Consider the following 54608-nt stretch of genomic DNA (forward strand, 5'->3'; position numbering starts at 1 on the left):
CCGGCATCCCGGTGGCGCCGTCCCGGAAGCCGGGGAGGAGCGGCCGGTGTGGGCGGGGCTGTGCGGGCGGGGCGGGGTGCATGGGCCGGCTCTGGCGGAGATCCTGGACGAGATGCAAGGGGTCGCGCGGTCGGTGCCGGGTGGAGTGTGGTGAGCACGGTGGTGACGGCGGCCGAGGTGGTGGGGGCGGTCACGGATCCGGAGTTGCCGATGGTCACGCTCGCGGAACTCGGAATCGTCCGTGACGTGCGGCAGGAACCGGACGGGGTGGTGGTGACGATCACGCCGACGTACTCGGGGTGCCCGGCCATGGAGACCATCTCCACGGACATCCGGGTGGCATTGCGGCGGGCGGGATTCGGGCGCTCTGAGGTGCGTACCGTGCTGGCGCCCGCCTGGACCACCGACTGGATCAGCGAAACCGGGAAGCGCAAGCTCGCGGAAGCGGGGATCGCCCCGCCCGGGGCAGCGCCGGTGCGCCGGGCCGGGCCGATTCCGTTGACTCTCACGCCGCGGCCGGTGCCGGTGGCCTGCCCCCGATGCGGGCACGCCGAGACCGAGACGGTCGCGGCGTTCGGCGCCACCGCCTGCCGTGAGCTGCGCCGATGCCCGGCGTGCCGGGAACCGTTCGAGCACATGCGGGAGATCTGAGATGCCGCCACGGGGGTTCCATCAGCTACGGGTCGCACGCGTGGACCGGCTCTGCGCCGATGCGGTCGCGGTGATGTTCGAGGTGCCGCCGGCGCTGACGGAACGCTATCGGTTCCGGGCCGGGCAGTCGCTCACCGTGCACCGCGACGGGGAACGGCGTACCTATTCGATCTGTGCGCCGGTCGGGGCCGCGCCGCGTATCGGCGTTCGCGAGGTTCCCGGCGGACGGATCTCCCGGTGGATCGTGCACGATCTGCGGCCCGGTGACCTGGTCGACGTCGCGCCGCCGTCGGGGGTCTTCACACCGGATGAGGCGGCGGGTGGGCGGCACGTGCTGATCGCGGCAGGGTCCGGGATCACGCCGGTGCTGTCGATCGCCGCGTCCCTGCTGCGACGGCCGGGCACCGACGTCACCGTGTTCTACGGCAACCGGCGGGCGGACACCGTCATGTTCGCCGAGGAACTCGCCGATCTGAAGGACACCTACCCGGACCGGCTCGAACTCGTGCACGTGCTGTCCCGGGAGCCCCGCGAGTCCGAGTTGTTCACCGGGCGCCTCGACGCGGAACGGCTCCGGACCCTGCTGCCGCTGCTGGTGGACGTGCCCGGCGTGGACGACTGGTGGCTCTGCGGGCCGTTCGGCATGGTCACCGATGCACTGGAGGTACTCGGGGAGTCCGGGGTGCCGGCCGGCCGGGTGCATCGGGAACTGTTCTGGGTGGATGAGGCGCCCCCGCCGCCGGACCGGCCGGAGACCGTCGACGAAGGACCCGGCAGCGAGGTCACGGTGGTGCTGGACGGGCGGTCCACGACGATCACGGTGCCGGAAGGGGTGACGCTGCTCGACGGCGCCCAGCGGTACCGGCCGGACCTGCCGTTCGCGTGCAAGGGCGGGGTCTGCGGCACCTGTCGGGGGCGGATCACCGACGGGGAGGTTCGGATGCGGCGCAATTTCGCGCTGGAGGACGCCGAGATCGCGGCGGGTTTCGTACTGACCTGTCAGAGTGTGCCGGCGTCCCCCAAGGTGGTGGTCGACTTCGACGAGTGAGCCGGAAACGGGTTTGGCGCAACGGATCCGGGCGGGCACCATCGGCGGGATGCGGATCAGAGCGGCGTTGGACAGTGACCTGCCGGAGTTGCGGGAGATCGAACGGGCTGCGGGCGAGCTGTTCCGGGAGATCGGGATGGTGGAGATCGCCGAGGACGAGCCGCCGTCGATCGAGGTGCTCACCGGGTACGTGAACGCGGGCCGAGCCTGGGTGGCGGTCCTGCCCGGCCCCTCCGCCGGTGGGCGTCGCGGGGCGGCCGGCGGCTCCGAGGGCGCGGTGGACTCGACCGTGGCCGGGTACCTGATCGCGGATCTCGTGGACGGGAGTGTTCACGTCGAGCAGGTGTCGGTTCATCCGCGGTGGTCGGGCAGGGGCGTGGGGCGGCTGCTGATCGAGCATGCGGCGGATCATGCGAGGGGGATCGGGGCGGCGGCGCTGACCCTCACGACCTTTGCCGACGTGGCCTGGAATGCGCCGTACTACGAGCGGTGTGGTTTCGTTGTTCTGGAGGACGGCGAGGTCACACCGGGGCTGCGGGCCGTCCGGGAGCATGAGGCGGCGGCGGGACTGGATCGGTGGCGCCGGGTCTGCATGCGGCGGCAGCTCACGACGGAGCCGCACCTCAAAGAGTGAAATATCCGAAATGTCGTCAGTGAGCCGGATTCTGTGGCACCCGGATCGGCAGGATGAGAGCCGACCCAACCGGCGGCAACGGGAGACGGCGATGAAGTCACTGGCCTTTCGCGTAATCAGCGGTGCGATCGCCGCTTCGGTCCTGCTCGTTCTGCCCGCCACGGCCTCCTCCCTGCTCGCGGCCCCTTCACCGGGCACGAGGGTCGCGGAGGGCGTGCCGGTTTCACCGGGCACGAGGGCCGCGGAGGGCGTGCCGGTTTCACCGGGCACGAGGGCCGCGGAGGGCGTGCCGGTGGCGGCGTCGAGAACAGAGGTCGTTGCGGCAGGATCGGCGCCGACGGCGGTGCGGGCGGGTGCGAGGTTGACGTTCCGGCTGGTGGTGCCCGGGGCGACGGCTCAGGGCGCTTATGAGCTGCCGGGAGACCGCACCGGTGGGGGTACGGCGGACGGCGCGCGGCCCGCCGCGGATCGGCCCGGCGCCGGTCGGCCGGGCACGGACGGGGACCGGAAACCGCGGGTGACCAAGCCGGACGGGCGGATCACGATCACGCTCAAGGTCACCGGGGGCACGCGGTGCGGCGTGCTGCAGACCACGACCAACGGGCCTGCCGACGGCATCGAGTGGTACACGTTCGGCGTGTTGTGCAAACCCGGCACGGCGACCTTCCGCACCGAGGCGAACCGTCTGCCGTGGAGCGCCGCAACCCTGCCGTCGGTGCGTCTGTGCAACGGGCTCAGCCCGGCGCTCGCCGAGGGCGACGAATGCGACGGTTACGAGCCGCCCCGTAACGCCTGACCGCCGGTGGCCGAGCCCGGGGCGGGCGCCGTTCAGCCGGAGGTTCATCGTTCACCGCAGGTCATGGATCGTTGCCGGATCGAGCGTTGTCGAGGGCGGCGGCGACGGCCAAGCTGAGGTTCCGTAAGGATCATGGAACTGTTCGGTGGGAGAGAAGGCGCCATGGACGACACCAGATCGGTCTCCAGCGAATCCGGGACACCGGGGGTGAGGAGGTGACGGCCGATCCGACGGTTCTTCACCCGATGGCGGGACAGCCGCGGGTGGTACTGCTCCGGCCTCTGGTCACGTCGCCGTTGATCGAGGTCGGGGAGTTCTCCTACTACGACGATCCCGACGATGCGACAGGCTTCGAGACGCGGAACGTGCTCTACCACTACGGCCCGGAGAAACTGATCATCGGCCGGTTCTGTGCGCTCGCGACCGGGGTCCGGTTCATCATGAACGGCGCCAACCACCAGATGGACGGACCCTCCACCTTCCCGTTCCCGAGCATGGGCGGCGACTGGTCGCGGCACGTCGATCTGTTGATCGACCTGCCGAACCGGGGGGACACGGTGCTCGGCAACGACGTCTGGCTCGGGTACGGCGTGACGGTGATGCCCGGTGTGCGGATCGGTCACGGCGCGATCGTCGCGGCGGGTTCCGTGGTCACGTCGGACGTTCCCGACTACACGATCGTGGGTGGCAACCCGGCCCGGCCGATCCGGAAACGCTTCAGTGACGAGGACATCGCCCGGCTGCTGGCGGTCGCCTGGTGGGATTGGCCGGCCGAGCACATCACCGCCCACATCCGGACCATCATGTCGGGCAGTGTCGCCGATCTGGAGGCCGCCGCCCCGGCGTGATCAGATGCCGAGGCCGTCGCAGAGATCCCAAGCACGGTCGGCGGGTGGTCAGTACGCCCTAGAGAACCCGGGTGATCGCTTCGGCGGTGATCAGCTCGTCGAGGCGGGAACGGTCCGCGTTGGCGCAGAGGACGATCGAGGCGCCCGCGGTCAGCGGGGCCATCAGCCAGATCAGCGGCTCCTCGCACGTCGTGGTGTCGACGAGCACCCGGTCGCCGGTGATGATCCCGCGCGCGGTGGCCACGGCGGCGGCTGCGGCCCCGTACTCCCCGAAGGTCGTGCCGTCGACCGTGGCCGGCTCGCCCACCGCAACCCCGGACGGTGGCGGCGCGGCACCCAGATGGGCGCGGGCGGCGGGCGGGAAGTCACGATAGCCCTGCGGCACGTCCGGTGACGGCGCCCCGCCGGGGGCCAGGCCGAGCACGAACTGGAACCGGGCCGGTGGCACGTCCTCGAGCCAGCTGTCGACCCGCCGTCGTTCCACGAAGGTCACGTCCAGGTCGGGTCCGGTGTCGGGGGAGAGGCCGGCGGCTCCCCATCCGCGGAACGCCACCTCGATCCCGGACGCCCACGCGCCGAGCAGCACCGCCGCGGTCTGCCAGTGTGGTGGCAGGAGCACACCGGCGCGGCTGCCGCGTTTCAGGCCGCACTCCCCGGTGAGCAGCGCTGCGGTCGCGGCGACCCAGGCGCCCAGCTCGGCGGGGGTGAGCCCGGTCCGTTCGCCGGTGACGCCGTCGTAGTAGGTGATCAGGTGCTCGCTCATCGCGAGCCCACCCTATCGACGGGGGGCTTGCGGCGGCATCACTCAGGCGGCTTGGATCCAGGTGAGTTCGCGGGCCTCGGCCGCGTAGCGGGCCAGCAGGTGCACGGTGCGCGGACCGGCTTCGCCGTCGACCGGCAGGCCGGCGCGGGTCTGGAAGTAGCTGACCGCCTCGGCGAGCGCGGCCTCGTCGGAGCCGACCCGCACGCCGAGGTCGGCGAAGAGCCCCCGCAACGCTTCCGGGTCGGCGGTCGGAACCGGCTCGGACCAGCCGATCAAACCACCGACGGCGCTGCCGACCAGGCTGAGCATTCCCCGTGTGTACATGGTGACCTCCCGATGTGTGCTGCGTGAATCCAGCATCTCGGGAGGAGCTGTGCCTGACATCTGCCTGAAGTCTCCAAACCCTGTGCGCCACTACGCCTTTCGGCCGACCCTCGCGCTGATAACGCCGGGCCGGCCGTGGATGGCACTGTGAGGTGGGTCAATCCCCCCCACGGGGTTGGCATATCAGGGCAAATCGGACCTTTTGCGTAGGTCGCGGGGTCGGCCTTCGCGGAGCGCCGCCGCCGGCTCGGTGATCGTCGGGCCGAACGGCCGGCGTTCCACGGTGGGCCGCGAACGGCCGATCCGCGGGCGATCCGGCTGGACGCCGGCTGCGGATCCGCCGGACGTCTGCTGAGCCGGAACGGTCTCTGCGGGGCCGTCGGTGGGGGAGAAGGGGGGACCGGGGAGAAGCACGCCGACGACCCTAGACCGCACTTCCCGGTGTACGGGTTGCCGCGCCGAAGCCACCCGGACGGGCTACCGCCGGGCACAGCGAAGTCACAGACGGCTCACCGCCGCCGAACACGTTCGGGGCGCAACCTCGATGACATGACCGACCTGATGACCCGCCCCACCCTCGACGACACGCATTCCGGCGGCGGTTCCGACCAGCCGCCGACGCACATCCCACCGGTGATGGTGAAGCCGCCCCGGGACCCGCGCTGGAAGCGGCGCGTCGCGGGCGGCGCCGCGGTGCTGGTCCTGATCGCGGGTGGTGGCAGCACCGGCGCCGTCCTGGCCGAGCAGTACCTGAACGCTGGCCCGGCCCCCGCCACGGCCGCCTCGTCGACCGTCAGCGAGGGCAGCGACCTGGCGCCCATCGTCGCGACGGTTCAGCCGAGCGTGGTGACCGTCCTGGTGGACGGCGCCCGCTCGTCGTCGCTGGGCTCCGGTGTGGTGATCGGCGCGAACGGCCTGATCCTCACCAACAACCACGTCGTCGAGGCGGACGGCACGGTCAGCGTGCGGCTGTCCACCGGGCGTACGGTGCCCGCCACCGTCGTCTCCACCGACCCCACGCACGACCTGGCGCTGGTGCAGGCGACCGGGCTGTCCGGGCTGACGCCGGTCACGTTCGCCACCGACGACACCGTCGCGGTCGGCGACACCGTGCTCGCGTTCGGCGCGCCGCTCGGACTGGAGGGCACCGTCACCTCCGGCATCGTCTCCGCCCTGGACCGCACCCTGGACACCGGCGAGGAGAAACTGACCGGTCTGCTGCAGACCGACGCCGCGATCAATCAGGGCAACTCCGGCGGCGCTCTGGTCGACATGTCCGGCCGGGTGGTCGGCATCAACGTCGCGATCGCCACCACCGGCGACAGCAGCGGCAGCGTCGGCCTCGGGTTCGCCATCCCGGCCGGCACGGTCGCCGACGTGGTCAGCCGGCTCCAAGCGCGAGCGTGACATGTCACGATCAGTGACGGCTGCCGTTCGCCGGGTGACCCGGTGGCCGGGTGGTCGGCGGCGCGGTTCAGAGGACGGCGCGGAACTCCGGCCAGTGGCCCCAGAACCGCTCGACCTCCTCGATCACCTTCTGCATCCCGGCGGCGACGTCGTGGGGGACCGGGGTGCCGTCGTCCCAGGTGGGAGCGTTCGGCAGGTAGTAGAGGCCGCCCCGCACGCCGGGTTCCACGCCGAGTGTCAGCACGTGCCCGCCGAGCTCGAACTGGGTCGCGAAACGGCGGCTGCGCAGGATCGCGCCGGAGTGGTGCCGGGCTTCCCTGGGTTGCAGTTCCTGGACCGTCATGATCTTCTCCTCACCGAACCGGGACGTGACCCTGGTGACAGTGAGTACGCACCCGGCGGGTGCGGCGTTCAGCTTCGCAAGGGCCATTCTCTGCGGTACGCCGTACCCAGCCCCCGCCGGACCTCCGCCGTCCCGTCGCCGTCCGGGGCGACGTCCGCGGCTCACCGGGCCGTTCGGCCCGCTGCGGGCTGATGCGGTGGTTCCGGCTGGTGGTCACGGCTGTCTCCGGGCGGTCGAGACCGCAGTGACAACCAGCCGGGGACCGGAAGGGGCCGCTTCGCCCGTGACCGGCCCCGTCGGCCGTGCGGGACGGCGAACGCCGCTGCCGGGGCGGGCGGGACTGCCGGATCCTGGCGAAGGGCTGCCCACGGCGTACCGCGAAAGGGTTTCAGAAGGCGAGGTGACCGTTCGCCGCCCGCGCCGCCGCGGCGAACCCCGGCATCTCGACCACCTCGATGCCCGCGGCGATGAGCAGCGCGACACCTTCGCAGGTCACGAAGAGATCGGGTTCCCGCCAGGCGATCACCACCCGCGGGATGCCGGCCGCGATGATCAGACCGGTGCAGGTGGCGTGCGGGCGGCTGGCGCGTTTCGAGCAGGGCTCGAGAGTGCTGTACATGGTCGCGGTGCGCAGCCGCGGCTGACCGCCGGCGCGCAGCAGGGCCGACTCCTCGGCGTGCACCTGCGGGTCGGTGTCCCGGGACCAGCCGACGGCGATCTCCTGACCGTCGCCGTCGACGACGACCGCGCCGACCGAGAACGCGGACGTGGACGGCGGGCAGCGGTGCGCCAGCTCGATCGCGTGGCTCATCCACCGATGGTCGTCCATGTCGCTCCCCGTCGTGCGCACCGCCTGCTCCGATCAGCAACCCTATCGCCGGACGTGCCGCGATCCCGCCGGTTGCCGCGGCTCGCCAGACTGGTCGGCATGAGTGATCTCGGCGAACTGACCCACCAGGCCGTCAAGCAGCTGGAACCGCACCATCACGGGGTCGTCGTCGCCGCGCTCGACGGGGACGCCACGGAGATCCAGGGCACCGCCGGGCACGATGCCGGCGCCCGGTTCGAGATCGGCTCGGTCAGCAAGGTGTTCACCGCGATCGTGCTGGCCCGGCTGGTCGACGCGGGACAGGTGCGCCTCGACCAGCCGTTGCGCGACTTCCTTCCCGCGCCGGAGGGGATCACCCTGCGGCATCTGGCCCAGCACACGTCCGGGCTGCCCCGCCTGCCGAAAGGCATGATGCTGCGGGCGCTGCTGCGGCCGAACACCCCCGATCCGTACCGGCACTGCACCGCCGACTTCCTGATCGCCAACCTCGCGAGGATAAGCCCGGCGCCGCCCGGCCGCCGGTTCCGCTACTCCAACCTCGGCGCCGGGCTGCTCGGCCTGGCGCTGTCGCGGCACACCGGCCTGACCTACCCGGAGCTGGTCAACCGCGAGATCCACTTCCTGCGGGGTACGGACACCGCCGGCCCCACCGTCCAGGGCCACGACGCCAGACGCCGTCCCGTCGCCCCGTGGCACCTGGCCGACCTGGCCGGCGCCGGTGGCCTGCGTTCCACCGTGACCGACGTCGCCGCCTTCGTCCGCGCCCACTTCGACGACGGCCCGCTGACGCCGGCCGTGCGGCTCGCGCTCGCCGCCGAACACCGGATGAACCCGTTCATGACCGTCCGGCTGGGCTGGATGAGGACCGCGCAGGGGCAGATCTTCCACAACGGGCAGACCGGCGGCTTCTATTCGTTCGCCGGGTTCGACCCGGAGAAGAGGACCGGTGTGGTGATCCTCAGCGACACCGTCCGGTCCACCGACCGGATCGCCATGGAATTGCTGAAGAATCTCTCGTCACGCGCCTGACGATCTGATCATCGAGCGGACGTACCGGTGGGTCGCGAATTCCTGTGCCAGGATGCTCAGCGGCCCGCCGATCCGCGCCAGCGCCGACATCGGCCGGGAGAAGGCGGTGATCCGGAACCGGACCCGCCCGGCGGCGGTCAGGTGGACGACGAACGCCTCCTCGCCGCACTCCGGATGGCCGGGCAGCGTGCCGTAAGCGAAACCGCGCTGATCGCTCTGCTCCACCCGATAGACCACCCGACACGGCGCGACCAGCCGTAACCTGCCGAAACCGATGCCGATCAGCACCGGCAGACCCGGCTCGGCGGGTCCGGAGGCGGTCACCGTCAGACCGGCGCCCCGGTGCATCCGCCAGTCCAGCAGCGCCGCCGACGCCCGCTCGAACGTCTCCCGCCCCTCTCCGATCGGCACATCCCGGCGGACGTGCCGGAACCCGGCTGGCAGCGGCGCCTCCCGGGTGGCGCCGACCTCGGCATAGGTGAAAGGCGCGTTCAGCAACATCACACTCACCCTATTCGCATTTACCATGATGGGTGCGGTGAACCAGATAGAGATCCACATTGTTATGGAAGTCAGTGAGCTTTATCGGGAGGGCAAGGGGTACGGGGATGTCCGGTCAGGAACCGCTCGGCAGGGAATACCTGTTGCACGAGGAGATCGGCCGCGGCGCGATGGCGGTCGTGCGGCGGGCGACGAGCCGTCAGGGCGGCCTGCCGCTGGCGGCGAAACTGCTGCGGCCCGAACTGGCCGGCGACCGCCGGGTCCGCGAGCTGTTCCTCCGCGAGGAGGCCGCGCTCCGCGCTCTGCACCATCCGGCCATCGTGGGCCTGCGTGACCTGATCGTCGAGGGCGGCACCCTGGCCCTGGTCATGGAGTACGTGGACGGGCCCAACCTGCGCCGTTACCTGTCCATGCGGGGTGGCCGCCTCACCCCGGCCGAGGTCGTGACGATCGCCGCGCAGACCGCCGCCGCCCTGGCCGCCGCCCACCATCACGGCGTCGTCCACCTCGACCTGAAACCGGAGAACATCCTGGTCCGGCGCCGGTCCACCCCACCGGAGATCCGGATCACCGACTTCGGCGTGGCGGTGCTGCTCAACGATACCGACCACATCCCGGCCGGCGGCACCCCCGGCTACACCGCACCGGAGATCTTCCAGGGCGGCGCGCCGACCCCGGCCGCCGACGTGTGGTCGCTCGGTGTGCTGCTGCTGGAGCTGACCACCGGCCGCCCCACCGGCGACCCGTCCCTGCTGCCCGGCCCGCTCGGCCCGGTCGCCCGGGACTGTCTGGCCCCCGACCCGCGCCGCCGGCCCCCGGCCCGGCGAGTGGCCGCCTACCTGCAGCAGTTCGCCGGCGCCGTGCGGCCGTCCAGCGCCCCACCGGCCTCCGGCGCGGCCCTGGCGGGCCCGGCCGGGGTCACCGATCCCGAGCCGACGACCCTGCCGCTGGGCTTCCCGCCGCCGCAACTGCCCCCGCCGACGTTCCCGCCGCCCGCGCCGCCGCAACCGCCGCGCCCCGCCTTCGTGCCACCGTCGGGTGACACCCTCGGCAGCTGGGCGGGGCAACTTCCCGCCACCGGGACGTACGCGCCGCCGCCCCCGCCCAGGCCGCGCGCGGGGTCACGCTGGCGCAGCGGCCCCCTGATCACCCTGGGCCTGGCCGGCCTGGCCGCCGCCGTGATCGTCGGGATCAACGTGACCGCCACCGCCGGCGAACGCACCAGCAACCTGGTCACCAAGGTCAGCGTCCCGCCCCCGGTGTCGCCGGTGGAGAAGACCGGGTCCACCGCCCCGCAACCGGCCGGCACGCTGCCGCCGACGAGCGAGGTCGCCCTGCCGCCGTTGAACACCCCGGCCGCCGAACGGTTGCGGGTCACCATGGCCGGCAAGGTCGACGACGAGGCCGGCACCCTGGCCATCTCGATCCGGGACGGGGCGGCGATCGCGTACATCTGCGACGGCGACCGTCTCGAAGCCTGGCTCAAAGGCACCGCCAAGAACGGCCTGCTCAGCCTCACCGGCAAGAACGGCACCAAGATCACCGGCCTGTTCGACGCCACCCGCGCCGCCGGCGACATCACCGTCGGCGGGAAGGCGCACCGCTTCGAGATCGGCGTGGTCAGCAAACCGTCCGGCCTCTACCGCCTGGCCGGCCGGGTCGGCAACGCCCGCGTCAACGGCTCCTGGATCGTCCTGCCCGACGGCCGCCAGGTCGGCGTGCTGCTCAAGGACGAACAGCCCGCCGCCGCCCCCGTCCTGGACGTCACCAACCGCACCACCACCGTCGACGGCGCCGTGCTGACCGGCGCGACCACCATCGACGTGGACACCGGCGAGGGATTCTGACGTGCCGGCCGCGACAGCGCTCCGGCCCCGGATCTGGCTGCCCGTGGTCGCCGGTGTCGGCGTCACGGTCGGCCTCGGCGTCTACGGCCGCCTGCACGACACCGTCGGCACCACCGACGTGACGGGCCTGCTGCGTACCCAGACCATGAAAGTGTGGCTGGCCACCGCCGTGGCCGCCCTGCTCGCCGTCCAGCTGCTGACCGCTCTCGCGGTGTACGACGTGCTTCCCGGCCCGTCCTGGTTCGCCGCCGTGCACCGGTGGAGCGGCCGGCTCGCGCTGCTGCTGTCGGTGCCGGTCGCGGTGCACTGCCTCTACCACTTCGGGTTGCGCTCGGAGACGCCGCGGGTGCTGATCCACTCACTGCTCGGGTGCGTGCTCTACGGCGTCTTCGTCACCAAGATGCTGCTGCTCAGCCGTCCCGGCGAACACCGCGGCTGGGGTGTTCCGGTGGCCGGCGGCCTGGTCCTGGCGGCGGTCGCGGGCCTGTGGGTGACCTCGGCGCTCTGGTTCTTCACCACCATCGGCACCCGCTGGTGAGTGGACCTGCCTGCCGGCGGCTTCGCTGTCTAGAGCTTCCAGTCCCCGGTTCGGGGTCCGGTGCCGACGTACTGGGCGATGCGGACCCGGCTGGGCTCTGACTCCGCCCGGATCTGGAACACCACCCGCTGCTCCACCTGCAGCCGCGAGTCGAGCTGAGCGGCAGCGGTGTCCGCCAGCAGCGTGGTCATCACCGTGTCGTGCTGATACCAGTAGCCGTCCGTGTCGCACAGCCACGCGTGATCGTCGCCCTGCGGGATGATCGGCAGCTGCCCGGTGTTGCGTTCCCGAACCCGCACCGACACGAGTCTCCTGCCGTGCACCGGCTGGATCCGCTCGTTCGGTTTCAGCCCGTCCACGCCGAGCACCGTGATCTCGTGCCGCATCTCGGCGGAGTGTTCCAGCGTCAGAGCCCCGCCGAGCGGGATCACCTGCCCCGCCGGGGGCAGATCCCTGAGCAGCGGCACCAGGATGGCACCGCCGACGCCGGTGTCTGCCGTGTCCGCGGCCATCGTCGGCTGCGACAGGCACGCGGCGCCGTCCGGCCGGCTCGTCAGGACGACGGCGAGGCCACCCCCGGCGGCCACCAGGACCACGGCGAGCCCCGCCATCCACCACCACACTCTTCGCCGCCGCCGCCGGACGGGCTCCGGTTCCGGAGGTGTCGGTACGGGTTCCGTCGTCTCGACGTCGCTGTTTCCGGCGCGGACCCGGGCCGCCACGGCGACGGCCACCGCGGTCACGGCGGCGACGGCCACCCAGGAGAGCACACGTTTACGGGAGGAGGACATGGCCGTTCGCATCGGGCCGCGACGCCCGGACCTGAGATCATCGGCACCGCGTCCCGCCATGATCAGGGAAGCGCCGTGGGGTCACGGCTTCTTCAGATCAGCTGCTGGATGGTTCCGTCGATGAGATTGACGGAGAAGACTTCTCGCTGTCCGGCAGTTCGGGCCGGCGACGGTCCGGCAGTGGGGCGATCGAACCTCTGAAGCCAGCTCTCCTGGAACTCGGACATCCGTGCACCGAATTTTCGGTGATCTTTCCAGAAGTTCCAGTAGACGTCCGCAGCAAACGTTCCGGCGCGGGCTTCGAGTTCTATCTCATCGAACCTGGCATGCTTCACCAGCATGTTCAGTAGCAGCGCCGACGACCGAGAGTCGCCGCTGTCCGAAAGTCGCCGGAGGATGGTCAGAGCCTCGTCGACACAGCCTTGTCGTTCCAGTAACGCGATCAAGCGCCGCGCCGGCTTCCGGTCACCCGAGTCCAGGCGCCGGCGGAGCATGGCGATCGCTTCGTCGGCTCGGCCGGTTCGCTCCAGGAGGTCGGCGTAGCGTGTGGAAGCCGCGCTGTTACCGGAGTCCGCGAGTGCCCTGAGGCCTCCCGCATCGCCGTTCTCGGCCAGCAGGCGTGCCAGGGCATCGGCCGCATGCCGGTCTCCGGCGGCGGACCGCTGCCGGAGCTCATCCGACCTGCCTTGCTGAGCCAGCAACTTCGCTAATAGCGCAGTGAGCGGGCCACGGCGGGGTCTACCCGAGGAGAGGTGCACGTGCTGTTCGACGAGCGCGGTCGCCTCGACTGTCTGACCTTTCCGGATCAAGTCTTCGGCCCAGAGTGCAACAGCCTCCGGGTCGCCGTCCGCGGCGCGTTCCTGTAGTTCTCCGATCCTGCCCAACCGGACGAGTATCCGCGCCAATTGCATTTTGTTCAGGGAGTCCTCCGCGTGTGCCGGCTGTTGGAGGAGAGCGACGGCTTCGTCACCCCGTCCCTGTCGGAACAGAAGAACGGCCAGCTGTCGGGCTGCCGTCTGGTCCTTCTCCTCGGCACGCGCGCGTAGGTGACCGATCGCCTCATCGATGTGGCCTTGGCAGGCCAGCACGCCCGCGAGCCGCCGGTTCGTCTGCGGGTCACCGGACTCCGCGAGCCGGCGCAGCAGAGCCGCGGCCTCATCGAGCTTTTCCTCGCTGGTCAACAGTTCGGCAAGGGCACGCCCGGCGTACTGGTCGCCCGCGTCCGCTCGTTGCCGCAACTCGTCCCGTCCGCCCCGGTCCCGGAGCAGCTCCGCCAGCCGTGACGATGCTGCCACGTCACCGGCGTCCGCGCGTTCACGCAGCTCCGTGACGTTGCCCCGGAGCTGCAGATGTGTGGCAAGTGTCAATGCGGCGCCCGGCGCATCACGATCCGCGAGCCGGCGGTACAGGGCGGTGGCGTGACGGTGCTGCGCCCGGCGGTCGGCGCTGTCGGCGAGCCGATTCGTGTCCTCGGGATCGTGATGATCGACAAGCGCCGTCCAGACCGCATCGGGTAGAGGCGCTGTGCGGCGCGCCACGAGAGCGTGCTGATGCAGATAGTCGGCCGTGTGGTAGCCGCGGACGACACCCATGCCGCCGGCCACCGGTGTCAGGCAGGAAGCCGCACCGTGCAACTTGGCCGTGGCATAGCTGACAGCCTGATCCAGCCAGTCCGGTGGAGCCGCGGCCTGCTGGGCGGAGGTCAGATATCCGGGGGCGGCGGCAGCCAGGAACTCTCTGGTCAACGGCGCCCGGACACCCATTCGTCGAGCATCCAGAGCAGCCGTGACGATCGCCTTGCCACAGGATTGGCGGGGATCACCGGGGTCGGCGTTTTCCCACCATCGGATCAACTCGGGCCCCGCTGCCAAGACCTGGGTGAGGCCTGCGTCCTTGCTCGTGAGAGCGGCGCGAATCCGTTCGTCGCTCGCCAGGTCCTCCGCACGGCTCAGTTCGGCCGCGGTGAACTCGTCGCCCACATCGAAGATGCGGGCCAGGTTGATGACTTCCCGATCGTTGGCGTACGGGTCGTCCTGTTCCGGAGTTCGGGGCAGGACGCGGGCGTTGTATTCATTTGGCCAGAGAGTCGCGACGATCACCATGCCGGTGCCCACCAGACTGCGCACGGTGCCCACCGGCAGACCGCCCGGCTGGTCCAGATATCGCTGCAGTTCGTCCAGCCACAGGACAGTGCGGGGCGCCGGCTTCTCGGCGAGCGCCCGGACCGCGCTCATGTCCGCGGGATGCAGGAGCCACCATTCCGGCAGGGTTGCCCGTACCGCCTCGAAAAGGGTGCGCGTCTTGCCGACCGAGGAGCCACCACGCAGCAACACGAAACCACCGTCGCCAGCCGCGGCCGCGACGGCCTCGCGCAGGAGGAGGTCCAGGTCCCGGGGCACGTACGTGGGCAGGGTGTCGACGCCGGGATCCATCTGGATGGACGCGTGCACTCCCAGCAACCGCGGCCGGGCATCGCGGACCCGGACCGCGTGGAGCGGCTTGTGCAGGTGGGCGGTGCTGACCCGTTCCCATGCGGCCAACCACGGCTGCTGCGCGCCCGCTACCAGATCACAGGCTTCCAGGAAGAGACTCAGGGTCTCCCGGGTGGGTAGCGACTTGCCGTTGAGCAGATCGCTTAGTGTGGCCGCCGGTAGCAGCTTGACCTCAGAGCCGCCTGGCCGGGTCCGCCGGGCAGCGGCGTCGAGCTGCGCATAGGAGCTCGTGCCGCGAAGCAGCCGGAGCGCCTCGCTGAACTCCTCCCGCGTATGTATCCGGTCAGGATCCGGGAGGCCGGAAGTGTTCGGCGGGCTGTCACCGGAGGGCACCGAACAACTCTAGTCGAACGCCGGCAAACGCGAAGGGCACCTGGTCGTCGTGTCGATCCGGATGTGCCGTGTCCGGATCTGTTCGGTGCTGATGCCGGACCGCCCGCCGACTTGCGACGGTCGATCCAGCGAATCGACATGATAGGAGGCCGACATGGGTGACTGGATCACTGTCGTCGACGGCATCGGTAACTTGTTCGGCCTCGCCGCTGCGATGGTCAGCTTGATCATCGCAGCGCGGGGGCGGAACGACCGGCGGTGACCGGGGAGCGGCGTCGACCGGTTACGCGGTGGCCGGCAGGGTCAGACGGTGGCGAGGACGCGGGCCTGGCCGCCGGAACCGCCCTCGTAAGGGATCAGGCCCACGAAGATACGGGCGCCGCTGCGAGGCATCAGGTGCAGGTTGGCCAGGTTCTCCAGGCCGTAGCGGTCGGCGCCGGTCAGGGCCAGGTGGGTGTCGAAGGTGGTGGAGACGCCGGGATCGATGCTGAGGGTGTCGACGCCGAGGGAACGGATCCGGCGGTGGCGCAGCAGCCATTCGCACGCGTCGGCGCTGAAGCCGGGGAAGTGCAGCGTCCCGGCGGTGTCGGTGCCGCGGTAGGCGGCGGCGTCACCGGCCTTCGCGCCCCAGCCGGAGTACATCAGGACGGCCGCACCGTCGGGGATCCGGCCGTACCGGCGTTCGTACGCCCGCAGGTCGTCCACGGTCACGACGGTGTCCGGGTCACGGGCGGCGCGGTGTGCGACGTCCACGACGACGGCGGGCAGGAGCAGCTCGGACGGGCGCAGTTCGGTGGAGACGCGGCCGCCGGCGGTGAAGTGCGCGGGCGCGTCCACGTGCGTGCCGATGTGCTCGATGATCCGCCATTCCTGCATGTAATAGCCGTCCTTCTCGATCGAGGTGACGGTCCGGCGGACCGCCTCCTCCCCGGGTGAGAAGGCCGGGAAGGCGTCGCTCAGCGGATAGCTGAGGTCCACGATGCCGGGACCGGCCGCGGCGGCGGGCGCCGGTGAGAACCCGAGCGCCGCGAGCCCCGCACCACCGGCCAGCGCCGCCCGCCGTGACAGTCCCGATTCGACACACATGGCCGTACCCCCTCGGCTCGCCCGTGTTCCCGCTCTCATCCTGCACCGCGCACCGGCCGTGCCGCCGCGGCGCGCTCGATGACTGCCCTAACGGGTATCGCATCGTGTCGATCTCGTGATCGCGGTGCGTGAGGGTGGTCGGTGTGGAGAGTGTGCGGGGGAAGTCGCTCGCCTGGCTGGGTCATCCGGTGACGATGGCGGCGCTGGCGGTTCTGGTGGTCAACGACCACGTCGCGAAAGCGGCCCATCCGGGCTGGGTGACCGGGAAGCTCAGCGATGCGGCGGGCATGGTGCTGGCGCCACCGCTGCTGGCGGTGCTGACGAGCCTCTTCGCGCCGCGGGCACGGTTCCGGCCGGTCGCGGTGGGCGCGCTGGTCGCGGTGGGTGTGGGTTTCGCCTTCACCAAGGCCTGGGTGTACGGGGGACAGGTCGCGTCCGAGATGTGGAGCCTGATCACCCCCTCACTGGTCCGCTCGGATCCGACCGACCTGCTGGCACTGCCGTTCCTGGCCGTCGCCTGGTGGACGGCCCAGCGGCCGGGCAGACAACGGTCGGAGCGGACGGAACGGTGGGTGCGGGCATGGCGGCTGGCCGTGCTCCTGCCGCTCGCGCTGGCGGGTGTGGCCGCGACCAGCGCTGTTCCCTATCTGTCCGCGGAGAAGGTGTACGTCTCCGCGGACACGATCTTCGTGGGTGAGGGCTGGATCGAAACGAGGTGGTCGGCCAGCAAGGACGGAGGTGTGACCTGGAGCGACGCGCCCGAGCAGACGCCCGCCGCTCCGGGCCCGGCCTGCACGAGGTCGGTGCCGCAGGTCTGTTACCGGGTGATCGAGGACGGGATCGGGGTGCTGCGCAGTGACGCGGGCGGGCCGTGGACGGAGGATTGGGTGCTCACCCGGCTGGAGCGGATCACGCTGAACCGGGCCTACCGCGACACCATGGGGATCGACGCTCTCACCTCGCAGTCGATCGGGGTGCAGGACGTTCCCGGCGGTCACGTCGTGGTCGTGGCGAACGGCAGAGACGGGTTCGCGGTGCGGGACGTGACCGGGACGTGGCAGCGGATCGGGTTTCCGACCGTGCCCGGCGACCTGGCGCCGGCGAGCGTCGAGACCGACTGGGTGCTTCTGGAGTTCCCACTCGGCCCGGCGGTCATCGCGATGGCGCTGGGGCTTGTGATCACCACGGGGGCGGTGGTGGTGATGCGAAGGCGCGGGGCACCCGCGGGCTACTGGTGGCTGCCGGTGGCGCTGGGGGTGACGGCGGTCATGACGGTTCCGGCGGCGCTGGCCGGGTGGGCGGATCCGAACGGGGGCCTGGTGATCCCGATGGTCGTCCTGGCGATTCTCGGGATCCTGGCGGCGATCGGGTGCTCGGTGGCCGCCGTGATCCGGGCCGGGATGCACCTCGCGGAGGCGCGGGCGGAGCGGCGGCCGCCCCGGGTCCCTCCGCCCCGGATCTATTAGGAGACGCCGGTGGCGGCCCGGAGATGTCCGGGCCGCCACGGCTGCTTTCACCCCGTACCCCGATCAGAGGTTCTTGAGCATCTCCGCGAAATCGGTGGTGAGCGCGAAGGGGTCGGTGACCACCGCCGGTTCCCTGCGCTCGACCTCGCGGGCCAGTTCGGCCGCGGCACGTTCGATCCGGCCGCGCAGCGGGCCCTCGACCGAGTTGGCGCCCCAGTCGTCGCTGGCCGCGAAGACCGACGTCGGGATGATCGTGGCCCGGAGGTAGGCGAACAGCGGGCGCAGCGCGTGTTCCAGGACCAGCGAGTGGCGGGCCGTGCCGGCGGTCGCGGCGAGCAGGACCGGCTTGTCGACCAGGGCGTCCTTGTCGAGGACGTCGAAGAACGACTTGTACAGGCCGCTGTAGCCGGCGGAGAAGACCGGTGTCACGGTGATCAGCGCGTCGGCCGCGGTGACCGCCTCCTGGGCCTGCTTGAGGGCGGGCTTGGCGAATCCGGTCAGCATGTTGTCGGTGATCTCGTGGGCCAGGTCGCGCAGCTCGATGACCTGGACGTCGAGGGTGACACCGAGCTGGGCGGCGGCCTTCGCCGTGGTCGCGGACAGCTGGTCGGCGAGCAGGCGGGTCGACGACGGCTGGCTCAGGCCGGCGCTGATGACGACGAGTTTGCGCTGCTTCATGCCGCGACCTCTTCCTTGGTCTCGTTCTTCTTCGCCAGCAGGGACGCGTGGGTCGGGGCGTCCGGCACGTGGGCCGGCTTCCGGGCGGCGAACTCCTTGCGGAGCACCGGCACCACCTCGGCGCCGAGCAGGTCGAGCTGCTCGAGGACGGTCTTCAGCGGCAGGCCGGCGTGGTCCATCAGGAACAGCTGGCGCTGGTAGTCGCCGACGTACTCGCGGAAGCCGAGGGTGCGCTCGATGACCTGCTGCGGGCTGCCGACGGTCAGCGGCGTCTCCCGGCTGAAGTCCTCCAGCGACGGGCCGTGGCCGTAGACGGGGGCGTTGTCGAAGTACGGCCGGAACTGCTTGACCGCGTCCTGGCTGTTCCGGTGCATGAACACCTGGCCGCCGAGGCCGACGATCGCCTGGTCGGCGGAGCCGTGGCCGTAGTGCTCGAAGCGCTGCCGATACAGCTGCACCATGCGCTGGGTGTGCTCCTTCGGCCAGAAGATGTGGTTGGCGAAGAAGCCGTCACCGTAGTAGGCGGCCTGCTCGGCGATCTGCGGGCTGCGGATCGAGCCGTGCCAGACGAACGGCGGCACGTCGTCGAGCGGGCGCGGCGTGGAGGTGAAGCTCTGCAGCGGGGTGCGGAATTTGCCCTCCCAGTCGACGATGTGCTCGCGCCACAGCTTGTGCAGGAGCGCGTAGTTCTCCAGGGCGAGCGGGATGCCGGCCCGGATGTCCTTGCCGAACCACGGGTAGACCGGGCCGGTGTTGCCGCGGCCGAGGGTCAGGTCCACCCGGCCGTCGGAGAGGTGCTGCAGCATCGCGAAGTCCTCGGCGATCTTCACCGGGTCGTTGGTGGTGATCAGCGTGGTCGCGGTGGACAGCTGCAGGGTCTTCGTCTGCGCGGCGATGTAGGCGAGGGTGGTGGTCGGCGAGGAGGAGAAGAACGGCTCGTTGTGGTGCTCGCCGAGCGCGAAGACGTCGAGACCGACCTCCTCGGCGTGCTTGGCGATGGTGACGATGTCCTTGATGCGCTCGGCTTCGCTGGGGGTCCGGCCGGTGGTCGGGTCCGTCGTGATGTCGCTGACGCTGAAGATTCCGAACTGCATGACCCGCTCCTGGTGATCCGGCCGGGGTTTCACTTCCCGGACTGCCCCGTACAACTCCCTTGCTTGCGCAACTATTTCAGATTCAAAGAACTTGTGCTGCGGCGGGGGTCACACCGCCGCGGCTGCCATCCGGATGCGGGAGACGCGCTCATCCGCGGGAGGAGAAGGCCCGGACGGGGAGCCGATCCAGACGTGGTTCCGGGGCGCCCGCGTCTTCCAGCGCCCCGGCACGACCGGTCAGCCGGTGGGGGAGAGACCGGTGGAGGCGCGGAAGGAGCCGTCCATCTCGAACGGGACGGACTCGTGTTCGTGGGTGACCAGCCAGCGGCCGTCGACGCGGCGCAGGCCGAGCGTCACCCGGAACCAGAGGGTGAACGGCTCGGTGGCGCCGCGCGGAACCGCCGACAGGCAGTCGAGGCTGGTCGCGAAGGCCACGTCACCGTCCGTGGTGATCTCCAGGTCGGTGACCTCGCGCCGTGGCGGCGCCTCGAAGGTGGACATCCAGGCTTCCAGCGCGGCCGGATCACCGTCGTTGCCGGGCTGGCGCAGCGGAGGGGCCAGGTTGTACTCGACATGGTTCGGCGTGTAGTGCGCCAGGATGGCCTTGGCGTCACCGGTCTCCAGCAGCGCGGCCTTACGTTCGATGACTTCTCGGATCTCGTTCATGCCGGGACGTCGAAACCGGGGCCGCCGGTTTCGACGTCCCGGGTGAGAGAGAAGGAGAATCCCGTGAAATACCTGATCCTGATCCAGTCGAACGCGCAGTCCCTGGCCGTCTGGGAGACGCTGTCCGAGCAGCAGCGCACCGACTTCGGCCTCGGCCACCTGCGGCTCGACGAGGAGATGCGCGAAGCCGGGGTGCTGGTGGCGAGCGAAGGGCTGGGCGATCCGGCCCTGGCCACCCAGGTCTCGGTCCGCGACGGCCGGACGATCACCTCCGACGGCCCGTACGCCGAGGTCAAGGAACATCTGGCCGGCTTCTACCTGATCGACGTCGCGGATCTCGGCGAGGCGGTCGCCTGGGCCGCGAAGGCGCCGGACGCCGCGTACACCCGGGTCGAGGTGCGGCCGGTCCTGGACATGAGCACATGGGAGATCTGACCGGGCTGCTCCGCGACAGCGCGCCGCGGGTGCTGGCCGCGGTGGTGCGCCGCTACGGCGACTTCGACGCCTGCGAGGACGCGGTGCAGGAGGCGCTGATCGCGGCCGCCCGGCAGTGGCCCGAGGCCGGTGTCCCGGAGCAGCCCGGGAACTGGCTGATCACGGTGGCGAGCCGTCGCCGGGTGGAGATGCTGCGCACCGAGACGGCCCGGCGGCGCCGTGAGGAGGCGATGCTGCACGAACCGGCCCCGCAGGCGCGTGGCGACGACGAGCTGGCGTTGCTGCAGCTCTGCTGCCATCCCGCGCTGAGCGTGCCGGCGCAGGTCACGCTCACGCTGCGGGCGGTCGGCGGGCTCACCACCGCGGAGATCGCCCGGGCGCTGCTGCTGCCGGAGGCGACCGTGGGGCAGCGGATCAGCCGGGCCAAGCAGCGGATCCGGGAGACGGGCGGCCGGTTCGAGCCGCCCACTGATCTCACCGCGGTCCGGCACGTGCTCTACCTGATCTTCAACGAGGGACATACGGCCAGCTCCGGCGACGCCCTGAACCGGGTGGACCTGACCCGGGAGGCGATCCGGCTGACCCGGCAGCTGCGCCGGCGCCTGCCCGACGACGGCGAGGTGGCCGGACTGCTCGCGCTGATGCTGCTCACCGACGCGCGCCGGCCCGCCCGTACCGGCCCGGACGGCACCCTGATCCCGCTCGCCGAGCAGGACCGGAGCCGCTGGGACGCCGCCGCGATCGCCGAAGGCGTCGCGATCATCACGGACACCCTGGCCCGCGCCCCGATCGGCCCCTTCCAGGTGCAGGCCGCGATCGCCGCGGTGCACGGGGAGGCGGCGCGCGCCGCGGACACCGACTGGCCACAGATCCTTGCGCTGTACGGGCTGCTGCACGCGCTCGCGCCCAGCCCGATGGTCACCCTGAACCGGATCGTGGCGCAGGCCATGGTCGACGGCCCGCGGGCCGGGCTCGCCGCCCTGGACGAGGCGGCCGCCGATCCGGTGCCGGCCCGGCATCACCGGACCGTGGCGGTCCGGGCCCATCTGCTGGAGCTGGCCGGTGACCGGGCCGCCGCGCGCGATTGTTACCGGCGGGCGGCCCGGCTCACGCTGAGCCGCCCCGAGCAGCGCTATCTGGAGTCACGCGCCGCCCAGATGACGCCAGAGGAACTCTAGGGTCAGCGCCCAGTTGGTGGCGCTCTGCTCGTTGTCGGCGGCGGCGCCGTGCCCGCCTTCGACGTTCTCGTAGTACGTGGTGTCGTACCGGAGTTCGCGCAGCAGCGCCGCCATCTTGCGGGCGTGCCCGGGATGCACCCGATCGTCGCGGGTCGAGGTGAGCAGGAGCGAGGGCGGGTACGGACGGCCCGGGCGAACGTTCTGGTACGGCGAGAACTCCCGCAGGTACGCCCAGTCCGCCGGGTCGTCCGGGTCACCGTACTCGGCGATCCACGAGCGGCCGGCCAGCAGTTTCGTGTACCGGCGCATGTCGAGCAGCGGCACCATCGCGACGATCGCGCCGAACAGCTCCGGGTAGCGGGTCAGCATGACGCCCATCAGCAGGCCGCCGTTGCTGCCACCGAGCGCGCCCAGCCGGTCCGGTGTGGTGATCCCGCGTTCCACCAGGTCGGCGGCGACGGCGGCGAAATCCTCGTACGCCTTCATCCGGTTCTCCCGGAGGGCGGCCCGGTGCCAGGCCGGACCGTACTCCCCGCCGCCGCGGATGCCGGCCAGCACCCAGGTGCCGCCGCGGGCCAGCCAGCCCCGGCCGGTGCGGCCGCTGTACGACGGCGACATGGTGACCTCGAAACCGCCGTATCCGTACAGCAGCGCGGGTCCGCCGTTCCCGGCGCCGGCCACGAAGTACGGCACCCGGGTGCCGTCGGCGGACACCGCGAAGTGCTGCCGCACCGTCATCCCGGCCGCGTCGAAGAACGCCGGCGCCTGTTTGAGGACCGTCACGTCCCCGCCGACCGTCCCGAGGCTCAGCGTGGCCGGTTGCAGGAACCCCTCCGAGGAGAGCAGGAAGTCGTTGTCGTGGTCCGGGTCGGTGTCGACCACCCAGACGTGGTCGAACTCGCCGCCACCGCCGGGCATCGGCGCGCGCCGCCACCGCGGGTGGTCCGGGGTGAGGATCTCCATCCGGGTACGCACGTCGGCCATCGTGACCAGCAGCAGGTGATCTCGCGTCCAGGTGTGGGAGAGCAGCGACGTACGCTCGTCCGGCCGAAACAGCACGGTCGGTTCCACCCGGCCGAACGGGGTGGCCAGCAGCGACCCCGCCGGATGGGTCTCGCCGCCGACCGTCCACGGCGACCGCAGCTGGATCAGCACCCAGTCCCGGTGCACGTCACAGTCGGCGTCGTCGGGCGCCTCGATCCGGGCCAGAGCCCCGTCCGGCCGGATCTGATAGAGCTCGGTGTGGTAGAAATCGCGCCGCCGGACCACGAAGTCCCGCTCGTACCCCGGCGCGGGATCGTGCACCGCCGTGATCAGGACGTCGTCGGCCTCCCCGGCGAAGACCTCCGCGGCCTCGGCCAGCGGGGTGCCGCGCCGCCACCGTTTCACCACTCGTGGATAGCCCGACGATGTCAGCGAACCCGGCCCGAAATCGGTCGCCACGAAGACGGTGTCGGCGTCGATCCAGCTGACGGTGGTCTTCGCCTCCGGGACCGTGAACCCGTCCTCGACGAAGACGCGACGCGTCAGGTCGTACTCCCGGACGACCACCGCGTCCGCGCCACCGCGAGCCAGTTTGACCAGGCAGCGGTCATATCCGGGGCGCAGCACGATCGCTCCGGACCACGTCCAGTTCTCGTTCTCCGCCCGGTTCAGCGCGCCCACGTCCAGCAGCACGTCCCAGTCCGGCTCGTCCCGGCGGAACTGCTCCGCGGTGGTCCGCCGCCACAGCCCGCGCGGGTGGTCCGCGTCGGTCCAGAAGTCGTAGTAGAACCCGTCACCGCACCAGGCCGGGACCGGAATCCGGTCCTTGCTGTCCAGGACCTCCCGGATCTCGTCCTTCAGGCGGGTGAACCCGTCCCCGGACAGCGCCCGCACCGTCTCGGCGTTGCGCTGCGAGACCCAGTCCGCCGCCTCCGGCGCGTCCAGGTCCTCAAGCCACAGGTAGCGGTCGTCGGTGTCCAGGGCAGCCTCCCACGTCGATCCGGTGACGACAATGCTTCCACGCCGCCGGACCCCGCGTGATCGCCCCGGCCACCCACGGGCTGTCGCACCCGCTGGGTACGGTGTCGGCCATGGGAGCCCTGAAGCCGTGGCATCTGCTGATCCTGTCGTTCTGCTGCCTCGGCGTGACCGGCGTCGTGGCCGCGGTCGCCGTCGTCTTCGCCCGCGGCAAGAGAAGGCGACCGCCCGGCGCCTGACCCGTCGCCGCCGGCCGCTTTCCGCCGGGCCGCCGTTCCCGCTCGGCCGCTTTCCGCCGGGCCGCAGTCGGTCCGGGGGCGTCAGGCGGGCGGGCCGGCGATCACCAGGGCCGAGACGGCCAGCCAGCCGATGTGCCACGCCTGGTCCAGCTCGAACAGGCCGGTGCCGGGTCCGCTCGTCGTCGGCCCGGACGCCCGCACCACACCCACGTGATCGAGATAGCCGCCGCGCCCGAGCAGCCGGCCCAGCCGGATCAGCGGGGTGCGCAGGTCGGCGATGAAATGGGTGACCGCGTTCAGCGCGATCCCGGCGATCAGCCAGCCCGGCTCGAACGGCAGCCTCAGCCACCACCCGGCCGCCAGCAGGAAGACCGAGGTCGTCACGGTCCACGACGCGACATGCTTGGCGCAGTGCCAGATCGCCGACCTGCGGACGCACCCCTCGGCGTCGAGGCCCTTGCCGTACGCCTGGCCGCTCGTCTGCACCCAATGGTCGCCGATGTAATGCCCGGCGAGCATCACACCGAACGCCACCGCCGCGGTGACCGCCCTGATCAGATCTTCGTCCTGCATTCCGCGGTCCGCCTTCGCCAGCCGAGAGTGCCGTCTCGGTTCAACTCCAGCACCAAGACGCCGTCCTGACCCCCAAAAGTGTCGGCGCACACGAGTCACGTCCGTCACCCTCCAGGGTGTGGGACGCGCCGTCCGTGCCCGCGGTGCGACCGGAAGCCGCCGATAGTGTCCCGATCGCGTCGACCCGTACGGGCGGCGACCCCCGGGGAGAGGCGAAAACCCATGCAGTGGATCGATGCCGTCCAGATGACCGCGGCCGGCGCGGCGGCCGGGGCGATCAACGCCCTGGTCGGTTCCGGAACCCTGGTGACCTTCCCGGTCCTGCTGGCGCTGGGCTATCCACCGGTCGTCGCCAACGCCTCCAACGCGGTCGGCCTGGTTCCCGGCTCGTTCGCCGCCGCCTACGGGTACCGCGCCGAACTGCGATCGCAGCGCCATCTGCTGCTGCCCCTGGCCGCCGCGGTCCTGGCCGGCGGCGTCACCGGCGCCCTGCTCCTGCTGATTCTCCCCGCCGAGGCGTTCCGTCTGGCCGTGCCGATCCTGATCGCCCTCGCCCTCCTGCTGATCGTCTGTCAGCCCTGGCTGGTCCGCGCCCTGAACCGCCGCGCCACCACGGTCACCACCGGTCCGTCCGCCACCGGCGCCCCGGTCTCCGGGGATGTGCGCGGCAGGGGCGGCAGGCCGGCCGTGGCGCTGATCGCCGGGGTTTTCGCGGCCGGGGTCTACGGGGGTTACTTCGGGGCCGCTCTGGGCGTACTCCTCCTGGGTCTGCTGGGCACCCTGGTCACCGCGGACCTGCAGCAGGCCAACGGCCTGAAGAACATTCTCGCGGGCGCCGCCAACAGCGTCGCCGCGCTGGTCTTCGTCGTCGCCGGAGTCGTCGCCTGGCTCCCGGCGCTGCTGATCGGCGTGGGCGCCGTCGTCGGCGGCATGCTCGCCGCCCGATACGGCAGGCGCCTGCCCGCCGCGGCCCTCCGCGCGGTCATCGTCGTGGTGGGCCTCACCGCGATCGTGCAGATGGTCGTCTGATTCAGGCGGGGACGGACCAGCCCCGGACCCGGTGGATGACGGCGGTCTTCGGGTACGCGGTGGGGGACGGGGACGGTCCGGCGGTCTCGAAGAGGTCGAGCATCAGGATCAGGGGATAGTCCGGGGCCTGCGCGAAACGGCCGACCTCCGTGCCGGCGCAGCTGATCACCGTGCCGTCCAGGCCCCAGGTGACCGACCAGGTGTGCGGGCGGGCGGCGTCGACCGGAACCCGGACCTCGGTCATGTCGGTGTGGAGCCGGTCGTCGTGGTGTGCCTTGATGCCGAGGCGGGCGGTGACCGCGTCCTCGCCCACGGCCGCGGCGTCGATCTCGAAGATGCAGATCTCGCCGCTGTCGCGGCTGTCGAGTTCGGCGCCGACCAGCCAGGCGGCCAGCATGCACCCTTCGTCGCGGCTGGCGCTGACCGTCACGTCGACACGGCCGGCCGACGGGGTCCACAGCAGGCGGGGGCCGGTCTCGGTGCGGACGGTCAGGGCGTCGGGGCGGTGCCGGTGGGTGCCGGTGGCGCTGCCGAGGGGACCGGAGAAGGTGCCGGTCTGGATGTTGGAGACGCGCAGCGGCGCGTCCTCGGGCCGCCAGTCGGGCTGGTCCGCGTCGATGCGCAGCCGCAGGCCGGAACCGGGCCGGCCGCCGAAGTCGTAGCGGGCCCGGGACCGGTCCGGGGTGCTCCAGTGCGGCAGGTAATGGTCGATCCAGAGGTCCGGCCGCAGGCCCGGACCGGTGAAGTCGTCGGACAGGTCGGGGGCGGCGTCGAAGATCACGCCCCATCTCACCACATGTAGTTGCGCTCCGATGAATATTTACCCACAGTCACGGAACTGCGCACGATGTGCGTCACATGCGGATGTCCCCGGGTGGGGCGAGGGATCGGTACCGGTAGCCTTCCGCCCATGCGAGGAACCACCACCGCAGCCGTCGTCACCGCCACCATCCTGGCGGTTTCCGGCTGCGCCACCCCTGGAGAATCCGCTGCCCCGGTCGCTACCGCGGCCCCGGCGGTTACCATCAGCGGCCTCGACGAGGCCACCGCGACCACCTGTGGCATCGCCGGCTACGCCACTCACGGTGAAGACGGCTATGACCTCGATGTCGCCACCGGCAGGAAGATCGTGACGGTCGGTAAGCAGTCGAAGAGCACGCTGATCACCGCGAACGTGAACGTGCTCGAGCTCGCCGTCCGGAACGCGGAGGGTTCGGCCGGTCAGCCGGCCGAGGCCGCGTACGCCGCCGAGGTCCGCACCGCCATCCTCAAGGTGCAGACCGTGTGCCAGAACGTGGGAGCCCTGACCGCCAGCATCCAGCAGAGCCCGCACGCTCTCGACAAGGACGCGGACAAGCTCGCCTCCCGCTGACCTGCCGTGATCCCTCGGCCGGAGCCCCCGGCGCGGGGGAGAGGGCTGCCGCCGTGATCCCCGGGCCCCCATGGCCCGGGGATTTTTTCGTACCATCCAACGGCGGATCGGGCGTCCGCTGGTTGTTCGGCCGAGCGACATCGGCTGTCCAGCCCATGTGAGTTCATGCTCGTGGCCGGTAGGTTCACCGTCCACACGGCTACCGGCGATGGGGGAGTTCGTCCACGTGAACGAGACCGTTCGGGACGCTCTGCGCCAGGTGGAGAGCGCGGCCCGGCTCTACGGGGTGCGTGAGGAGGGTGTCACCGGGTTCCGGGAGATGCTGGCCAGTCAGCACCCCGCCGATCGGGGCACCTACGCGTGCGCCGTCCTGGACCGGGTGGTCACCGAGATCGCGTACAACCACCGCACCGAATGCGACGGGGAGGACTGCCGGACCTGCGAAGGGCTGGGAGAGGCCCTCACGGTGGCGGTGGCGAGTGTCCGCTCGATGATCGCCGACGAGATGACGTGGCGCCGCCGGCAGAACCGCCGCTGGTTCTGGTCCCGATAGGGCGACGGGCGTACCGGCGCCGCAGGCCCTGATCGCGGGCGGGTGACACCTTCCGGGGTATTCCTGGCGCGGGTGGTGGCACGATGCCAGGATGGGACTCCGGCAAAGGAGGCGCCATGTCCGAAACCCTGACGGCACGGGTCGAAACGCGACCGATCCGGCTGCCCACCGGGCCGCTGGCCTGGCAGCGCACCGCCGTGACCGGCACCGAGCTGGTCTTCGCCGACACCGGGTCGGCCGAGGGCACCGCCGTGGTCACCGGCAGCCGGCCACACACCGTGCAGTGGCGGGCCGAGCTGGCCGAGGACGCCACGGTGACCGCGCTCCGGGTGTCCTGCCTGGGTAAGGACCTGCACCTCACCAGGGACGACGGGCTCGGCACGGACGTGATCCCCCGGCTCGCCGACTCGCCGGTCTTCGTGACCTGGGCGATCAACCGGCTCGGGCTGACCGTCGGGTCCGGGGCGGTCCGGGCGCCGTCGCTGCGGATCCTGACACCCTCGCTGGAGACGGTCCCCGGCACGGCGACGTACCACCTGGTCAGCCCGAACCGGCTGCGGATCACCGGCGACGGTCCCGCGGTCACCTACGAGGTCGACGATGCCGGGCTGGTGACGTACCAGCCCGGCAACCTGCGCCTGGTCCGCTGAGACTCAGCCGGCGTTCGCCAGTTCCTCGCTGGCGAGCCGGCCCAGCGCCGCCGCCAGGCGGTCGAAGTCCTCCGGGCGGTGCGAACCGGTCGCGCACAGCCGCAGCCGCGACTGGCCCTCGGCCACCGCCGGGAACGGCACCGCCGACGTGTAGATGCCGTGATCCAGCAGGCGGCGCGCCCACGCGTAGGTGCGGACCGTGTCGCCGAGGATCACCGGCACGATGGGTGTCGCGGTGTTCCCGCTGTCCAGGCCCAGGCCGTCGACCACCGAGCGGAGACGGGCCGCGTTCGCCCACATGGTCGCCAGATGCTGCGGCTCGTCCACGATCACCCGCAGCGTCTCGCGGATCGCGGCGGCGTTGCCCGGGGTCATCGCCGACGAGAACATGTACGGCGCCGACCCGTGCTGCAGGTACGTGATCAGTCCGCGGGAGCCGGCCACGAACCCGCCACCGGACGGGAACGCCTTGCCCAGCGACCCGGTCACGACGTCCACATCCCGCGGTTCGACCCCGGCGTGCGCTGCCGTGCCCCGGCCCTCCGGCCCCAGCACCCCGACCGCGTGCGACTCGTCGACCAGCAGGAACGCCCCGTACCGCTGCTTCAGCGCGACGATCTCGGCCAGCGGCGCGATGTCGCCGTCCATCGAGTAGACGCCGTCCACGGCGACCATCACCCGCGAGCCCGCATGTGCGGCCAGCAACTCGGCCAGGTGCGCGGTGTCGTTGTGCCGGAACCGGACCAGCTGCACCCCGGCCAGCCGGCAGCCGTCCAGGATGCTGCGGTGGATCAGCTCGTCGACGATCGCCACGTCCCGCCGGCTGAACAGGGCCGAGATCGCGGCGAGGTTGGCGTCGTACCCGCTGGAGAACAGCGCGGCGGCCTCCGCGCCGACGTGCGCGGCCAGCGCCCGCTCGGTCTCCAGGTGCAGCTCGATGGTGCCGGTCAGCAGGCGCGCGCCGCCGGTCGTGGTGCCCCAGCGCTGCGCCGCCTCGGTGGCCGCCGCGACGATCCGCGGGTGCCCGTTCAGGCCCAGGTAGCCGTAGGTGGAGAAGAGCAGCAGGTCGGCCCCGCCGAAACCGCTCGCCGCGGTGGCGCGGGCGTCCAGCGGCAGGCTGAACGTGTAGAGGTTGGCCGCGCGGGCGGCGTCGATCCGCTCCAGCCATCCCCGGGCCGGGTCGATGTCGAGGAGGCCGCCGGGCCGGACGTCGTCGGCGTACCGCTGATCGTCCGGGTAGACCACGAACGGGTTGTCAGCGAAGGCACGGATGCGGTCATGGTTCACGAGGCGTCATAACGGCGTGGCCCGGGACTTCCTGAGGGTTTGCGTCACAGCGGGTACGCGGTGCGGAAACGGCCGTTCGGGTCGGCGGCGGCCCGGACGCGCCGCAGCCGCGCCAGGTGCCGGCCGTGATAGCGGCCCGGGTCGGTGGGGCCGGGCTCCAGATAGTTGACGTAGCGGCCGGACGACCACGGTGCGGTGGCACGGTGCGCGGCGTCAATCCAGCCGTATCCGTCGGCGATCGACGCCGGATCCGCCGCCGGGGGTTCCACCAGCCACTGCACCATCGCGTGCGCGCCGTGCCACGGGAACGCCGTCGCGTCCGCCGCCACCCGGGCCGGCGCACCGGTCATCCGCTTGAACTTCGCCAGGCCCGGCCGTCTCATCGCGGCCCGCTGCCGGACCACCGCCAGCACCGCCTCGATCCCCGCCGCCGGCAGCGGCCGGTCGAAGATCTCACTGCCGATCAGATGGGTGCCGCGTGCGGTGCCGCCGGCGCGGGCCCGGAGGACGTCGGCGTGCGGCTTACGGTCCACGGTGGTCGAGGTGGGCTCGCGCCCGATCGCCCGGGCCAGGGCGGTCACCTCACCGTGCGCGTCGGCATCGAGGACACAACCGCTGATCCGTACGGACAGAGTCCCCGTGCGGTCCGACGCGAACTGGCACGTCGACCAGGCGTTGTCCGGCGCGCCGGCGCCCCACGCCTGCCATCCGGCCGCCACCGCCGCCGCGTCCGCCCACGGGTAGGCCAGCACGAACGTGCCCGTCGACCCCGCCGGATGGGTGCGCATCCGCCACGAGGTCACCACCGCGAACCGCCCGCCCCCGCCGCCGCGCAACGCCCAGAACAGGTCCGGCTCCCGGACCGCGTCCACGGTCCGCAGCCGGCCGTCGGCGGTCACCACGTCGGCGGCGACGACCGTGTCACAGGTCAGGCCGTAGGCGGAGGCGGCCGCGCCGATCCCGCCGCCGCACGTGATGCCGGTGATGCCGACCGTGCCGCAGGAGCCGGAAGGGATCGACACCCCGTACCCCGCCAGGCCGTTGTAGACGTCGATCAGCGGCGCGCCGCCGCCGATCGTGACGGTCCTGGTGGCCGGGTCGAAGCCGACGGCCTTCAGCGCGCGCACGTCCAGCACGATCCCGGACGAGGTGGTGGAGGCGCCGACGTACGAGTGACCGCCGCCCCGCGGCACGATCGGCAACCCCAGCCGGTTCGCGAACGCGATGGTCTCGACGATGTCCGCCGGAGTCGCGCAGCGCACCACCGCCGGAGGCCGCACCCGGTCGAACCGCGGCGAGAACAGCTGCCGCGCCTGGTCGTACGTCGCGCTCCCGGGTCGTTCCAGGGTGCCCTCCAGCCCGCCGGCGAGCGAACGCCAGTCCGCCTCGCGGGGCTCCCCGCTCCGGGGCGCCACCACCCCGATCAACCCGGCACCGAGCAGCCCTCGCCGCGACAGACCCATCCCGAAACCATGACATGACACCCGTGTCGGCCGGCGCGGTCAGGGTGTGCCGTCACCCTCGGCGAGCGCCCGGCACCGTCACCGTGTCCGTCGCGCCCGGCGGCCGGCGGCTTTATCGGCGGTCGGCGGCCGCGTAGGAGACGGCGGCGGTGAGGGCCGAGACCGTCAGGACCGAGGGCCACGGGCCGATCCGCTTCGCCAGCGGGTGGGACAGGGCGAACGCCCCCAGGTACGTCGCGGCGAGGGCGGCGGTCGTGGCCGGGCCGGTGCGGCGGGCCCACTCGCGGCCGGCCAGCAGGCCACCGACGGCCAGGACGGCCCCGCCGAGCGGGCGGACGCCGGTGCGGCGGGCGGTCTGCCAACCGCCGATCAGGGACGCTGCGGTGATCGCCGCGGTCGGTACGCGCATGCCTGCACAATATCGGACGTGCAACGTCGCAGCCTTCTCGTCTTCGCCGCCGTCACCGTGGTCGCGACCGCCGTCGTCACCTGGTCGGTGGCCGACATCCGGTACGACATCAGTCTGCCGCGCTGCGTCAGCGGCCGCAGGGTGTCCAGTTGCGGCGGTGACGACGGCTGGCACGGCGTGTCGGCGCTGGTCAGTGCCCTTTTCATGGTGCCCGCGCTGTTCGCGCCCGCCGCCTCCTATCTCTATCTCAGCTCCCGCCTGGTCCGCGCGGCGAAGGCCCGCCGCCGCGACGAGTTGCGCGCAGCGTTGCGGCGGCGCTTCGCGATGACGTTCCTCGCGGCCGTCGCCCTCTCCCTGCCGGTGACCCTCCTGGTCCGGGCAGCCCTCTGACGGGGGTACGGGTGAGCGCACGGTCCCCGCGCCACACGTTCCGATGTGCCGTCTCGGTCAACCAAGAAAGTACTTGCCTACTAGGAAAGTACGAGCTACTTTCCTAGTAGGCAAGTACGTTCCGGAGGAGGAAGCCATGGAGATCCCCCCGATCGACGCCGAGATCGCCCTCGCCGAGATGCGCGCCCGCCGCGAGCAGGTGGTGGAGACCAGCCTCACCCCAGCGTGGTACTGGCCGGCCATCGGCGTCCTGATGGTGCTGTTCGTCGCCAGCGTGGAGAGCCGGATCGGCTGGGTGATCGCGATCGGCTCGATCCTCTACGCCCTGGGATTGAGCGCCGTGATCATCGCTGTCGTTCGGAAGGCCCGCGTGCAGGTCCGCCAGGATCTGATGGGCGTTCGCGGCGCCCTGGCCATCGCGGCCTTCGCCCTGGCCCTGGTCGCTGTCGGGCTCGCCCTCGGCTTCACCCTCGCGGCGCTGTCGGTGCCGTTCCCGGCGACCCTCGCGTGCTTGCCGGTGGCGGCGGGGCTGGTCATCGGCGGCCGCTACCTGATGTCCTACCTGCGCCGTCTGATGCTCTCCCGCCCGCTGGCGAGCTCCCGGTGAGCGCCGACCCACGCTTCGACGAGCTGATCCACGCCCCGACCCGGCTGTCCCTGGTCAGCCTCCTCGCAGCCACCGAATGGGCCGACTTCAAGTTCCTCCGCGACAGCCTGGAGATGTCCGACTCGGCCCTGTCCAAGCAGCTCACCACCCTGGAGGAGGCGGGCTACGTGGAGATCCGCAAATCCTTCGTCGGCAAACGCCCACGCACGTCCGCGAAGCTGAGCCCGCACGGCCACGCCGCTTTCGCCGCTCACGTGGCCGCCCTGCAGGAGATCGTCGCCCGCGCCGGCCTGGCCGTCCTCCCCGACCAGGTCCACTGACCCACCCACTCGAGACGCCCACCCACTCAGCGGGTGGGCGTCTCCGCCGTGCTAGCCACCTGACCCTCGCCGAGGGCGTCCCTACGTCGAACGGGTCCCGTGAACGGTCCTCACGCCGGCCGGTTCGCTGATCCTGCTGTCGGTCCTCGCGGTGACGGCGTCCGCTCCGCGCCACCGGAGCCGTTAGGCTGCCTCTCGTGGGCGACCAGCGACTGCGTGAGCTCGTGTTGATGCGGCGGGTGCGGGACCGGATCGACCGGGATTACGCGCAGCCGCTGGACGTGGAGGCGCTGGCCCGGCATGTGCATCTGTCGGCCGGGCATCTGAGCCGGCAGTTCAAGGCGGCGTTCGGCGAGTCGCCGTACAGCTATCTGATGACCCGGCGCATCGAGCGGGCGATGACCCTGCTGCGGCGTGGCGACCTGAGTGTCACCGAGGTGTGCTTCGCGGTCGGCTGCTCGTCGCTCGGCACGTTCACCACCCGGTTCACCGAGCTGGTCGGCATCCCGCCGGGGGAGTACCGGCGCCGGGTCGCGGGTGAGGTCGCCGGCCTGCCCGGGTGCGTCGCCAAGCAGGTGCTGCGACCGGTCAGGAATCGAGAAGCCGGGCCGCCGCGGACGTTCCTAGCATCGTCGGCATGAGCATCGTCATCCACTCCGCGTTCCTGCCCACCGACGACCCGGACAAGTCTCTGGAGTTCTACCGGGACGGCCTCGGCTTCGAGGTCCGCCTCGACGTCGGGTACGGCGACATGCGCTGGATCACCGTCGGCCCGCCCGGCCAGCCGCAGACGTCGATCGTGTTGCAGCCGCCGGCCGCCGACCCGGGCATCACCGACGCCGAACGCCGTACCATCGCCGAGCTGATGGCCAAGGGCAGCTATGCCGGGATCGTGCTGGCCGCCACCGACCTGCAGGCGACGTTCGACCGGCTGGCGGGGTTCGGCGCCGAGGTGGTGCAGGAGCCGGCCGACCAGCCGTACGGTCTGCGCGACTGCGCCTTCCGCGACCCGGCGGGCAACATGGTGCGCATCAATCAACTGACCTGAGGCGAGTCTTTTCACAGGGGGAGAACAGATGACCGCTCTTCGCTCGATCCGCGTGCACGGCGCCCGGGTCAACAATCTCAAGGACGTCAGCGTCGAGATCCCGAAACACCAGCTCACGGTGTTCACCGGGGTCTCCGGCTCGGGCAAGAGCTCGCTGGTCTTCGGCACCATCGCGGCCGAGTCCCAGCGGTTGATCAACGAAACGTACAGCGCGTTCGTGCAGGGGTTCATGCCGACGCTGGCCCGGCCGGACGTGGACGTCCTGGAGGGGCTGACCACGGCCATCCTCGTCGACCAGGAGCGGATGGGCTCGGACCCGCGGTCCACGGTCGGCACCGCCACCGACGCGAACGCGATGCTGCGGATCCTGTTCAGCCGGCTGGGGGATCCGCACATCGGCTCCCCGCAGGCGTTCTCGTTCAACGTCGCCTCGATCTCCGGCGCCGGCGCGGTCACCGTGGAGAAGAACGGGGCGACGCTGAAGGAGCGGCGGTCGTTCAGCATCACCGGCGGCATGTGCCCGCGCTGCGAGGGCCGCGGCAACGTCAACGACTTCGACCTCACCGAGCTGTACGACGACACGAAGTCGATCAACGAGGGCGCCATCTCGATCCCCGGTTACAGCATGGACGGCTGGTACGGCCGGATCTTCCGGGGCTGTGGTTTCTTCGACCCGGACAAGCCGATCGGCAAGTACAACAAGCGCGAGCTGAACGACCTCCTCTACAAGGAACCCACCAAGATCAAGGTCGACGGGATCAACCTGACGTACGCCGGGCTGATTCCGTCGATCCAGAAGTCGTTCCTGTCCAAGGACGTCGACGCGATGCAGCCGCACATCCGCGCCTTCGTGGAGCGGGTGATCACCTTCACGGTCTGTCCCCAGTGCGACGGCAGCCGGCTCAGCGAGGCCGCCCGCTCCTCGAAGATCAAGGGGATCAGCATCGCCGAGGCCTGCGCGATGCAGATCAGCGACCTGGCCGCCTGGGTGCGCGACCTGGACGAGCCGTCGGTCGCGCCACTGCTGGAGAAACTGCGGCACACCCTCGACTCGTTCGTCGAGATCGGCCTCGGCTATCTCTCGCTGGACCGGCCGGCCGGCACCCTCTCCGGCGGCGAGGCCCAGCGCACCAAGATGATCCGGCATCTGGGATCGGCGCTGACCGACGTCACCTACGTCTTCGACGAGCCCACCATCGGCCTGCACCCGCACGACATCCAGCGGATGAACGAGCTGCTGCTGCGCCTGCGCGACAAGGGCAACACGGTCCTGGTGGTCGAGCACAAGCCGGAGGCGATCGCGATCGCCGACCGGGTCGTCGACCTCGGGCCGGGCGCCGGTACCGCGGGCGGGGAGATCTGCTTCGAGGGTACGGTCGACGGCCTCCGCGCCAGCGACACCATCACCGGCCGCCACCTCGACGACCGTTCCAGGATCAAGGACTCGGTCCGGGTCGCCTCGCGGAAACTGGAGATCCGCGGCGCCGCCACCCACAACCTGCGTGACGTGGACGTGGACATCCCGCTCGGCGTGCTGGTCGTGGTGACCGGGGTGGCCGGGTCCGGCAAGAGCTCGCTGATCCACGGCTCGGTGGCGAAGCGGGACGGCGTGGTGGCGATCGACCAGACGGCGATCCGCGGGTCCCGGCGGAGCAACCCGGCCACGTACACCGGCCTGCTGGAACCGATCCGCAAGGCCTTCGCCAAGGCCAACGGGGTGAAACCGGCCCTGTTCAGCGCCAACTCCGAGGGCGCCTGCCCGACCTGCAAAGGCGCCGGCGTCATCTACATGGACCTGGGCATGATGGCCGGGGTGTCGACGCCGTGCGAGGAGTGCGAGGGCAAGCGGTTCGAGGCCTCGGTCCTGGAGTACCGGCTCGGCGGCAAGGACATCTCCGAGGTCCTGGCCATGCCGGTCACCGAGGCGGAGGCGTTCTTCGCCGCCGGCGACGCGAAACTGCCGGCCGCGCACACGATTCTGAGGCGGCTCGCCGACGTGGGGCTGGGCTATCTGACCCTCGGTCAGCCGCTGACCACGCTGTCCGGCGGCGAGCGGCAGCGGATCAAGCTGGCCACCCACATGGGCGACAAGGGCGGCGTCTACGTCCTCGACGAGCCGACCACCGGCCTGCACCTGGCCGATGTCGAACAGCTGCTCGGGCTGCTCGACCGGCTCGTCGACGCGGGCAAGTCGGTGATCGTCATCGAGCACCATCAGGCGGTGATGGCGCACGCCGACTGGATCATCGATCTGGGCCCGGGGGCCGGTCACGACGGCGGCAGCGTCGTCTTTCAGGGAACCCCGGCGGATCTGGTGGCGGCGCGTTCCACACTCACCGGAGAACATCTCGCCGAGTACGTCAAAGCGTGACGGGACCGATACTGAAACGTGTCGTGATATTGAGCACCTGAAATGGATGATCGGCCGGAAGAAATCGGTCGAACGGTGGAAAATCCCTGGCCAGGGGGTGTGACGTCATCGCTGGAGGTGCCCGAACGGGGAAATGGGTGCGCGGGCCTTTGATTGATGGCCCTACACTCGGCAATCCGCGGCACGGGGGAGTGCCGCGGTAGCCCCCTTGAATGGAGATTTCCGCGCATGAAGCGCTTCCTGGCCGGCGCCGTAGCCGGTGTCACCACCCTGACCCTCACGGTCGGGTGTGCGAACCAGCTTCAGCAGCTCGAGCCCAAGCTGGAGCTCAAGAAAGCCGCTGAGAACCTGGGCGCGTCCGGCAAGGCCGGCTTCACGCTCAAGGCGGGTGGCAACGTCGAGGACCTGATCGCCTTCGCGAAGAAGGAGTCCGGCACCGGCTCGGACGCCTTCACCAACGAGGACGCCGACATCATCCGCAAGATCTACAACTCCTCGTTCACCCTGGGCTGGGACAAGGCCGGCGACGGCATCGAGGACGACCGGGCGCTGTTCAACGCCACGATCGACGGCGTCACCGGCGCCGAGGTCCGGGTCGTCGACAAGGTCGCCTACTTCAAGGTGCCGGTCAACGAGCTGGTCACCAAGTTCGGCGGCACCAAGGCCGACGTCGACGAGATCCGCACCGAGGTCGGCGCCTCGGTCCCCGGCATCGACACCCTGCTCAACGGCGGCTGGGTCTCCATCTCCGCCGACGACGTGGCCAAGTTCGCCGAGGGCACCACCGGCGTCAAGCCGAGTGCCAGCGTCGACCCGGCGGAGCAGGAGAAGATCGTCGCCGAGTTCAAGACCAGCGCGGAGAACCTGCTCGAGAGCGCCGACATCGTCCGCGACGAGAAGGACAAGACCCACCTGGTCGTCACCACCTCGACGGTGAAGGCGTTCAACGAGGGCAAGCGCCTGCTCGACGCCATCGCGAAGCTCGCTCCCGCGGAGACCGGCGAGGTCCTCAAGGAGGCGACCGCCGAGCTCGGCAAGGAGACGCCGGCCGACAAGCCGATCGTCCTCGACCTCTGGATCGACAACGGCAACTTCAAGGCGTTCGAGATCAACCTGCTCCAGTTCGACACGGGCAACACCGGCCGCGCGAGCGTGCGCGTCGAGATCGCCACCGGCGCCGAGATCAGCGCCCCGGGCGACGCCAAGAAGCTCGACGTCTCCAAGATCGTCGAGGGTCTCTCGCAGGGCATGGGTGGCGTCACCAGCGACCTCGATGGCGGCGCCGGCTTCCCGCCCAGCAGCACCAGCACCGTCGCGGAGAACTGGGCGAGCCTCCTCGGTTCCAAGACCCTGCTGCTCGCCCTCAGCGAGGGTGGCAAGCCGGCCACCCATCTGGCGAAGGCCGTCGCCGACTTCAACATGCCGGGCACCAAGGTCAAGATCGTTCGTGCCGGTGTCGCTCAGGTGACCTCCGGCAGCACCGTGGCCTGCCTGACCCTCCCGGCCACCACCTCCGGTGAGCCGAAGGTCCTCGCCGGCGCCTGCTGACGAACCTTCGCACCGAAGCCCGGCCTGCCACTCACGGCAGGCCGGGCTTCTGCGTCTCCCGGAGCGGTACGCCCGAAGCGTCACCCCCGGCCCGCGCCCCAGCGTGGCGTTCCCGACGAGGAGCAGCGGCTGAAGTCCACACGCGCCGGTCGGCGGTCGGCGCTGCTGCGGCAGATCCCGGCGTGGAGCGTTCCATGCCGGTTCCGGTTCCGTCCGGCTGGCGTGGGTTGGGGTGGCCGGACGGTGCACCTTCATCGTGGGGACGGTGGACGGGGGCACGGTGCGGGCGTGCGGGTGACAAGCTTCTGTCTGTGGCGCAGCGGCTGATTCTGGTCAACGGGCTGCCCGGGTCGGGGAAGAGCACCCTGGCGGGGCGGTTGGCGGCTACGTTGCGCGTACCGCTGATCGGCAAGGACCTGCTGAAGGAGGCGATGGCCGCCGCAGTGCCGGGGGTGCCGCCGAAGGCGGTGGGGGTGGCCGCCGCGGAGGCGATGTGGGACATCGCGGCCGCGACGCCGGGGGTGGTGATCCTGGAGAGTTGGTGGTTCCGGCCGCGGGACCTGGGGTTCGTGACCGACGGGATCGTCCGGTCCGGGGCGCGCACGGTGCTGGAGATCTGGTGCTCGGTGCCTGCCGAGGTGGCTCTGGACCGTTACCGGAACCGGCGGCGGAGCGGGATCCACCAGGACGAGCAGCGGCTGACGGAGGACTGGCCGCGGTGGGCGGCGGAGGCGAGACCGCTGAACGTCGGGCCGGTCATCACCGTCGCCACCGATCAGCCGGTGATCGCCACCCGGCTGATCGAGGCGATCAGCGAGGCCATCGGCGGAGTCTGAGAGCGGCGTTCCGAGTGCGTGGTGTGGAAGCGGCGTTCCGAGTGCGGGTCTGACAGCGGCGTCCCGAGTGCGGGTCTGACAGCGGCGTCCCGAGTGCGGGGTCTGAGATCGGTGCTTCGGGAGCGGGGTCTGGCAGCGGGAACGTGCGGCGGTAGTGGCAGGAAAGGTGGGATCCGTGTCGTTGCTGCCGTGCCCGGCAGCGGCGAGGCTGAAGACGTGGACGTACTGATCCTGATCTTCGACGGGGTGCAGAGCCTCGACGTGACCGGGCCGCTCGAGGTCTTCACCGGCGCCGGGTACCGGGTGAGCACGGCGAGCCGGGACGGCCGGGCGGTGCGCTGTTCCAGTGGCCTCGTCCTGCTGCCCGAGCACGACCTGGCGTCCGCGCCGCTGCCGGACATCGTGGTCGTGCCCGGCGGCCACGGCACCCACGACCCGCATCCGGAGATCGTCGCCTGGCTGCGCCGGCACGCGAGCGGCATCCCGCGGGTGATGGGCGTCTGCTCGGGCGCGTTCGTGCTGGCGGCGGCCGGTCTGCTGGCCGGGCGCCGGGCCACCACGCACTGGGACGTCTGCGGCACCCTGGCCCGGCGGTACCCGGACGTCGACGTCGACCCGGAGCCGATCTTCGTGATCGACGGGCCGATCGCCACCTCGGCCGGGGTGACCGCCGGCATCGACCTGGCGCTCGCGATCGTCGAGGCGGACCGGGGCCGGGAGACGGCGCTGCTGATCGCCCGGCACCTGGTCATGTTCCTGCGCCGGCCGGCCAATCAGACCCAGTTCAGCGCGCAGTTGTCCGCCCAGGTCGCGGCCCGGCCCGGCTTGCGGGAGGTGCAGCACTGGATCGCCGACCATCCGGCCGGCGACCTGTCGGTGGAGGCGCTGGCCCGGCGGGCGAACCTGTCGCCACGGCAGTTCGCTCGCGCGTTCACCGCCGAGGTCGGGCAGACCCCGGGCCGGTACGTCGACGCGGTCCGGCTGGAGACGGCCCGGCGGCTGCTGGAGGACGGCGCCGACGGGGTCGAGCAGGTGGCGCGGGCCAGCGGCTACGGCACCCCGGAGGCGATGCGCCGCGCCTTCGTCCGGGTGCTCGGCATCGCGCCGTCGGAATACCAGCGGCGTTTCCGTCCCGTACCCCAGGAGGTTTGAGATGCAGTTCGCCATCGTGGTCTTCGACCGTTTCACCGCGCTCGACGCCGTCGGTCCCTACGAGGTGCTCAGCCGGGTGCCGGGCGGTGAGGTCGTGTTCGTCGGGGAGCGCGAGGGGCCGGTCCGGACCGAGGTCGGCAGCCTGGCCTTGACCGTGGACGCTACCTTCACCGATGTGCCGCATCCGGACGTGATCGTGGTCGCCGGCGGACCCGGGCAGAACGATCACATGTCCGACGGCCCGATGCATCGGTGGCTGCGCCGTGCCGACGCCACCAGCACGTGGACCACCTCGGTCTGCACCGGCTCGCTGATCCTCGCCGCGGCCGGTCTGCTCGCCGGCCGCCGGGCCACCAGCCACTGGCTGTCGCTGGAGCTGCTCGCCGAGTTCGGCGCGGTCCCCACCGAGGAGCGCGTGGTCACCGACGGTAAGTATGTGACGGCTGCCGGGGTGTCCGCCGGGATCGACATGGCGATCGGGCTGGTCGCCGCGATCACGGACGCGACCGTCGCCCAGGCCGTGCAGTTGGGTATCGAGTACGACCCCCGTCCGCCGTTTGTGGCGGGTTCGCCGCGCACCGCGCCGCCTGAGGTGGTAGCGGTGGTGCGGGGACTCCGGGACTTCATCCGTACCGGTGAACGATGAGAGGCGGCACGTGTACGAACTGGTCAAGAAGGCGGTCCGGCTGCGGGTGGAGGGTGCCGAGCACGTGCCGGTGAGCGGGCCGCTGCTGCTCGCCTCCAACCACCTGTCCATCACGGACTCGACGTTCCTGCCGATGGCGGTGGCCCGGCACGTCACCTTCATGGCGAAAGCGGAGTACTTCACCGGGCAGGGGCCGCTGGGGCGGTTCGTCTCCTGGTTCATGTCCCGTGACGGGCAGGTGGCGGTGGACCGGGACGACAAGCGGGCCGCGGTGGCGTCCCTGGAGCCGTGCCTGGCGGTGCTGCGCCGCGGTGACGCGTTCGCGATCTATCCGGAGGGCACCCGCTCGCCGGACGGGCGGCTCTATCGCGGGCGGACCGGGGTGGCGTGGCTGGCGCTGAAGTCGGGCGCTCCGGTGGTGCCGGTGGCGATGTTCGGCACCGAGCGGGTGCTGCCGCCGGGCAGCGTGATCCCGCGGCCGGCCCGGGTGCGGGTGGTGTTCGGCAAGCCGGTGCAGCTCGCGCCGATCGCCACCGACCCGGACAGCGCGCGGGAGCGCCGCGCCGCCACCGACGCGATCATGACGGCCATCGGGGAGCTTTCCGGACAGGAGTACGTGCCGCGCTACGCAAGATCGTGATCTGCTTCTCTCATTCTCGTAGTAGTTGCAAACTCTTGGCAACTACTACGAGGATGTCGTCATGCTTCGTCTCATGGGGACCGCAGTCGTCGCCCTGCTGGCCCTGACCGCCTGCTCGACACCGGCCGCCACCGGCCCCGGCTCGGCCACGGACACTTTCGTCGTGGCCACCGCCGGGGAGCCGGACAACCTCAACCCCGTGCTGGGGTACGGGGCCGACGGTGCCTCGCTGATCTTCGACGGCCTGGTCGCCCGGGACGACAGGAACGCGCTGAGCCCGGCGCTCGCCACCGACCTGCCCACCGTCTCCGCCGACGGCCGGACGGTCACCGCGCGACTGCGCACCGGCGTCACTTTCCACGACGGCAAGGCGCTCACCGCCGACGACGTGGTCTTCACCTACCGGTCGATCCTCGACCCGAAAGTCGACTCCACCATCCGCTCCGACCTGGACATGCTCGACAAGGTCACGGCGAGCGGCGCGGACACCGTGGTGTTCACGCTGAAGTACCCGTACACGCCGTTCCTGCAGCGGCTCACCATCGGGATCCTGCCGGAGCTGCCCGGCCAGGACATGAACAAGTCCGAGATCAACCGCAAGCCGGTCGGCACCGGGCCGTACCGGGTGACCTCCTGGACCCCGGGGGACAAACTGGTGCTCGCGGCCAACGACACCTACTGGGGTGGCAAGCCGACCAACAGCGGCGTGATCGTCGCGTTCGTCGCCGACGACAACGTGCGCGCCCAGCGGGCCCGCGCCGGCGAGTTCGACGCCGTCGAGGTCGCCCCGCGACTGGCCACCGCGTTCGGCGGGTACACCGTGCACAAGGTGCCGACCGCCGACTACCGCGGGGTCATGCTGCCGATGAACGGGCCGGTCACCGGGGACCTGGCGATCCGCCGGGCGGTGAACGCGGCAGTCGACCGGCAGGCGATGGTCACCGGGGTGCTCGCCGGAGCCGGCGACCCGGCGTACGGGCCGATCCCGCCCACCTCGGAGTACGCCGCGCCCGCGCCCACGGTCGGAGACGCCGCGACGATCCTGGACGAGGCCGGCTGGACCCTCGGCGCCGACGGCATCCGGGCCCGCAACGGGCAGCGCGCCCGGTTCACCCTGATGTACCCGGCCAGCGACAGCCTCCGCAAGGAACTCGCCCTCGCCGTCACCGCCGACGCGAAGAAGGCCGGCATCGAGATCACGCCGGAAGGTCTCACCTGGGACGCGATCGACCCGCGGATGAAGGACGACGCGCTCATCATGGGCTGGGGCACGCCGTACGACCCGGACTTCGTCTCCTACAAACTGTTCGGCTCGAGGTTCGCCGGCGAGGGCTACTTCAACCCCGGCTCGTACGCGTCCGCGGTCACCGACGAGGCGCTGGAGAAGGGACGGACCAGCTCGGACCCGGCTGAGCGCAAGGCCGCGTACCAGAGGTTCCAGGAGCAACTGGCCGCGGACGTGCCCTGGGTGTTCCTCACCTACCTGCGGCACACCTACCTGGTCCGCGACGACGTCGCCGGCGTCCGCCCGCGGGTCGAGCCGCACGCCCACGGCGTCGAGAACGCCATCTGGTGGAACATCCACACCTGGACCCGCAAATGATCAAGGTGATCGGGCGGCGGCTCGCGTTCGCCCTGCCGGTCCTCCTCGCCACCAGCATCGGCATGTTCCTGCTCGGCGCCGCGTCCCCGATGGATCCGGCCAAGCAGTACGCGGGCGCCGCCGTCTTCACCATGAGCGAGGAGAACCTGGCCCAGATCCGGGCCAACTGGGGCGTCGACGACCCGCTGTACGTGCAGTACCTGCGCTGGCTCGGCAACCTGCTCCACGGCGACCTCGGCTGGTCCACCTCCCGGCACGAGATGGTCGGCGACGTCATCGCCGCCCGGGCCGGATGGACCCTGCTGCTGATCGGGATCACCCTGGGCGTGGTCCTGATCGGCAGCCTCGTCCTGGGCACGCTCGCCGCCTACCGCCGGGGCGGGCTGCTCGACCGGGGGGTGCGGGTGGCCGCGTACGCCGTCCAGTCCATGCCGTCGTTCTGGCTCGCGCTCGCCGCGATCGCGGTGTTCGCCATCGGCCTCGGATGGTTCCCGGCCGGTGGCCTCACCGACGTCCGGTCCACCGGCGTGGACGTCGCCGACGTCGCCCACCATCTGGTGCTGCCGGTGGCCGTGCTGGCGATCTCCCAGGCCCCGTGGTTCCTGCTGTTCGTCCGGGACTCGGTGGCGGAGAGCCTGCGGGAGGACCATGTGCTCGCCGCGCGGGCCCGTGGGCTCGCCGGGCGGACGGTCCTGTTCGGGCACGCGCTGCGGACGGCGCTGCTGCCGTTCCTCACCCTCGTCGGCACCCATCTGCCGGAACTGGTCGGCGGATCGGTACTGGTCGAGACGGTGTTCTCCCTGCCAGGGCTTGGGGCGGTCAGCGTGCACGCGGCGCTCGGCAGTGATTTCCCGCTGCTCGCCGCGATCACCCTGATCACGACGGCGGTGGTGCTGGCCGCCAACCTGCTGACCGATCTGGCCTACACGGCCGCCGACCCCCGGGTGCGCATCGATGGCTGACCTCGCTCTGTCCCGGCCACGGATCCGGCCCGGGACGCCGGTCGCCGCGCTGGTGCTGGGAGCCGCGGTGGGTGCGGTGCTGCTCGTACCGCTGCTTCTCCCGCTCGATCAGAGCGCCGTCGCGCTCGACCGCACCACTCTGCCGCCGTCGCCGGCGCATCCCGGCGGCACCGACGACCTCGGGCGGGACGTGCTGCACCGCAGCATCTACGGGCTGCGGGTGTCGCTGCTGGTCGGCGTGGTCGCGGCCGTCGCCGCGGCGCTCGTGGGCGGGCTGATCGGCGGGCTCGCCGGCCTGCTCGGCGGCTGGGTGGACCGGATCCTGATGCGGGTCATCGACACCATCTCCGCCCTGCCGCACCTGCTGCTCGGCATCTTCATCGTGGCGATGCTGCGGCCCGGCCTCGGCGCGGTGATCCTGTCCATCGGGCTCACCCACTGGCTGTCCACCGCCCGGATCGTCCGATCCGAACTGCTGTCCCTGCGTACCCGCCCGTTCATCGACGCCGCGATCGCCGGCGGGGCCGGCCGGACCCGGATCCTCACCCGGCACCTGCTCCCGCACGTACTGCCGAAGATCGCCCTGGCCGTCACGCTGATGATCCCGCACGCCGTCTGGCACGAGACCTCCCTGTCGTTCCTCGGCCTCGGCCTGCCACCGCACCTGGCGTCCCTCGGCAACATGATCAATGACGGTCAGCGGTCGCTGCTGGCGGGCGCCTGGTGGTCGAGCATCGTGCCGGGTGCGGTGATCGTCGCCGTCACCCTCGCCATCGCGGCGCTGGCCGGCCGCTGGCGCGACCACCTCGACCCCCGAGTCCGTGCGGAGCTGAACCTGTGAAGAACCTCCTGGTCATCGAGGGGCTGGGCGTCCGCTTCCGCTTGCGCGACGCGACGGTTCATGCGGTTTCGGATCTGGACCTGACGGTACGGCCGGGCGAGCTCCTCGCCGTCGTCGGCGAATCCGGCTGCGGCAAATCGGTGCTGGCCCACGCCCTGCTGGGCCTCCTTCCCGCCAACGCGCTCGTCACCGGCCGAGCCCTCCTCCACCCCGCCCGTCCCGCCGCCCCGGGACCGTCCACGCAGCGGCGGACCCTGCCCCGCTGGTCGTCAGTGCTGCCTCGACCGGCGGGAGACCGCGCTGAGAGCCGGCGAGGGTCTTCCGGATGGTCGTCACGGCTGTCTCGCCGGCTCCGAGACAGCGCTGAGCACCAGCCTGAAGGAACCGGCGCAGGTGGCGGGGGAGTGGGGTCGGGCGGGGCGGTGGATCTGCTCGCCTGTGGGGAGAAGGTCCTGGCCCGCAGCGTGCGGGGGCGGCGGATCGGGCTGATCCCGCAGAGTCCGGCGACCGCGCTGACGGTGGTACGGACCGGGCGGCGGCTGCTCGCTGAGACGCTGACGGCGCACGGCCGTGACCCCGGCCTGGCCGCCCAGGTCGCGATCGAGGCGGGGCTGGACCCCGCGGACCTGGAACGCTATCCGTTCGAGCTGTCCGGTGGCATGGCGCAGCGGCTGGCGACCGCGCTCGCCCTGGCCACCGATCCGCCGCTGCTGATCGCCGACGAACCCACCAGCGGACTCGACCGGCCCCTCGTCGATCACACGCTCGATCTGCTGCGCCGCCGCTGCGACGCGGGCGCGGCGGTGCTGCTGATCACCCACGATCTCGCGGCGGCGGAGCGAGTCGCCGACACGGTCGCCGTCATGTACGCCAGCCGGATCGTCGAGCACCGGCCCGCTGCTGATCTGTTCCGGTCGCCTGCTCACCCGTACACCCAAGCTCTCCTGAACGCCCTGCCGGACCGCGACTTCACGCCCCTCCCCGGCCATCCGCCCATGCTGACCGCGCTCCCGCCCGGGTGCGCTTTCGCGGCGCGCTGCCCGCGCGTGTCGGAGACCTGCGCCACCCGGCCGTCCGGGCCGGTCGCCTGCCATCACCCGCTCGTGGAGGTGCCCGCATGAGTCTGGTCGCGGAGAGTGTCAGCGCCGGCTATCGGGGGCGCCGTGTGCTGAACGGCGTCTCCCTGACGGTTGCGGCAGGCGAGACGGTCGGGCTTCGCGGGCCTTCCGGCAGCGGCAAATCCACTCTGGTACGGGTCCTCGCGCTCCTGCACACCCCGGACGCCGGGCACGTTTCCCTCGACGGGGTACGGATCGAGGGGGTGCGGCATCGGGTGCCGGTGTCCGTGCGTACCCGGATCGCCGTGCTCTTCCAGAGTCCCCGCGCCGCGAGCGATCCGCGCCTGACACTCGCCGACCTGATCGCCGAGCCGCTGCGGGCGGTCCGGCGGCCGCGGGAGGGGATCGCCGCCCGTGTCGCCGAACTCGCCGACCGGGTGGGTCTGACCGCGGACCTGCTGACCCGCCGTCCGCACGCGGTCAGCGACGGTCAGCTGCAGCGCGCGTGCCTGGCCCGGGCCCTGGCACACCGCCCGGCGTACCTGCTCTGTGACGAGGCGACCACCATGCTCGACGCCTCCACCCAGGCCCTGGTCGCCTCGGTGATCACCGCGGAACAGCGGGAGACCGGGCTGGGTGTCCTGGTCGTCTCGCACGATCCGGCGCTGCTGAGCCGCTGGGCCGACCGGGTCGTCACGGTTGCTCCACCCCGGAGATCCGATATCTCTGCACCTCAGCCGACCTGATCGGCGGCAGCTCGACCGCCGGGCCGCCGCCGGACTCCCGGAACCGTCGCAGATGCTCGTCGGACTCCCACCGCTCGTACACGTTGATCCGGGTGGGGTCCAGTTGGTCGGGCGTCTGCGCGAAATCCAGGCATCCGGCGGTCCCACGGGCGAGGCGATCCACCTCCACGGCTCCCGCCAGGTAACGATCGCGATCAAGGGCATCGACGTGCAGCGATCCGGCGATGATGATCAAGTCGAGGTCTCCTGATTCCGTTGCCCGCAGCCCATCGACACGGGAACCGTCAGGCTCCACTATGGCGGGAAGATTCGGCTAGGGAGCCCCATGACTGATTTCGATGTGATCGTGGTGGGGGCGCGCTGTGCCGGCTCGCCCCTGGCCACGCTACTGGCCCGGCGCGGGTACCGGGCCCTGCTGGTGGACCGGGCCACCTTCCCCAGCGACACGGTGTCGACCCACGTCGTGCACCCGCCGGGCGTGGCCGCGCTGCAACGCTGGGGCCTGCTCGATCAGGTGGTCGCGACCGGGGTGCCGCCGGTCGGGCGTTACTCGTTCGACTTCGGCCCGGTCACTCTCTCGGGTGCTCCGGGCACCCCCGATTCGCCGTACGCGTACGCGCCCCGCCGTACCCTCCTCGACAAGATCCTGCTCGACGCGGCCGCGGCCGCCGGAGCCGAGATCCGCGAGGGTTTCCCGGTGGAGGAGCTGACCTTCGACGACGACGGCCGGGTCACCGGCATCCGCGGCCAGGACGGGACGACCACGACCGCCCGTCTCGTGGTCGGCGCCGACGGCCGGAACTCGGTGGTCGCCAAGGCGGTGCGGGCCCCGGCGTACGAGGACCGGCCGCCACTCACCGTCGGCTACTACTCCTACTGGAGCGGCCTGCCGACCGACACCTTCGAGGCGTACAGCCGGCCGGGCCGGGGCTGGGCCGTCTGCCCCACCAACGACGGCCTGACCATGGTGATCGCCGGCTGGCCGCACGACGAGCTCGCCGACCACCGCAACGACATCGACGGCACCATGCGGGCGATGTTCGAGACGTCCCCGACGTTCGCCGCCCGCATCCGCGACGCCGAACAGGAGACCCGGCACGTCGGCGCGTCGGTGCACAACTATTTCCGGGTGCCGTCCGGTCCCGGCTGGGCCCTGGTCGGCGACGCCGGCTACTGCCGCGACTACATCACCGCGCAGGGCATCACCGACGCCTTCCTCGACGCCGAACTGCTCGCCGACGCCATCGTCACCGACCACCTGCCCGGCTACCAGGCCCGCCGCGACGCGCGCGCGATGCCGCATTACCAGATGACCCTCGGGATCGCCGCCCTCCAGCCGCCGGACGAGCAGATGATCCAGCTGGTCTCCGCCATCGCCGGCAACCAGGAGGGCATGGACGCCTTCGCCCGCCTCAACTCCGGCGTGACGTCCCCGGCCGAGTTCTTCACCCCGGAGAACCTGGGCCGCCTGCTGAGCCTGCCCGACTCCAACTGACCGTGGTTCCGCCCGGCCGCCCGTGGTTCCGCCCGGCCGCTTCGCGTGGCCGGGCGGTCAGACCGGGGAGATCTGGGCGGCGACGACCCGCCATCCGGTCTCGTTCCGGTACGCCCACGTGCGGGCGTACCGGAGCCGTGCCGCGAACGGCTCCCCGCCGAACGTGCCGCTCACCGAACACAGGGCGAACGTCGCCCCGGTCGTCCCCACGACGACGACCTCGAGATCGTCCTCGGTCAGACTGTCGATCCTCGAATGCCCCGACCGATACGCGTCCAGATCGTCGCTCTTGCGGTACCGCCGTCCGTCCGGCCCGATCGCCACGAGCCGGTCGTCGAGCAGCCGGTCCAGCGCCGCCACATCCCCGTCCCGCTGTGCCTGCTGCAGGCTCCGCTCCGCTTCGAGCAGCCCGCCCTCGATCCCGCTCACCTACGCCTCCGCCCGTCCCGGTCCGTCGCACCGCACCCTACCCGCGGCACGCGGTCCGGTCCGGTCGCCGACCGACTCGGGTGGGGAGTCGCTCGCCCACGCCCGTGCGCGCGGAACCACCAGACCGCACCAGGGCGGCACGCCATCAGTGGTCGGGGCCGTCGGAGCCGACGTATTCCCGGTCCCACGCCGGGACCAGGCCGGGACCGCCGGAGATCCGCCACCACCCGCGCCACCGCGACCCGCACGCCGCCATCCTCCTCTCCGCAATCCTGGATCCGTCGATGGGTGCTGCCGGCGCGGATACCACTAAAGGAGTACGTGGTCGTCGATCCGATGACGGACGGCGGCCGGGGCGAACCGCGGAACGCTGAACACATGCCATCCAAGAAGCCGGGCGACGCCCGATGGGCGCCGTGGTGGGTCTACGTGATCGTCATCGTCGGAGGCAACTACGTGAAGCAGCACTTCGTGCAGGACCGGCCGGTGGCGATCAACGCGGCGATCACTCTCGCGCTGGCCGGCTCCCTGTTCCTGTTGATCACCGCCGTCTACCGGCGGACCTGAGGCCGCGTGGGGCGCCGACCGTCTCTGTCGCCCCGGCGGCGGGCATCTAGGCTGGCGCGATGCTCCTGGGGAATCGTTACCTCCTGCGGCAGCGCCTCGGCGCCGGCGGGATGGGCGAGGTGTGGCTGGCCACCGACGAGGTGCTGCAGCGGACCGTCGCGGTCAAGCTGATGCTGCCCGGCGTCGCCGACGACCCCGATTTCGCCCGGCGGTTCGAGGCCGAGGCCACGTCGATGGCCCGGGTCAACCATCCGGCGGTGGCGTCGATCCACGACTTCGGCCGCGACCAGGGACGGCTCTACCTGGTGTTGGAGTACGTCGAGGGCGAGTCCCTGTCGCAGCGGCTCAGCCGGGGCCGGCTCAGCCCGGAGGAGACGATGCGGATGGTCGCGCAGACGGCGGCCGGTCTCCAGGCGGTCCACGACAGAGGGCTCGTGCACCGCGACATCAAACCCGCGAACCTGCTGGTCCGCCCGGACGGCACGGTGGTCATCACCGACTTCGGCATCGCGCGGCACGAGGACGCCGGCCGGCTCACGGTCTCCGGTGCCATCCTCGGTACGCCCACCTACCTCTCACCCGAGCAGGTGCGCGGCGAACCGGCCGGCCCGCTCAGCGACGTCTACTCGCTCGGCCTCGTCGCCTACGAGTGCCTGGCGGGGGAGAAGCCGTTCGTGGGCGAGAACCCGTACGCCGTCGCCCTCCAGCGTCTCCAGTCCGGCCCGCGCACGATGACGGTGGACATTCCGCTGCGGGTGCGGGCCGTCGTCGAACGCGCCCTGGCCGTCGAGCCCCAGGACCGCTGGCAGTCGGCCGCCGAGCTGGCCGCCGCGGCCGGAGTCCCGGCGCCGGTGGTGGAGAGACCGCGCCGGCCGGCGCTCCACCCCCTGCTCGCCGGTTTCGCCGCGATGCTGCTGGTCGTCGGCGGTCTGGTCGTCTGGGGCAGCCGCCCGTCCGGGGAGGAGGCCGCCGCCGTTCAGCCGGAGGCGACCCAGTCCCAGCAACGGGAGCCGGTGGGTTTCACCGCCTGCGGCGGCACCTTCTGCCCGGTCGAGCCGATGTGCTGGGGCGGCCTGGTCGCCACGTCGGGGGTGGCCGCTCCGCCGCGCCGGGTGGATTGTGCGGAGGGCCACTACTGGGAGACGTTCGCGGCGATGCCCCTTCCGGCGGGCGGCGTCATGGTCGGCGGGAAACCGCTGATCGACAGCCCGCACATCGGCGTGGCCTGCGCCGAGGAGGTGATGGCCGCCCGCAGCTTCCAGCCGGACGACACCCGTGGCTGGCGGCGTGACGCCTGGCCGATCCCGGTCGGGGAGGACACCCTGCTGCATTGCATCGCCGGTGCCCCGGGCGGCGAGTCAACGGGCCGGTTCTTCAAGAGCGGTTGAGAGGAACGTGAAGGCCGCCGGGATGATCGTGCTCCAGTAGGCGAAGTTGTGCCTGCCGGGGCCGTACCCGCCGGTGGCCGGTTCGATCGGCAGGGCGCGCACGTCGTCGAGCAGGTTGTCGTCCGTGCCGCACCACAGACCGACCGGTGTGCCCGTCAGCCGTCCCGCGCCGGCGAAGACGTCGTCACCGGGTGTGACGGCGGGGGAGAAGGCGGCTACCGCCCGTACGAAACCGGGGAACGTCGAGGCGAGCAGCAGCGCTCCCGCCCCGCCCATCGACCAGCCCCAGGCCGTCAGCCGGCGGGTGTCGAACCCGCGTGCGGCGCACCATGCCGGGATCTCCTCGTGTGCCATGCGCTGTGGGTCGTCGCCGTCGTGCGGCCGCCACGCCAGCCGGTCGCCGGTGGCTCCGGCCAGCACGAACGGCGTCGCGCCGCGGCGTACCGCGTCGGTCAGGAACCGGCCCAGCCCGAGGGCGGGGAAGTCGGCCGGCCGTTTCGAGCCGCCGTGCAGGACCAGGCAGACCGGTAGTCCGCGGCCGTCGCCGTACCCGTCCGGCACCGCCGTGTAGAAGTCCACGTCCCGCCCGCGTGCCGCCGAGAACCGCCGCTCGAGGCGTTCGTCACCCGCCGGCGCGTCGGGCACGGTCACCGGCTGCTCCCGCATCCGCCATGCGCCGGCCGCTGCCATCACTGTGCCCGCGCCGATCAGGAGCGTGCGTCGCCGTACCGGAGTCATGTTCTGACCAACGACGCGACCACGAGTTGATTGTGCGCTCATTGTTCGCATAGAATACGAACATGTTGGTTCGCATCGACCCCGCATCCGGGGTGCCTCTGGCCGATCAGATCGCCGCGCAGGTGCGCGGAGCGGTCGCGTCGGGCACGGTCGCTCCCGGCGACCGCCTTCCCGCGGCCCGTGATCTGGCCGAGTCGTTGCAGGTCAACATGCACACGATCCTTCGGGCCTATGCGCAGTTGCGCGACGAGGGCCTGATCGAGCTGCGCCGGGGCCGCGGGGCCACGGTGTGCAAGGGCGAGGCCGCCGACCGGGCGCAGCTGATCGACGCGGCGCGCCGGGTGCTCGACGCCGGCCGGCGTCTCGGCCTCGACATCGACGAGCTGATCGCGGAAATCAGGAGGCTGGCATGACTGATCGGATGCGCCTGTTGCGAGGTGCGGTGGTGGCCGCCGTTCCGGCGGCGGTGATCCCGCTGACCGCCTGGATCTGGTGGGACCGGCTGCCCGACCCGCTGCCGATGCACTGGAACCTGTCCGGTGCGGTCGACCGGACCGCCGGCCTGACCGCGACCCTGACGGGTTACCTGGTGGTGGCCGGTCTGATCGCCCTGACCGCGCTGGTGTCGGCGGTGATCGCGGTGCACTGGCGGCTGCGGCGGGCCGTCGTCGCCGGGGCGGGGGCGCTGACCGCGTTCGCCGCGGGCATCTGGCTGATCACCGCGGCGCTCTCGCTGGACGTCGCCGAGGCCACCGCCGTCGACGGTCCCGGCTGGCATCTGCTCGCCCTGTTCGCGGGCACGGCCGCGTGGACCGGCCTGACCGTTCTCGCGTGCGGTCCGGCGCCCCGGCATCCGGCCGTGGCGGAGCGGCCGCCGGCCACCCTCTCCCGGCTGGATCTCGGCGACGGTCAACGGGCGGTGTGGACGGAGCGTGGCGCGGTGTCCCGCTGGGCCTATCTGGCGCTGTTGCCGCTGTTCGGGGTCGCCGCCGCGCTGGCTCTCGCGAATCCCTGGGTCGCCGTCTCGCTGGTCCTGCTCGCCCTCGTGCTGATCGCCGCGTTCCAGACCCGGATCACCGTCGACGCCCGCGGTCTGACCATCGGGTTCGGGCCGGTGGGCCGGCCCCGGGTGCTGATCCCGCTCGACGAGATCGTCTCGGCCCGGCCGGACACCGTCCGCATCGCCGAATGGGGCGGCTGGGGCTACCGGAACAGTCTCGACATGCGCGGTCGCGGCCTCATCCTGCGCAGCGGCGACGCGGTGCGTCTGGAGCTCGCCGGCGACCGCTACTTCCTGGCCACCGTCCGCGACCCCGCGACGGTCTCCGCCCTGCTGAACAGCCTTCTGGACAAGAATTTCCAAAACCGCTGATCCGGTACGCCGTGAGCCGCCCCCGCCGAATACACCTCCCGTGGCAGTCCACGCGCGGCAGGCGGGGGTGCGGGCCGCAACGCGGCCGCCGGGCCGAAGCGATGGTTGCGGATCATCGCCCCGCCGGGACCGTGTCGACGGTTCCGGCGACCGGCCGTGGGCTGCGCAGATCCAGGGCGGAGCAGCCCACCGCCGCGACCATCATCACCAGGCAGATCGTCAGCGCCCCGGTGACCCCCGAACCGGCGACCATGATCCCGGTGACCGCCGCCATCGACAGCGTCGCCGAGATCCGCTGACTGACCTGGAGGAACGCGCCCGCCAGCCCGGCCGCCCCGGCGGGTGCGTGCGCCAGCGTCAGCGCCTGGTTCGGCGACATCATCGCCCCGGTGGCCGCCCCCGACGCCAGCTGCGTCAACGACAGCGCCAGCACGAGACCCGTCGCCGGCACGGTGTGCACGACCACGATGGTCGCCGCGGTCGCCAGCACCGCCCCGGCCAGCGCGCCGACCACTCCGGCCCGCCCGAACCGGGCCACCAGCCGCCAGCTCTGCGACGACGCGGCCGCGAACCCGATCGCCCCCGGAATGAGCGGCAGCGCCGCCTGCAACGGCGTCCACCCGAGACCGTCCTGCAGATAGAGGACCAGCACCAGGTTCGCCGACAGCGACGAGCCGAACTGGAACATCGCGCTCAACGTGCCGAGACTGAACCCGCGGGACCGTACCAGCTCCGGCATCAGCACCGGGGTGCGACCGGATCGGGCATATCGTCGTTCCCACCAGATCAGCGCGCCGAGCGCCACGACCGCGACGGCCGGCCAGACAGCGATCGGCGGCCCCAGCCCGTCCGGTAGCCCTCCGCCCGGCTGCCCTTCTCCGTCCGGCTGCCCTCCGCCCGGTGGCCCTTCCGAGCCCGGCAACACGAACGGCAGCAGCAGGCACAGCGTGACGGTGCCGAGCAGCGCCAGTCCGGGCAGGTCGAGGGTGGTCCGGCGGGCGCCGGCCGGTTGCGCCCGGCCGGGCAGGAACCGCATCGCCAACGGTACGGTGATCAGCCCGAACGGCACGTTCATCAGCAGCACCAGCCGCCATCCGAGGTCGGCGCCGGCCGCCCCGAGCGCCGCCCCGCCGGCCAGCGGCCCGAGGACTGCCGCGACCCCGCCGACGGTGGCGTAGGCGCCCAGGGCACGGGCTCGTTCCCGCCCGGTGAACAGATCCTGGAAGATCCCGTACACCTGCGGGTTGACGATGCCCGCCCCGGCGCCCTGGACGAGCCGGGCCACCGCCACCACCCACGCCTCCCCGGCGGTGCCCGCGACCAGACTCGCCCCGGTGAACAGCGACATCCCGCCGACGAACAGCCACTTGCGTCCGTGCGCGTCGCCGAGCCGCCCGGCCGGCACCATGGCCAGCCCGAACGTCAGCGAATACCCCGCGATGATCCACTGCAGGGTGGCGGGGCCGGCGCCGAGCTCGTCGCGCAGCGCGGGGATCGCGGTGTTGAGACTGGCCTGGTCGATCAGGGTGGTGAACGCGGCGGCGAGACAGACGGCGAGGGCGACAGCGTTCCGGCGGGGCACGGAAAGACCCTATCGAGTACGGCCCGCCCCGGGACCGTGGTCCTTACCACTCCCCGGTGGACCGCCGCCCGCGAGCGGTGCCTCTACGATCCCGTGCATGCGTTTCGATGCCCCCGGCGCGCGCAGCGCGAGCCACTCCCTGCCCGCCGTCCTCTCTGCCGGGAGCCGGCGATGAACCGGAAGCGGGGGCTGATCTCCTGCGGTACCGGCCTGACCGTGCTGTTCCTGGTGGTCGGGTTCGTCACGCCGGCCGCCGCGGCGGAGTCGGATCAGATGCCGATGCTGATCCTGTTCGCCCTGCTGGCGTCCATTCCGCTCGGGGTCGCCGGGTTCTCGGCGCTGTCCGCGGTCCGCTGGGAGCGCCGTGGTGTCTCGACCGTCCCGCTGCTCCGGGCGGTGCGGGTGTGGGCGCTGACCGGCCTGGCCCTCACGGTCGTGGCGGCGTTCGTCGCCTGGACCGTCGCCGCGACCGCCGCCGGTCTCCTGCTGACCTCGTGTGCGCTGGTCGGGGCCGCCCTCGTCGGCGCGCTCGATCGGTTGCCGCGGCAGGCGTGACCGGTCAGCCGGTCTCCGCCCTGCGGGCCCGGAAGGCGATCATGTTGACCCGGTTGCCGCAGCGCACCGAGCAGAAACGTTTGGAGCCGTTGCGGGACAGGTCCAGGAAGATGCCGATGCAGTCGTCGGCGGCGCAGACCCGCAGGCGACCGGTCTCGTTCATCCGGATCACGTCGATCAGCGCCAGTGCCGCCTCGACCCGGATCCGCTCGGCCAGCGGCGCGTCCGGCTCGGTGGCGTGGATGTGCCAGTCCGACCCGTCGTGCCGGGTCAGGTAGGGCAGCGCGCGGGCCTCCCGCAGCATCTCGTTGACGGCGTCCACCGCGGCGTCCCGGTCCAGCGTCCAGACCGCCCGGAGCCGGGTCCGGGTCTCGCGGACCGCCGCCAGCTCGGCCTCGTC

Annotated in this window: 61 protein-coding genes (1 of these 61 running past the window's edge); 39 read left to right on the forward strand and 22 right to left on the reverse strand. The window is 71.5% G+C overall.

Annotation, left to right across the window (positions count from 1 at the left end; translation table 11 throughout):
• The first annotated feature begins 159 nt into the window (after positions 1-159).
• The 5 genes from paaD to Aut01nite_RS17460 all read left to right on the forward strand — a co-directional run bounded on the left by paaD (position 160) and on the right by Aut01nite_RS17460 (position 3977).
• On the forward strand, positions 160-651 hold the full coding sequence (paaD, locus tag Aut01nite_RS17440; RefSeq protein WP_043527847.1) for a 1,2-phenylacetyl-CoA epoxidase subunit PaaD: 492 nt from the start codon (positions 160-162) through the stop codon (positions 649-651).
• Between the two features lies 1 nt (position 652).
• Positions 653-1699: a 1,2-phenylacetyl-CoA epoxidase subunit PaaE gene (gene paaE / locus Aut01nite_RS17445; protein ID WP_043527734.1), complete on the forward strand. Its 1047-nt coding sequence runs from the start codon at positions 653-655 to the stop codon at positions 1697-1699.
• A gap of 49 nt (positions 1700-1748) precedes the next feature.
• Positions 1749-2333 (forward strand): GNAT family N-acetyltransferase, encoded by a 585-nt coding sequence (locus Aut01nite_RS17450; protein ID WP_043527845.1) that lies wholly within the window; start codon positions 1749-1751, stop codon positions 2331-2333.
• 361 nt (positions 2334-2694) lie between these two features.
• Entirely contained in the window at positions 2695-3129 is a 435-nt protein-coding gene (locus Aut01nite_RS17455) for a hypothetical protein (protein WP_043527733.1), read from the forward strand.
• A 245-nt stretch (positions 3130-3374) separates the two neighbouring features.
• On the forward strand, positions 3375-3977 hold the full coding sequence (locus Aut01nite_RS17460) for a CatB-related O-acetyltransferase (RefSeq protein ID WP_052164034.1): 603 nt from the start codon (positions 3375-3377) through the stop codon (positions 3975-3977).
• 58 nt (positions 3978-4035) lie between these two features.
• Here the strand turns inward: Aut01nite_RS17460 and Aut01nite_RS17465 are convergent, their stop codons facing one another.
• On the reverse strand, positions 4036-4740 hold the full coding sequence (locus Aut01nite_RS17465; RefSeq protein ID WP_052164033.1) for a TIGR03089 family protein: 705 nt from the start codon (positions 4738-4740) through the stop codon (positions 4036-4038).
• Positions 4741-4782: 42 nt separating this feature from the next.
• Positions 4783-5064 carry a peptidoglycan-binding protein gene (locus Aut01nite_RS17470; protein ID WP_043527730.1) on the reverse strand — a complete coding sequence of 94 codons (282 nt, stop codon included), beginning with the start codon at positions 5062-5064 and terminating at the stop codon, positions 4783-4785.
• Positions 5065-5613: 549 nt separating this feature from the next.
• Here Aut01nite_RS17470 and Aut01nite_RS17475 point away from each other — a divergent pair.
• Positions 5614-6471, forward strand: coding sequence for a S1C family serine protease (locus tag Aut01nite_RS17475; protein WP_043527729.1), 858 nt, complete (start codon positions 5614-5616; stop codon positions 6469-6471).
• Between the two features lie 67 nt (positions 6472-6538).
• Here Aut01nite_RS17475 and Aut01nite_RS17480 read toward each other — a convergent pair whose 3' ends face one another.
• Together Aut01nite_RS17480 and Aut01nite_RS17485 are read right to left on the reverse strand one after the other, a co-directional pair.
• Positions 6539-6814 carry a hypothetical protein gene (locus tag Aut01nite_RS17480; protein ID WP_152628858.1) on the reverse strand — a complete coding sequence of 92 codons (276 nt, stop codon included), beginning with the start codon at positions 6812-6814 and terminating at the stop codon, positions 6539-6541.
• A 388-nt stretch (positions 6815-7202) separates the two neighbouring features.
• Positions 7203-7643, reverse strand: a complete 441-nt coding sequence (locus Aut01nite_RS17485) for a deaminase (protein WP_043527727.1) — start codon at positions 7641-7643, stop codon at positions 7203-7205.
• Positions 7644-7742: 99 nt separating this feature from the next.
• Between Aut01nite_RS17485 and Aut01nite_RS17490 the strand changes: the two genes are divergently transcribed.
• The gene (locus tag Aut01nite_RS17490) at positions 7743-8672 is read left to right on the forward strand and encodes a serine hydrolase domain-containing protein (protein ID WP_161790679.1); all 930 of its coding nucleotides are present in this window, start codon (positions 7743-7745) and stop codon (positions 8670-8672) included.
• Here the strand turns inward: Aut01nite_RS17490 and Aut01nite_RS17495 are convergent.
• Positions 8661-9173: a DUF1990 domain-containing protein gene (locus tag Aut01nite_RS17495; RefSeq protein WP_043527726.1), complete on the reverse strand. Its 513-nt coding sequence runs from the start codon at positions 9171-9173 to the stop codon at positions 8661-8663. The genes Aut01nite_RS17490 and Aut01nite_RS17495 overlap by 12 nt on opposite strands.
• A gap of 107 nt (positions 9174-9280) precedes the next feature.
• On the opposite strand from Aut01nite_RS17495, the gene Aut01nite_RS44310 reads away from it, so the two are divergent.
• Together Aut01nite_RS44310 and Aut01nite_RS17505 are read left to right on the forward strand one after the other, a co-directional pair.
• Entirely contained in the window at positions 9281-11020 is a 1740-nt protein-coding gene (locus Aut01nite_RS44310; protein WP_043527725.1) for a protein kinase domain-containing protein, read from the forward strand.
• 1 nt (position 11021) lies between these two features.
• Positions 11022-11558 carry a DUF6529 family protein gene (locus tag Aut01nite_RS17505; RefSeq protein ID WP_043527724.1) on the forward strand — a complete coding sequence of 179 codons (537 nt, stop codon included), beginning with the start codon at positions 11022-11024 and terminating at the stop codon, positions 11556-11558.
• Between the two features lie 29 nt (positions 11559-11587).
• Here the strand turns inward: Aut01nite_RS17505 and Aut01nite_RS17510 are convergent, their stop codons facing one another.
• The 3 genes from Aut01nite_RS17510 to Aut01nite_RS17520 form a co-directional block, all read right to left on the reverse strand.
• A complete protein-coding gene (locus tag Aut01nite_RS17510) occupies positions 11588-12349 on the reverse strand; it encodes a hypothetical protein (RefSeq protein ID WP_152628855.1) in 762 nt (253 codons plus the stop codon).
• Between the two features lie 92 nt (positions 12350-12441).
• Complete coding sequence (locus tag Aut01nite_RS17515) at positions 12442-15174, reverse strand: hypothetical protein (RefSeq protein WP_204037571.1); 2733 nt, start codon at positions 15172-15174, stop codon at positions 12442-12444.
• 303 nt (positions 15175-15477) lie between these two features.
• Positions 15478-16260 (reverse strand): cyclase family protein, encoded by a 783-nt coding sequence (locus Aut01nite_RS17520; protein WP_239124606.1) that lies wholly within the window; start codon positions 16258-16260, stop codon positions 15478-15480.
• A 143-nt stretch (positions 16261-16403) separates the two neighbouring features.
• Here Aut01nite_RS17520 and Aut01nite_RS17525 point away from each other — a divergent pair, with 143 nt between their 5' ends.
• Complete coding sequence (locus Aut01nite_RS17525; RefSeq protein ID WP_152628516.1) at positions 16404-17726, forward strand: hypothetical protein; 1323 nt, start codon at positions 16404-16406, stop codon at positions 17724-17726.
• 63 nt (positions 17727-17789) lie between these two features.
• On the opposite strand, the gene Aut01nite_RS17530 is transcribed toward Aut01nite_RS17525, so the two are convergent.
• From Aut01nite_RS17530 to Aut01nite_RS17540, 3 genes are all read right to left on the reverse strand, one after another.
• Positions 17790-18404, reverse strand: a complete 615-nt coding sequence (locus Aut01nite_RS17530; protein WP_043523143.1) for an FMN reductase — start codon at positions 18402-18404, stop codon at positions 17790-17792.
• Positions 18401-19498: an LLM class flavin-dependent oxidoreductase gene (locus Aut01nite_RS17535; RefSeq protein ID WP_043523326.1), complete on the reverse strand. Its 1098-nt coding sequence runs from the start codon at positions 19496-19498 to the stop codon at positions 18401-18403. Before Aut01nite_RS17535 ends, Aut01nite_RS17530 begins: the two co-directional genes overlap by 4 nt.
• 237 nt (positions 19499-19735) lie before the next feature.
• Positions 19736-20164: a YybH family protein gene (locus Aut01nite_RS17540; RefSeq protein WP_043523144.1), complete on the reverse strand. Its 429-nt coding sequence runs from the start codon at positions 20162-20164 to the stop codon at positions 19736-19738.
• A 63-nt stretch (positions 20165-20227) separates the two neighbouring features.
• On the opposite strand from Aut01nite_RS17540, the gene Aut01nite_RS17545 reads away from it, so the two are divergent.
• Together Aut01nite_RS17545 and Aut01nite_RS17550 are read left to right on the forward strand one after the other, a co-directional pair.
• The gene (locus Aut01nite_RS17545) at positions 20228-20599 is read left to right on the forward strand and encodes a YciI family protein (protein WP_043523145.1); all 372 of its coding nucleotides are present in this window, start codon (positions 20228-20230) and stop codon (positions 20597-20599) included.
• On the forward strand, positions 20587-21777 hold the full coding sequence (locus tag Aut01nite_RS17550) for an RNA polymerase sigma factor (RefSeq protein WP_043523147.1): 1191 nt from the start codon (positions 20587-20589) through the stop codon (positions 21775-21777). Before Aut01nite_RS17545 ends, Aut01nite_RS17550 begins: the two co-directional genes overlap by 13 nt.
• On the opposite strand, the gene Aut01nite_RS17555 is transcribed toward Aut01nite_RS17550, so the two are convergent.
• Positions 21742-23775, reverse strand: coding sequence for a prolyl oligopeptidase family serine peptidase (locus tag Aut01nite_RS17555; RefSeq protein WP_307837514.1), 2034 nt, complete (start codon positions 23773-23775; stop codon positions 21742-21744). The two genes, Aut01nite_RS17550 and Aut01nite_RS17555, sit on opposite strands and share 36 nt — an antisense overlap.
• Positions 23776-23852: 77 nt before the next feature.
• Between Aut01nite_RS17555 and Aut01nite_RS44315 the strand changes: the two genes are divergently transcribed.
• Positions 23853-23978 (forward strand): hypothetical protein, encoded by a 126-nt coding sequence (locus Aut01nite_RS44315; RefSeq protein WP_268871687.1) that lies wholly within the window; start codon positions 23853-23855, stop codon positions 23976-23978.
• An 81-nt stretch (positions 23979-24059) separates the two neighbouring features.
• On the opposite strand, the gene Aut01nite_RS17560 is transcribed toward Aut01nite_RS44315, so the two are convergent.
• Positions 24060-24551: a hypothetical protein gene (locus Aut01nite_RS17560; protein ID WP_043523149.1), complete on the reverse strand. Its 492-nt coding sequence runs from the start codon at positions 24549-24551 to the stop codon at positions 24060-24062.
• Between the two features lie 222 nt (positions 24552-24773).
• Between Aut01nite_RS17560 and Aut01nite_RS17565 the strand changes: the two genes are divergently transcribed.
• The gene (locus Aut01nite_RS17565; RefSeq protein WP_043523150.1) at positions 24774-25580 is read left to right on the forward strand and encodes a sulfite exporter TauE/SafE family protein; all 807 of its coding nucleotides are present in this window, start codon (positions 24774-24776) and stop codon (positions 25578-25580) included.
• A gap of 1 nt (position 25581) precedes the next feature.
• Here the strand turns inward: Aut01nite_RS17565 and Aut01nite_RS17570 are convergent, their stop codons facing one another.
• Complete coding sequence (locus Aut01nite_RS17570; RefSeq protein ID WP_239124607.1) at positions 25582-26361, reverse strand: glycoside hydrolase family 16 protein; 780 nt, start codon at positions 26359-26361, stop codon at positions 25582-25584.
• 129 nt (positions 26362-26490) lie between these two features.
• Here Aut01nite_RS17570 and Aut01nite_RS17575 point away from each other — a divergent pair, with 129 nt between their 5' ends.
• The 3 genes from Aut01nite_RS17575 to Aut01nite_RS17585 all read left to right on the forward strand — a co-directional run bounded on the left by Aut01nite_RS17575 (position 26491) and on the right by Aut01nite_RS17585 (position 28155).
• Positions 26491-26952: a hypothetical protein gene (locus Aut01nite_RS17575; protein ID WP_043523151.1), complete on the forward strand. Its 462-nt coding sequence runs from the start codon at positions 26491-26493 to the stop codon at positions 26950-26952.
• Positions 26953-27178: 226 nt separating this feature from the next.
• Positions 27179-27505: a hypothetical protein gene (locus Aut01nite_RS17580; RefSeq protein WP_152628517.1), complete on the forward strand. Its 327-nt coding sequence runs from the start codon at positions 27179-27181 to the stop codon at positions 27503-27505.
• Between the two features lie 116 nt (positions 27506-27621).
• Entirely contained in the window at positions 27622-28155 is a 534-nt protein-coding gene (locus tag Aut01nite_RS17585) for a putative glycolipid-binding domain-containing protein (protein WP_043523154.1), read from the forward strand.
• Positions 28156-28158: 3 nt separating this feature from the next.
• On the opposite strand, the gene Aut01nite_RS17590 is transcribed toward Aut01nite_RS17585, so the two are convergent.
• From Aut01nite_RS17590 to Aut01nite_RS17600, 3 genes are all read right to left on the reverse strand, one after another.
• The gene (locus tag Aut01nite_RS17590) at positions 28159-29442 is read right to left on the reverse strand and encodes an aminotransferase class I/II-fold pyridoxal phosphate-dependent enzyme (protein ID WP_052163287.1); all 1284 of its coding nucleotides are present in this window, start codon (positions 29440-29442) and stop codon (positions 28159-28161) included.
• 44 nt (positions 29443-29486) lie between these two features.
• Entirely contained in the window at positions 29487-30905 is a 1419-nt protein-coding gene (locus tag Aut01nite_RS17595) for an FAD-binding oxidoreductase (protein ID WP_052163288.1), read from the reverse strand.
• Positions 30906-31017: 112 nt separating this feature from the next.
• The gene (locus tag Aut01nite_RS17600) at positions 31018-31314 is read right to left on the reverse strand and encodes a hypothetical protein (RefSeq protein ID WP_043523156.1); all 297 of its coding nucleotides are present in this window, start codon (positions 31312-31314) and stop codon (positions 31018-31020) included.
• Positions 31315-31332: 18 nt separating this feature from the next.
• Between Aut01nite_RS17600 and Aut01nite_RS17605 the strand changes: the two genes are divergently transcribed.
• The 16 genes from Aut01nite_RS17605 to Aut01nite_RS17685 all read left to right on the forward strand — a co-directional run bounded on the left by Aut01nite_RS17605 (position 31333) and on the right by Aut01nite_RS17685 (position 46082).
• The gene (locus Aut01nite_RS17605; RefSeq protein ID WP_043523157.1) at positions 31333-31704 is read left to right on the forward strand and encodes a hypothetical protein; all 372 of its coding nucleotides are present in this window, start codon (positions 31333-31335) and stop codon (positions 31702-31704) included.
• A gap of 136 nt (positions 31705-31840) precedes the next feature.
• The gene (locus tag Aut01nite_RS17610; protein ID WP_083998538.1) at positions 31841-32311 is read left to right on the forward strand and encodes a hypothetical protein; all 471 of its coding nucleotides are present in this window, start codon (positions 31841-31843) and stop codon (positions 32309-32311) included.
• On the forward strand, positions 32308-32631 hold the full coding sequence (locus Aut01nite_RS17615; protein WP_043523159.1) for a winged helix-turn-helix domain-containing protein: 324 nt from the start codon (positions 32308-32310) through the stop codon (positions 32629-32631). The genes Aut01nite_RS17610 and Aut01nite_RS17615 overlap by 4 nt, the downstream gene beginning before the upstream one ends.
• Before the next feature lie 230 nt (positions 32632-32861).
• A complete protein-coding gene (locus tag Aut01nite_RS17620) occupies positions 32862-33272 on the forward strand; it encodes a helix-turn-helix transcriptional regulator (protein ID WP_052163333.1) in 411 nt (136 codons plus the stop codon).
• The gene (locus Aut01nite_RS17625; protein WP_043523162.1) at positions 33269-33679 is read left to right on the forward strand and encodes a VOC family protein; all 411 of its coding nucleotides are present in this window, start codon (positions 33269-33271) and stop codon (positions 33677-33679) included. Before Aut01nite_RS17620 ends, Aut01nite_RS17625 begins: the two co-directional genes overlap by 4 nt.
• Before the next feature lie 28 nt (positions 33680-33707).
• A complete protein-coding gene (locus Aut01nite_RS17630; RefSeq protein WP_043523164.1) occupies positions 33708-36050 on the forward strand; it encodes an ATP-binding cassette domain-containing protein in 2343 nt (780 codons plus the stop codon).
• A 228-nt stretch (positions 36051-36278) separates the two neighbouring features.
• Positions 36279-37598, forward strand: coding sequence for a hypothetical protein (locus tag Aut01nite_RS17635; RefSeq protein ID WP_043523165.1), 1320 nt, complete (start codon positions 36279-36281; stop codon positions 37596-37598).
• Between the two features lie 311 nt (positions 37599-37909).
• On the forward strand, positions 37910-38434 hold the full coding sequence (locus Aut01nite_RS17640) for a P-loop nucleotide/nucleoside kinase family protein (protein ID WP_043523166.1): 525 nt from the start codon (positions 37910-37912) through the stop codon (positions 38432-38434).
• Positions 38435-38650: 216 nt separating this feature from the next.
• On the forward strand, positions 38651-39586 hold the full coding sequence (locus Aut01nite_RS17645) for a GlxA family transcriptional regulator (RefSeq protein ID WP_043523331.1): 936 nt from the start codon (positions 38651-38653) through the stop codon (positions 39584-39586).
• 1 nt (position 39587) lies between these two features.
• A complete protein-coding gene (locus tag Aut01nite_RS17650; RefSeq protein WP_043523167.1) occupies positions 39588-40232 on the forward strand; it encodes a DJ-1/PfpI family protein in 645 nt (214 codons plus the stop codon).
• Entirely contained in the window at positions 40222-40872 is a 651-nt protein-coding gene (locus Aut01nite_RS17655; protein WP_052163289.1) for a lysophospholipid acyltransferase family protein, read from the forward strand. Before Aut01nite_RS17650 ends, Aut01nite_RS17655 begins: the two co-directional genes overlap by 11 nt.
• A 61-nt stretch (positions 40873-40933) precedes the next feature.
• Positions 40934-42475 (forward strand): ABC transporter substrate-binding protein, encoded by a 1542-nt coding sequence (locus Aut01nite_RS17660; protein WP_043523170.1) that lies wholly within the window; start codon positions 40934-40936, stop codon positions 42473-42475.
• Complete coding sequence (locus Aut01nite_RS17665) at positions 42472-43437, forward strand: ABC transporter permease (RefSeq protein ID WP_052163290.1); 966 nt, start codon at positions 42472-42474, stop codon at positions 43435-43437. The genes Aut01nite_RS17660 and Aut01nite_RS17665 overlap by 4 nt, the downstream gene beginning before the upstream one ends.
• The gene (locus Aut01nite_RS17670; RefSeq protein WP_043523172.1) at positions 43430-44278 is read left to right on the forward strand and encodes an ABC transporter permease; all 849 of its coding nucleotides are present in this window, start codon (positions 43430-43432) and stop codon (positions 44276-44278) included. The genes Aut01nite_RS17665 and Aut01nite_RS17670 overlap by 8 nt, the downstream gene beginning before the upstream one ends.
• Positions 44275-45399 (forward strand): ABC transporter ATP-binding protein, encoded by a 1125-nt coding sequence (locus Aut01nite_RS17680; RefSeq protein ID WP_043523173.1) that lies wholly within the window; start codon positions 44275-44277, stop codon positions 45397-45399. Before Aut01nite_RS17670 ends, Aut01nite_RS17680 begins: the two co-directional genes overlap by 4 nt.
• Positions 45396-46082 (forward strand): ABC transporter ATP-binding protein, encoded by a 687-nt coding sequence (locus tag Aut01nite_RS17685; RefSeq protein WP_052163291.1) that lies wholly within the window; start codon positions 45396-45398, stop codon positions 46080-46082. The genes Aut01nite_RS17680 and Aut01nite_RS17685 overlap by 4 nt, the downstream gene beginning before the upstream one ends.
• Here the strand turns inward: Aut01nite_RS17685 and Aut01nite_RS17690 are convergent.
• Positions 46030-46317 carry a putative quinol monooxygenase gene (locus Aut01nite_RS17690; RefSeq protein ID WP_043523175.1) on the reverse strand — a complete coding sequence of 96 codons (288 nt, stop codon included), beginning with the start codon at positions 46315-46317 and terminating at the stop codon, positions 46030-46032. The two genes, Aut01nite_RS17685 and Aut01nite_RS17690, sit on opposite strands and share 53 nt — an antisense overlap.
• A gap of 90 nt (positions 46318-46407) precedes the next feature.
• Between Aut01nite_RS17690 and Aut01nite_RS17695 the strand changes: the two genes are divergently transcribed.
• Positions 46408-47577, forward strand: a complete 1170-nt coding sequence (locus Aut01nite_RS17695) for an NAD(P)/FAD-dependent oxidoreductase (RefSeq protein WP_043523176.1) — start codon at positions 46408-46410, stop codon at positions 47575-47577.
• A 57-nt stretch (positions 47578-47634) separates the two neighbouring features.
• Here the strand turns inward: Aut01nite_RS17695 and Aut01nite_RS17700 are convergent, their stop codons facing one another.
• Entirely contained in the window at positions 47635-48006 is a 372-nt protein-coding gene (locus Aut01nite_RS17700) for a nuclear transport factor 2 family protein (protein WP_043523177.1), read from the reverse strand.
• A gap of 378 nt (positions 48007-48384) precedes the next feature.
• Here Aut01nite_RS17700 and Aut01nite_RS17705 point away from each other — a divergent pair, with 378 nt between their 5' ends.
• The gene (locus tag Aut01nite_RS17705) at positions 48385-48573 is read left to right on the forward strand and encodes a hypothetical protein (protein ID WP_043523334.1); all 189 of its coding nucleotides are present in this window, start codon (positions 48385-48387) and stop codon (positions 48571-48573) included.
• Between the two features lie 59 nt (positions 48574-48632).
• A complete protein-coding gene (locus tag Aut01nite_RS17710; protein ID WP_083998541.1) occupies positions 48633-49961 on the forward strand; it encodes a serine/threonine-protein kinase in 1329 nt (442 codons plus the stop codon).
• Here Aut01nite_RS17710 and Aut01nite_RS17715 read toward each other — a convergent pair.
• Entirely contained in the window at positions 49932-50612 is a 681-nt protein-coding gene (locus Aut01nite_RS17715; RefSeq protein ID WP_307837513.1) for an alpha/beta hydrolase-fold protein, read from the reverse strand. The two genes, Aut01nite_RS17710 and Aut01nite_RS17715, sit on opposite strands and share 30 nt — an antisense overlap.
• 149 nt (positions 50613-50761) lie before the next feature.
• Between Aut01nite_RS17715 and Aut01nite_RS17720 the strand changes: the two genes are divergently transcribed.
• Entirely contained in the window at positions 50762-51112 is a 351-nt protein-coding gene (locus tag Aut01nite_RS17720) for a GntR family transcriptional regulator (protein ID WP_043523180.1), read from the forward strand.
• The gene (locus Aut01nite_RS17725) at positions 51109-52071 is read left to right on the forward strand and encodes a DUF1648 domain-containing protein (protein ID WP_083998542.1); all 963 of its coding nucleotides are present in this window, start codon (positions 51109-51111) and stop codon (positions 52069-52071) included. Before Aut01nite_RS17720 ends, Aut01nite_RS17725 begins: the two co-directional genes overlap by 4 nt.
• A gap of 112 nt (positions 52072-52183) precedes the next feature.
• On the opposite strand, the gene Aut01nite_RS17730 is transcribed toward Aut01nite_RS17725, so the two are convergent.
• Positions 52184-53653 carry an MFS transporter gene (locus tag Aut01nite_RS17730; RefSeq protein WP_043523181.1) on the reverse strand — a complete coding sequence of 490 codons (1470 nt, stop codon included), beginning with the start codon at positions 53651-53653 and terminating at the stop codon, positions 52184-52186.
• 171 nt (positions 53654-53824) lie between these two features.
• On the opposite strand from Aut01nite_RS17730, the gene Aut01nite_RS17735 reads away from it, so the two are divergent.
• A complete protein-coding gene (locus Aut01nite_RS17735; RefSeq protein ID WP_043523182.1) occupies positions 53825-54208 on the forward strand; it encodes a hypothetical protein in 384 nt (127 codons plus the stop codon).
• Between the two features lie 4 nt (positions 54209-54212).
• Here the strand turns inward: Aut01nite_RS17735 and Aut01nite_RS17740 are convergent, their stop codons facing one another.
• Positions 54213-54608, reverse strand: the 3' portion of a protein-coding gene (locus Aut01nite_RS17740) for a CGNR zinc finger domain-containing protein (protein ID WP_083998543.1). It continues 159 nt past the right edge of the window; the window shows 396 of its 555 coding nt (coding positions 160-555); its start codon lies off the right edge, out of view; it ends in the stop codon at positions 54213-54215.

The sequence above is a fragment of the Actinoplanes utahensis genome (assembly GCF_016862455.1).
Lineage (GTDB): Bacteria > Actinomycetota > Actinomycetes > Mycobacteriales > Micromonosporaceae > Actinoplanes > Actinoplanes utahensis.

Bases quoted from the DNA above. Each gene is read 5' to 3' on its own strand.
- Aut01nite_RS17630 (WP_043523164.1), top strand. From the start codon at position 33,708: ATGACCGCTCTTCGCTCGATCCGCGTGCACGGCGCCCGGGTCAACAAT.
- Aut01nite_RS17650 (WP_043523167.1), top strand. From the start codon at position 39,588: ATGCAGTTCGCCATCGTGGTCTTCGACCGTTTCACCGCGCTCGACGCC.
- Aut01nite_RS17720 (WP_043523180.1), top strand. From the start codon at position 50,762: ATGTTGGTTCGCATCGACCCCGCATCCGGGGTGCCTCTGGCCGATCAG.
- Aut01nite_RS17710 (WP_083998541.1), top strand. From the start codon at position 48,633: ATGCTCCTGGGGAATCGTTACCTCCTGCGGCAGCGCCTCGGCGCCGGC.
- Aut01nite_RS17735 (WP_043523182.1), top strand. From the start codon at position 53,825: ATGAACCGGAAGCGGGGGCTGATCTCCTGCGGTACCGGCCTGACCGTG.
- Aut01nite_RS17460 (WP_052164034.1), top strand. From the start codon at position 3,375: ATGGCGGGACAGCCGCGGGTGGTACTGCTCCGGCCTCTGGTCACGTCG.
- Aut01nite_RS17490 (WP_161790679.1), top strand. From the start codon at position 7,743: ATGAGTGATCTCGGCGAACTGACCCACCAGGCCGTCAAGCAGCTGGAA.
- Aut01nite_RS17705 (WP_043523334.1), top strand. From the start codon at position 48,385: ATGCCATCCAAGAAGCCGGGCGACGCCCGATGGGCGCCGTGGTGGGTC.
- Aut01nite_RS17695 (WP_043523176.1), top strand. From the start codon at position 46,408: ATGACTGATTTCGATGTGATCGTGGTGGGGGCGCGCTGTGCCGGCTCG.
- Aut01nite_RS17725 (WP_083998542.1), top strand. From the start codon at position 51,109: ATGACTGATCGGATGCGCCTGTTGCGAGGTGCGGTGGTGGCCGCCGTT.
- Aut01nite_RS17665 (WP_052163290.1), top strand. From the start codon at position 42,472: ATGATCAAGGTGATCGGGCGGCGGCTCGCGTTCGCCCTGCCGGTCCTC.
- Aut01nite_RS17540 (WP_043523144.1), bottom strand. From the start codon at position 20,164: ATGAACGAGATCCGAGAAGTCATCGAACGTAAGGCCGCGCTGCTGGAG.
- Aut01nite_RS17535 (WP_043523326.1), bottom strand. From the start codon at position 19,498: ATGCAGTTCGGAATCTTCAGCGTCAGCGACATCACGACGGACCCGACC.
- Aut01nite_RS17475 (WP_043527729.1), top strand. From the start codon at position 5,614: ATGACCGACCTGATGACCCGCCCCACCCTCGACGACACGCATTCCGGC.
- Aut01nite_RS17610 (WP_083998538.1), top strand. From the start codon at position 31,841: ATGGAGATCCCCCCGATCGACGCCGAGATCGCCCTCGCCGAGATGCGC.
- Aut01nite_RS17635 (WP_043523165.1), top strand. From the start codon at position 36,279: ATGAAGCGCTTCCTGGCCGGCGCCGTAGCCGGTGTCACCACCCTGACC.
- Aut01nite_RS17510 (WP_152628855.1), bottom strand. From the start codon at position 12,349: ATGTCCTCCTCCCGTAAACGTGTGCTCTCCTGGGTGGCCGTCGCCGCC.
- Aut01nite_RS17620 (WP_052163333.1), top strand. From the start codon at position 32,862: ATGCGGCGGGTGCGGGACCGGATCGACCGGGATTACGCGCAGCCGCTG.
- Aut01nite_RS44310 (WP_043527725.1), top strand. From the start codon at position 9,281: ATGTCCGGTCAGGAACCGCTCGGCAGGGAATACCTGTTGCACGAGGAG.
- paaE (WP_043527734.1), top strand. From the start codon at position 653: ATGCCGCCACGGGGGTTCCATCAGCTACGGGTCGCACGCGTGGACCGG.
- Aut01nite_RS17550 (WP_043523147.1), top strand. From the start codon at position 20,587: ATGGGAGATCTGACCGGGCTGCTCCGCGACAGCGCGCCGCGGGTGCTG.
- Aut01nite_RS17600 (WP_043523156.1), bottom strand. From the start codon at position 31,314: ATGCGCGTACCGACCGCGGCGATCACCGCAGCGTCCCTGATCGGCGGT.
- Aut01nite_RS17575 (WP_043523151.1), top strand. From the start codon at position 26,491: ATGCGAGGAACCACCACCGCAGCCGTCGTCACCGCCACCATCCTGGCG.
- Aut01nite_RS17595 (WP_052163288.1), bottom strand. From the start codon at position 30,905: ATGGGTCTGTCGCGGCGAGGGCTGCTCGGTGCCGGGTTGATCGGGGTG.
- Aut01nite_RS44315 (WP_268871687.1), top strand. From the start codon at position 23,853: ATGGGAGCCCTGAAGCCGTGGCATCTGCTGATCCTGTCGTTCTGCTGC.
- Aut01nite_RS17660 (WP_043523170.1), top strand. From the start codon at position 40,934: ATGCTTCGTCTCATGGGGACCGCAGTCGTCGCCCTGCTGGCCCTGACC.
- Aut01nite_RS17480 (WP_152628858.1), bottom strand. From the start codon at position 6,814: ATGACGGTCCAGGAACTGCAACCCAGGGAAGCCCGGCACCACTCCGGC.
- Aut01nite_RS17565 (WP_043523150.1), top strand. From the start codon at position 24,774: ATGCAGTGGATCGATGCCGTCCAGATGACCGCGGCCGGCGCGGCGGCC.
- Aut01nite_RS17585 (WP_043523154.1), top strand. From the start codon at position 27,622: ATGTCCGAAACCCTGACGGCACGGGTCGAAACGCGACCGATCCGGCTG.
- Aut01nite_RS17485 (WP_043527727.1), bottom strand. From the start codon at position 7,643: ATGGACGACCATCGGTGGATGAGCCACGCGATCGAGCTGGCGCACCGC.
- Aut01nite_RS17670 (WP_043523172.1), top strand. From the start codon at position 43,430: ATGGCTGACCTCGCTCTGTCCCGGCCACGGATCCGGCCCGGGACGCCG.
- Aut01nite_RS17520 (WP_239124606.1), bottom strand. From the start codon at position 16,260: ATGTGTGTCGAATCGGGACTGTCACGGCGGGCGGCGCTGGCCGGTGGT.
- Aut01nite_RS17450 (WP_043527845.1), top strand. From the start codon at position 1,749: ATGCGGATCAGAGCGGCGTTGGACAGTGACCTGCCGGAGTTGCGGGAG.
- Aut01nite_RS17495 (WP_043527726.1), bottom strand. From the start codon at position 9,173: ATGTTGCTGAACGCGCCTTTCACCTATGCCGAGGTCGGCGCCACCCGG.
- Aut01nite_RS17530 (WP_043523143.1), bottom strand. From the start codon at position 18,404: ATGAAGCAGCGCAAACTCGTCGTCATCAGCGCCGGCCTGAGCCAGCCG.
- Aut01nite_RS17625 (WP_043523162.1), top strand. From the start codon at position 33,269: ATGAGCATCGTCATCCACTCCGCGTTCCTGCCCACCGACGACCCGGAC.
- Aut01nite_RS17465 (WP_052164033.1), bottom strand. From the start codon at position 4,740: ATGAGCGAGCACCTGATCACCTACTACGACGGCGTCACCGGCGAACGG.
- Aut01nite_RS17685 (WP_052163291.1), top strand. From the start codon at position 45,396: ATGAGTCTGGTCGCGGAGAGTGTCAGCGCCGGCTATCGGGGGCGCCGT.
- Aut01nite_RS17470 (WP_043527730.1), bottom strand. From the start codon at position 5,064: ATGTACACACGGGGAATGCTCAGCCTGGTCGGCAGCGCCGTCGGTGGT.
- Aut01nite_RS17560 (WP_043523149.1), bottom strand. From the start codon at position 24,551: ATGCAGGACGAAGATCTGATCAGGGCGGTCACCGCGGCGGTGGCGTTC.